The sequence below is a fragment of the Mycobacterium shunyiense genome (genome assembly GCF_058270035.1).
The window spans coordinates 159,636-213,537 of record NZ_JBZDPT010000019.1 but is presented as its reverse complement, the minus strand read 5'-3'; the positions used below and the strand labels follow the sequence as shown (position 1 = coordinate 213,537).

General features: G+C 67.4%; 65 protein-coding genes (1 of these 65 running past the window's edge). 44 read left to right on the top strand and 21 right to left on the bottom strand.

Annotation, left to right across the window (positions count from 1 at the left end; genetic code table 11):
• Positions 1 to 665, top strand: the 3' portion of a protein-coding gene (gene deoC, locus AC4ELS_RS13175; protein WP_498885912.1) for a deoxyribose-phosphate aldolase. The gene continues 16 nt to the left of window position 1, outside the view; the window shows 665 of its 681 coding nt (coding positions 17–681); the start codon falls outside the window, past its left edge; it ends in the stop codon at positions 663 to 665.
• Positions 666 to 677: 12 nt separating this feature from the next.
• Here the strand turns inward: deoC and AC4ELS_RS13170 are convergent, their stop codons facing one another.
• From AC4ELS_RS13170 to AC4ELS_RS13150, 5 genes are read right to left on the bottom strand one after another with little or no spacing between them, the layout of a single operon-like run.
• The gene (locus AC4ELS_RS13170) at positions 678 to 1,580 is read right to left on the bottom strand and encodes an LmeA family phospholipid-binding protein (protein WP_064957094.1); all 903 of its coding nucleotides are present in this window, start codon (positions 1,578 to 1,580) and stop codon (positions 678 to 680) included.
• Entirely contained in the window at positions 1,577 to 2,392 is an 816-nt protein-coding gene (locus tag AC4ELS_RS13165) for a carbon-nitrogen hydrolase family protein (RefSeq protein ID WP_499047682.1), read from the bottom strand. The genes AC4ELS_RS13170 and AC4ELS_RS13165 overlap by 4 nt, the downstream gene beginning before the upstream one ends.
• A gap of 54 nt (positions 2,393 to 2,446) precedes the next feature.
• Positions 2,447 to 3,256, bottom strand: a complete 810-nt coding sequence (locus AC4ELS_RS13160) for a class I SAM-dependent methyltransferase (protein WP_448444185.1) — start codon at positions 3,254 to 3,256, stop codon at positions 2,447 to 2,449.
• Complete coding sequence (locus tag AC4ELS_RS13155; RefSeq protein ID WP_064882333.1) at positions 3,231 to 3,743, bottom strand: DUF2505 domain-containing protein; 513 nt, start codon at positions 3,741 to 3,743, stop codon at positions 3,231 to 3,233. The genes AC4ELS_RS13160 and AC4ELS_RS13155 overlap by 26 nt, the downstream gene beginning before the upstream one ends.
• A gap of 23 nt (positions 3,744 to 3,766) precedes the next feature.
• On the bottom strand, positions 3,767 to 4,273 hold the full coding sequence (locus tag AC4ELS_RS13150) for a DUF2505 domain-containing protein (RefSeq protein WP_448443814.1): 507 nt from the start codon (positions 4,271 to 4,273) through the stop codon (positions 3,767 to 3,769).
• A gap of 26 nt (positions 4,274 to 4,299) precedes the next feature.
• Here AC4ELS_RS13150 and AC4ELS_RS13145 point away from each other — a divergent pair, with 26 nt between their 5' ends.
• Entirely contained in the window at positions 4,300 to 5,391 is a 1,092-nt protein-coding gene (locus tag AC4ELS_RS13145; RefSeq protein WP_448443812.1) for a UDP-N-acetylmuramate dehydrogenase, read from the top strand.
• 6 nt (positions 5,392 to 5,397) lie between these two features.
• Positions 5,398 to 6,726 carry a L,D-transpeptidase gene (locus AC4ELS_RS13140; protein ID WP_064957090.1) on the top strand — a complete coding sequence of 443 codons (1,329 nt, stop codon included), beginning with the start codon at positions 5,398 to 5,400 and terminating at the stop codon, positions 6,724 to 6,726.
• Positions 6,727 to 6,783: 57 nt separating this feature from the next.
• Here the strand turns inward: AC4ELS_RS13140 and AC4ELS_RS13135 are convergent, their stop codons facing one another.
• Positions 6,784 to 7,548 carry an SDR family oxidoreductase gene (locus tag AC4ELS_RS13135; protein ID WP_064882250.1) on the bottom strand — a complete coding sequence of 255 codons (765 nt, stop codon included), beginning with the start codon at positions 7,546 to 7,548 and terminating at the stop codon, positions 6,784 to 6,786.
• 190 nt (positions 7,549 to 7,738) lie between these two features.
• On the opposite strand from AC4ELS_RS13135, the gene AC4ELS_RS13130 reads away from it, so the two are divergent.
• The 6 genes from AC4ELS_RS13130 to regX all read left to right on the top strand — a co-directional run bounded on the left by AC4ELS_RS13130 (position 7,739) and on the right by regX (position 13,717).
• Positions 7,739 to 9,097, top strand: coding sequence for an ROK family protein (locus AC4ELS_RS13130; RefSeq protein ID WP_448443809.1), 1,359 nt, complete (start codon positions 7,739 to 7,741; stop codon positions 9,095 to 9,097).
• A gap of 10 nt (positions 9,098 to 9,107) precedes the next feature.
• The gene (mshA, locus tag AC4ELS_RS13125; protein ID WP_499047678.1) at positions 9,108 to 10,415 is read left to right on the top strand and encodes a D-inositol-3-phosphate glycosyltransferase; all 1,308 of its coding nucleotides are present in this window, start codon (positions 9,108 to 9,110) and stop codon (positions 10,413 to 10,415) included.
• On the top strand, positions 10,412 to 10,924 hold the full coding sequence (locus tag AC4ELS_RS13120; protein WP_499047676.1) for a type III secretion system chaperone family protein: 513 nt from the start codon (positions 10,412 to 10,414) through the stop codon (positions 10,922 to 10,924). Before mshA ends, AC4ELS_RS13120 begins: the two co-directional genes overlap by 4 nt.
• Before the next feature lie 23 nt (positions 10,925 to 10,947).
• Positions 10,948 to 11,691, top strand: a complete 744-nt coding sequence (locus AC4ELS_RS13115) for a phosphoglyceromutase (protein WP_064882256.1) — start codon at positions 10,948 to 10,950, stop codon at positions 11,689 to 11,691.
• A gap of 143 nt (positions 11,692 to 11,834) precedes the next feature.
• Complete coding sequence (locus AC4ELS_RS13110; RefSeq protein ID WP_064957086.1) at positions 11,835 to 13,022, top strand: sensor histidine kinase; 1,188 nt, start codon at positions 11,835 to 11,837, stop codon at positions 13,020 to 13,022.
• An 8-nt stretch (positions 13,023 to 13,030) separates the two neighbouring features.
• Positions 13,031 to 13,717 carry a two-component sensory transduction protein RegX gene (regX, locus tag AC4ELS_RS13105; protein WP_448443804.1) on the top strand — a complete coding sequence of 229 codons (687 nt, stop codon included), beginning with the start codon at positions 13,031 to 13,033 and terminating at the stop codon, positions 13,715 to 13,717.
• Positions 13,718 to 13,721: 4 nt separating this feature from the next.
• Here the strand turns inward: regX and AC4ELS_RS13100 are convergent, their stop codons facing one another.
• Positions 13,722 to 14,507, bottom strand: a complete 786-nt coding sequence (locus tag AC4ELS_RS13100) for a DUF3109 family protein (RefSeq protein ID WP_448443802.1) — start codon at positions 14,505 to 14,507, stop codon at positions 13,722 to 13,724.
• Positions 14,508 to 14,656: 149 nt separating this feature from the next.
• Here AC4ELS_RS13100 and AC4ELS_RS13095 point away from each other — a divergent pair, with 149 nt between their 5' ends.
• From AC4ELS_RS13095 to AC4ELS_RS13055, 9 genes are all read left to right on the top strand, one after another.
• Entirely contained in the window at positions 14,657 to 15,628 is a 972-nt protein-coding gene (locus AC4ELS_RS13095) for a Ppx/GppA family phosphatase (RefSeq protein WP_064882264.1), read from the top strand.
• 30 nt (positions 15,629 to 15,658) lie between these two features.
• Entirely contained in the window at positions 15,659 to 16,792 is a 1,134-nt protein-coding gene (locus AC4ELS_RS13090; protein ID WP_499047674.1) for an Rv0497 family membrane protein, read from the top strand.
• A 47-nt stretch (positions 16,793 to 16,839) separates the two neighbouring features.
• Positions 16,840 to 17,685: a sugar phosphate isomerase/epimerase family protein gene (locus AC4ELS_RS13085; RefSeq protein WP_064882267.1), complete on the top strand. Its 846-nt coding sequence runs from the start codon at positions 16,840 to 16,842 to the stop codon at positions 17,683 to 17,685.
• A 34-nt stretch (positions 17,686 to 17,719) separates the two neighbouring features.
• Positions 17,720 to 18,532: a thioesterase family protein gene (locus AC4ELS_RS13080; protein WP_064882269.1), complete on the top strand. Its 813-nt coding sequence runs from the start codon at positions 17,720 to 17,722 to the stop codon at positions 18,530 to 18,532.
• 157 nt (positions 18,533 to 18,689) lie between these two features.
• Entirely contained in the window at positions 18,690 to 19,550 is an 861-nt protein-coding gene (proC, locus tag AC4ELS_RS13075; protein ID WP_110777207.1) for a pyrroline-5-carboxylate reductase, read from the top strand.
• A gap of 138 nt (positions 19,551 to 19,688) precedes the next feature.
• Entirely contained in the window at positions 19,689 to 19,916 is a 228-nt protein-coding gene (locus AC4ELS_RS13070; protein ID WP_003882954.1) for a cell division/environmental response transcriptional regulator, read from the top strand.
• A 118-nt stretch (positions 19,917 to 20,034) separates the two neighbouring features.
• Positions 20,035 to 20,136 carry a 30S ribosomal protein bS22 gene (locus AC4ELS_RS13065; RefSeq protein WP_003402602.1) on the top strand — a complete coding sequence of 34 codons (102 nt, stop codon included), beginning with the start codon at positions 20,035 to 20,037 and terminating at the stop codon, positions 20,134 to 20,136.
• A gap of 29 nt (positions 20,137 to 20,165) precedes the next feature.
• On the top strand, positions 20,166 to 21,302 hold the full coding sequence (locus AC4ELS_RS13060) for an SDR family oxidoreductase (RefSeq protein ID WP_082941663.1): 1,137 nt from the start codon (positions 20,166 to 20,168) through the stop codon (positions 21,300 to 21,302).
• 29 nt (positions 21,303 to 21,331) lie between these two features.
• Complete coding sequence (locus tag AC4ELS_RS13055; RefSeq protein WP_498886221.1) at positions 21,332 to 22,405, top strand: lysophospholipid acyltransferase family protein; 1,074 nt, start codon at positions 21,332 to 21,334, stop codon at positions 22,403 to 22,405.
• A gap of 93 nt (positions 22,406 to 22,498) precedes the next feature.
• On the opposite strand, the gene AC4ELS_RS13050 is transcribed toward AC4ELS_RS13055, so the two are convergent.
• Both AC4ELS_RS13050 and AC4ELS_RS13045 read right to left on the bottom strand, forming a co-directional pair.
• On the bottom strand, positions 22,499 to 23,032 hold the full coding sequence (locus AC4ELS_RS13050) for an FAS1-like dehydratase domain-containing protein (protein ID WP_064882272.1): 534 nt from the start codon (positions 23,030 to 23,032) through the stop codon (positions 22,499 to 22,501).
• A gap of 108 nt (positions 23,033 to 23,140) precedes the next feature.
• Positions 23,141 to 24,034 carry an HAD family hydrolase gene (locus AC4ELS_RS13045; RefSeq protein WP_064882274.1) on the bottom strand — a complete coding sequence of 298 codons (894 nt, stop codon included), beginning with the start codon at positions 24,032 to 24,034 and terminating at the stop codon, positions 23,141 to 23,143.
• A 38-nt stretch (positions 24,035 to 24,072) separates the two neighbouring features.
• Here AC4ELS_RS13045 and AC4ELS_RS13040 point away from each other — a divergent pair, with 38 nt between their 5' ends.
• From AC4ELS_RS13040 to AC4ELS_RS12995, 10 genes are all read left to right on the top strand, one after another.
• Positions 24,073 to 24,357 (top strand): glutaredoxin family protein, encoded by a 285-nt coding sequence (locus AC4ELS_RS13040; protein ID WP_448443793.1) that lies wholly within the window; start codon positions 24,073 to 24,075, stop codon positions 24,355 to 24,357.
• 52 nt (positions 24,358 to 24,409) lie between these two features.
• Positions 24,410 to 25,765 carry a glutamyl-tRNA reductase gene (locus AC4ELS_RS13035; RefSeq protein WP_499047671.1) on the top strand — a complete coding sequence of 452 codons (1,356 nt, stop codon included), beginning with the start codon at positions 24,410 to 24,412 and terminating at the stop codon, positions 25,763 to 25,765.
• A 24-nt stretch (positions 25,766 to 25,789) separates the two neighbouring features.
• Positions 25,790 to 26,725 (top strand): hydroxymethylbilane synthase, encoded by a 936-nt coding sequence (gene hemC / locus AC4ELS_RS13030; RefSeq protein WP_448444183.1) that lies wholly within the window; start codon positions 25,790 to 25,792, stop codon positions 26,723 to 26,725.
• Positions 26,722 to 28,398, top strand: coding sequence for a bifunctional uroporphyrinogen-III C-methyltransferase/uroporphyrinogen-III synthase (locus tag AC4ELS_RS13025; RefSeq protein ID WP_448443790.1), 1,677 nt, complete (start codon positions 26,722 to 26,724; stop codon positions 28,396 to 28,398). Before hemC ends, AC4ELS_RS13025 begins: the two co-directional genes overlap by 4 nt.
• Positions 28,399 to 28,478: 80 nt before the next feature.
• Entirely contained in the window at positions 28,479 to 29,459 is a 981-nt protein-coding gene (gene hemB, locus AC4ELS_RS13020) for a porphobilinogen synthase (protein WP_498885884.1), read from the top strand.
• On the top strand, positions 29,456 to 29,890 hold the full coding sequence (locus tag AC4ELS_RS13015; protein WP_064882281.1) for a hypothetical protein: 435 nt from the start codon (positions 29,456 to 29,458) through the stop codon (positions 29,888 to 29,890). Before hemB ends, AC4ELS_RS13015 begins: the two co-directional genes overlap by 4 nt.
• Positions 29,891 to 29,910: 20 nt before the next feature.
• Positions 29,911 to 30,288, top strand: coding sequence for a hypothetical protein (locus AC4ELS_RS13010; RefSeq protein ID WP_498885882.1), 378 nt, complete (start codon positions 29,911 to 29,913; stop codon positions 30,286 to 30,288).
• The gene (gene mce1N / locus AC4ELS_RS13005) at positions 30,278 to 30,763 is read left to right on the top strand and encodes a transport-regulating membrane protein Mce1N (RefSeq protein WP_499047669.1); all 486 of its coding nucleotides are present in this window, start codon (positions 30,278 to 30,280) and stop codon (positions 30,761 to 30,763) included. The genes AC4ELS_RS13010 and mce1N overlap by 11 nt, the downstream gene beginning before the upstream one ends.
• On the top strand, positions 30,760 to 30,987 hold the full coding sequence (locus tag AC4ELS_RS13000) for a hypothetical protein (RefSeq protein ID WP_064882288.1): 228 nt from the start codon (positions 30,760 to 30,762) through the stop codon (positions 30,985 to 30,987). Before mce1N ends, AC4ELS_RS13000 begins: the two co-directional genes overlap by 4 nt.
• 3 nt (positions 30,988 to 30,990) lie before the next feature.
• Entirely contained in the window at positions 30,991 to 31,755 is a 765-nt protein-coding gene (locus AC4ELS_RS12995) for an APH(3'') family aminoglycoside O-phosphotransferase (protein ID WP_499047667.1), read from the top strand.
• A gap of 16 nt (positions 31,756 to 31,771) precedes the next feature.
• On the opposite strand, the gene AC4ELS_RS12990 is transcribed toward AC4ELS_RS12995, so the two are convergent.
• Complete coding sequence (locus tag AC4ELS_RS12990) at positions 31,772 to 32,620, bottom strand: alpha/beta hydrolase (protein WP_082941665.1); 849 nt, start codon at positions 32,618 to 32,620, stop codon at positions 31,772 to 31,774.
• A gap of 134 nt (positions 32,621 to 32,754) precedes the next feature.
• Here AC4ELS_RS12990 and AC4ELS_RS12985 point away from each other — a divergent pair, with 134 nt between their 5' ends.
• From AC4ELS_RS12985 to AC4ELS_RS12970, 4 genes are all read left to right on the top strand, one after another.
• The gene (locus tag AC4ELS_RS12985; protein WP_064882294.1) at positions 32,755 to 33,609 is read left to right on the top strand and encodes an oxygenase MpaB family protein; all 855 of its coding nucleotides are present in this window, start codon (positions 32,755 to 32,757) and stop codon (positions 33,607 to 33,609) included.
• 88 nt (positions 33,610 to 33,697) lie between these two features.
• On the top strand, positions 33,698 to 34,267 hold the full coding sequence (locus AC4ELS_RS12980; protein ID WP_064882296.1) for a TetR/AcrR family transcriptional regulator: 570 nt from the start codon (positions 33,698 to 33,700) through the stop codon (positions 34,265 to 34,267).
• Between the two features lie 63 nt (positions 34,268 to 34,330).
• The gene (locus AC4ELS_RS12975) at positions 34,331 to 34,525 is read left to right on the top strand and encodes a hypothetical protein (RefSeq protein ID WP_064882298.1); all 195 of its coding nucleotides are present in this window, start codon (positions 34,331 to 34,333) and stop codon (positions 34,523 to 34,525) included.
• A 92-nt stretch (positions 34,526 to 34,617) separates the two neighbouring features.
• Positions 34,618 to 35,061 carry a pyridoxamine 5'-phosphate oxidase family protein gene (locus AC4ELS_RS12970; protein WP_498886217.1) on the top strand — a complete coding sequence of 148 codons (444 nt, stop codon included), beginning with the start codon at positions 34,618 to 34,620 and terminating at the stop codon, positions 35,059 to 35,061.
• Here the strand turns inward: AC4ELS_RS12970 and AC4ELS_RS12965 are convergent.
• The 6 genes from AC4ELS_RS12965 to AC4ELS_RS12940 form a co-directional block, all read right to left on the bottom strand.
• Positions 35,018 to 35,689 carry a hypothetical protein gene (locus tag AC4ELS_RS12965; RefSeq protein ID WP_499047664.1) on the bottom strand — a complete coding sequence of 224 codons (672 nt, stop codon included), beginning with the start codon at positions 35,687 to 35,689 and terminating at the stop codon, positions 35,018 to 35,020. The genes AC4ELS_RS12970 and AC4ELS_RS12965 overlap by 44 nt on opposite strands.
• Positions 35,690 to 35,926: 237 nt before the next feature.
• Positions 35,927 to 36,061: a hypothetical protein gene (locus AC4ELS_RS12960; RefSeq protein ID WP_269085843.1), complete on the bottom strand. Its 135-nt coding sequence runs from the start codon at positions 36,059 to 36,061 to the stop codon at positions 35,927 to 35,929.
• A 103-nt stretch (positions 36,062 to 36,164) separates the two neighbouring features.
• The gene (gene mddA / locus AC4ELS_RS12955; RefSeq protein ID WP_448443777.1) at positions 36,165 to 36,935 is read right to left on the bottom strand and encodes a methanethiol S-methyltransferase; all 771 of its coding nucleotides are present in this window, start codon (positions 36,933 to 36,935) and stop codon (positions 36,165 to 36,167) included.
• 136 nt (positions 36,936 to 37,071) lie between these two features.
• Entirely contained in the window at positions 37,072 to 38,037 is a 966-nt protein-coding gene (locus AC4ELS_RS12950) for an acyl-ACP desaturase (protein ID WP_463791073.1), read from the bottom strand.
• A 366-nt stretch (positions 38,038 to 38,403) separates the two neighbouring features.
• Positions 38,404 to 38,784, bottom strand: coding sequence for a nitroreductase family deazaflavin-dependent oxidoreductase (locus AC4ELS_RS12945; protein ID WP_448443773.1), 381 nt, complete (start codon positions 38,782 to 38,784; stop codon positions 38,404 to 38,406).
• Positions 38,785 to 38,878: 94 nt separating this feature from the next.
• Positions 38,879 to 39,265: a nitroreductase family deazaflavin-dependent oxidoreductase gene (locus AC4ELS_RS12940; protein WP_448443771.1), complete on the bottom strand. Its 387-nt coding sequence runs from the start codon at positions 39,263 to 39,265 to the stop codon at positions 38,879 to 38,881.
• A gap of 56 nt (positions 39,266 to 39,321) precedes the next feature.
• On the opposite strand from AC4ELS_RS12940, the gene AC4ELS_RS12935 reads away from it, so the two are divergent.
• From AC4ELS_RS12935 to AC4ELS_RS12900, 8 genes are all read left to right on the top strand, one after another.
• A complete protein-coding gene (locus AC4ELS_RS12935; RefSeq protein ID WP_064882308.1) occupies positions 39,322 to 39,708 on the top strand; it encodes a nitroreductase/quinone reductase family protein in 387 nt (128 codons plus the stop codon).
• Positions 39,709 to 39,765: 57 nt separating this feature from the next.
• The gene (hemL, locus tag AC4ELS_RS12930) at positions 39,766 to 41,076 is read left to right on the top strand and encodes a glutamate-1-semialdehyde 2,1-aminomutase (protein ID WP_448443767.1); all 1,311 of its coding nucleotides are present in this window, start codon (positions 39,766 to 39,768) and stop codon (positions 41,074 to 41,076) included.
• A 38-nt stretch (positions 41,077 to 41,114) separates the two neighbouring features.
• A complete protein-coding gene (locus AC4ELS_RS12925) occupies positions 41,115 to 41,702 on the top strand; it encodes a histidine phosphatase family protein (RefSeq protein ID WP_064882312.1) in 588 nt (195 codons plus the stop codon).
• On the top strand, positions 41,703 to 42,308 hold the full coding sequence (locus AC4ELS_RS12920) for a TlpA family protein disulfide reductase (protein ID WP_448443765.1): 606 nt from the start codon (positions 41,703 to 41,705) through the stop codon (positions 42,306 to 42,308).
• Complete coding sequence (locus AC4ELS_RS12915; RefSeq protein WP_064882317.1) at positions 42,305 to 43,096, top strand: cytochrome c biogenesis CcdA family protein; 792 nt, start codon at positions 42,305 to 42,307, stop codon at positions 43,094 to 43,096. The genes AC4ELS_RS12920 and AC4ELS_RS12915 overlap by 4 nt, the downstream gene beginning before the upstream one ends.
• Positions 43,097 to 43,206: 110 nt before the next feature.
• Positions 43,207 to 44,733 (top strand): cytochrome c biogenesis protein ResB, encoded by a 1,527-nt coding sequence (gene resB / locus AC4ELS_RS12910; protein ID WP_498886214.1) that lies wholly within the window; start codon positions 43,207 to 43,209, stop codon positions 44,731 to 44,733.
• Positions 44,730 to 45,704 (top strand): c-type cytochrome biogenesis protein CcsB, encoded by a 975-nt coding sequence (ccsB, locus tag AC4ELS_RS12905; protein ID WP_499047661.1) that lies wholly within the window; start codon positions 44,730 to 44,732, stop codon positions 45,702 to 45,704. Before resB ends, ccsB begins: the two co-directional genes overlap by 4 nt.
• A gap of 329 nt (positions 45,705 to 46,033) precedes the next feature.
• On the top strand, positions 46,034 to 47,356 hold the full coding sequence (locus AC4ELS_RS12900) for a MinD/ParA family ATP-binding protein (protein WP_413784940.1): 1,323 nt from the start codon (positions 46,034 to 46,036) through the stop codon (positions 47,354 to 47,356).
• On the opposite strand, the gene AC4ELS_RS12895 is transcribed toward AC4ELS_RS12900, so the two are convergent.
• Positions 47,353 to 47,514, bottom strand: a complete 162-nt coding sequence (locus AC4ELS_RS12895; RefSeq protein WP_165609112.1) for a hypothetical protein — start codon at positions 47,512 to 47,514, stop codon at positions 47,353 to 47,355. The genes AC4ELS_RS12900 and AC4ELS_RS12895 overlap by 4 nt on opposite strands.
• A gap of 75 nt (positions 47,515 to 47,589) precedes the next feature.
• On the opposite strand from AC4ELS_RS12895, the gene AC4ELS_RS12890 reads away from it, so the two are divergent.
• Positions 47,590 to 47,871, top strand: coding sequence for a DUF4229 domain-containing protein (locus tag AC4ELS_RS12890; protein WP_064886629.1), 282 nt, complete (start codon positions 47,590 to 47,592; stop codon positions 47,869 to 47,871).
• A 38-nt stretch (positions 47,872 to 47,909) separates the two neighbouring features.
• Here AC4ELS_RS12890 and AC4ELS_RS12885 read toward each other — a convergent pair whose 3' ends face one another.
• The 3 genes from AC4ELS_RS12885 to AC4ELS_RS12875 all read right to left on the bottom strand — a co-directional run bounded on the left by AC4ELS_RS12885 (position 47,910) and on the right by AC4ELS_RS12875 (position 51,306).
• Complete coding sequence (locus AC4ELS_RS12885) at positions 47,910 to 49,259, bottom strand: MFS transporter (RefSeq protein WP_064886634.1); 1,350 nt, start codon at positions 49,257 to 49,259, stop codon at positions 47,910 to 47,912.
• A 149-nt stretch (positions 49,260 to 49,408) separates the two neighbouring features.
• Positions 49,409 to 50,290, bottom strand: coding sequence for a type IV toxin-antitoxin system AbiEi family antitoxin (locus AC4ELS_RS12880; RefSeq protein ID WP_499047658.1), 882 nt, complete (start codon positions 50,288 to 50,290; stop codon positions 49,409 to 49,411).
• 146 nt (positions 50,291 to 50,436) lie between these two features.
• On the bottom strand, positions 50,437 to 51,306 hold the full coding sequence (locus AC4ELS_RS12875) for a 1,4-dihydroxy-2-naphthoate polyprenyltransferase (protein WP_499047656.1): 870 nt from the start codon (positions 51,304 to 51,306) through the stop codon (positions 50,437 to 50,439).
• A gap of 59 nt (positions 51,307 to 51,365) precedes the next feature.
• Between AC4ELS_RS12875 and AC4ELS_RS12870 the strand changes: the two genes are divergently transcribed.
• Genes AC4ELS_RS12870 through AC4ELS_RS12860 form a run of 3 tightly spaced genes read left to right on the top strand, consistent with a single transcriptional unit; the run spans position 51,366 to position 53,629 of the window.
• On the top strand, positions 51,366 to 51,659 hold the full coding sequence (locus AC4ELS_RS12870) for a hypothetical protein (protein WP_064886630.1): 294 nt from the start codon (positions 51,366 to 51,368) through the stop codon (positions 51,657 to 51,659).
• Positions 51,660 to 51,665: 6 nt separating this feature from the next.
• A complete protein-coding gene (locus tag AC4ELS_RS12865) occupies positions 51,666 to 52,442 on the top strand; it encodes an S-methyl-5'-thioadenosine phosphorylase (protein ID WP_499047654.1) in 777 nt (258 codons plus the stop codon).
• Positions 52,443 to 52,501: 59 nt separating this feature from the next.
• On the top strand, positions 52,502 to 53,629 hold the full coding sequence (locus tag AC4ELS_RS12860) for a nitronate monooxygenase (protein ID WP_064886632.1): 1,128 nt from the start codon (positions 52,502 to 52,504) through the stop codon (positions 53,627 to 53,629).
• A gap of 38 nt (positions 53,630 to 53,667) precedes the next feature.
• Here the strand turns inward: AC4ELS_RS12860 and AC4ELS_RS12855 are convergent.
• On the bottom strand, positions 53,668 to 53,902 hold a 235-nt coding region (locus AC4ELS_RS12855; RefSeq protein WP_499047652.1), incomplete at its 5' end, for a DUF5078 domain-containing protein.

Here is a 53,902-nt window from a genome sequence, read left to right as displayed (position 1 = left end):
GCGCTCAGGTGGCGGCCCTGGTCGACCACACCTTGCTCAAGCCCGAGGCCACCGTGGCCGACGTCGAGAAGCTGGTGGCCGAAGGCGCCGACCTCGGGGTGTTCTCGGTATGCGTGTCACCGTCGCTGGTCACCGCCGCGGCCGCGGCGGCCCCGTCCGGCCTGGCGGTGGCCGCGGTGTCCGGCTTCCCGTCGGGCAAACACCTGGCCGAGATCAAGGCCCGCGAATCGCACCTGGCGGTGGCCGCGGGCGCCGCCGAGATCGACATGGTGATCGACGTCGGGATCGCGCTGATGGGCGACCTCGACGCGACCGCAGCCGAGGTCGCCGAGGTACGTGCAGCGGTGCCGGGCGCCACGCTCAAGGTGATCGTCGAGTCCGCGGCGCTGCTGGAGTTCGGCAGCGAGGCGTTGTTGCAGGACGTCTGCCGGGCCGCCGTCGGCGCCGGAGCCGACTTCGTCAAGACGTCCACCGGCTTTCACCCCAGCGGAGGCGCTTCCACCCGGGCCGTCGAACTGATGGCGCGCGCGGTGGGCGACGGTGTGGGGGTCAAGGCGAGCGGCGGCATCCGCACCGCCGACGTGGCGGTCGCGATGCTCGACGCCGGAGCCACCCGGCTCGGCCTGTCGGGCACCAGGGCGGTGCTCGACGGCCTCACCGGCTGAGCGGGGGAAAACTCAGAGCTTGTCGAAGCAGGGATCGTCGGCGGGTTTCGGCATCGACGCGTTCTTGGTCGAAAACTTCGCCACCACGCCGCTGTCGGTGACCTGCACGCTGTCGGCGTGAATTCCCATCGGATAGTTCTCGGTCAGCTGGCCGGTGAACTTGTCCAGGATGGGTTGCAGCGTCTCGCGCGGCCACGACAGTCCGATCGCGCTCAGGTCGACGATCTGCATCGAGATGCCCTTGTTGACCACCGTGGGCTTGGCGGTGATGGTGCCGAGCAGGCCCTTGAGCTCGATCGTCCCGTTCGAAGGGTTGGTCTTCACATCCGAGATGGCCGAGCCGATGAACGGCAGCTGGACCATGTCGGCCACCGTCTGGCGGATGCCGTCGGTGCCCCAGGTGATGTCGGCGACCAGCGATCCGACGGTGCCGCTGGAATCGGCGGTCTCCTGGATGCGCACGTCCTCGATGCCGAGCTTGACCTGCATGCCCTTGGCCTCGCGGATCTGGTTGCCCGCGGTCTCGATGTTGATGTTGGTGTAATGGCCGCTCACGTGCTGCATCAGGAACGGCGGCAGCGGGTCGAACGAGGCCTTCGCGCCGTCCTGCACGATGCATTCGACGATCGAGGCGACGATCTTGTCGGCCCGGCTGCGGGCGTACAGCTCACCGCCGAGCACGCCGGCGGCGACCAGAGCCACCACGATCACGAAGACCAGTACCACCGACAACGGATCTGACAGCAGCTTCTTGATCTTCGCCAGTGCCGAGGGGCTCTCCGGGCCCTGCGGCTGGGGAGCTGCAGGTGCCGGTTCGTCGACCTGACCCGGCTGAGCCGTCGGGGGCTGAGGAGGCAGCTCCTGGGTAGGCGATGGCGGGGACTGGTCGGTTGGGCGAGCCCAGGGATCGGTCACCCCAGCGATTGTGCCTTACCGAACTGAGCGAACTGTGAGCGGTTCTGCAGCACCGCGATGGTGTCCCGGACCTGGTTGACGGCGTCGAGGTCGACGTCGAAAACCAGCAACTCCCGCTCGGCCCCGGCCACGGCGAGAACCTCACCGGTGGGGGAGGCGACCACACTGCCACCGACGCCCGTCGGGCCGACTTTGGCGATCTCGTCGCCCGGATACGCCTGGTCCACCGCGGCGATGAAGCCGGTGGTGTCCAGCGCCCGGGCCCGGGCCAACAGGGTCCACTGCTCCAGCTTGCCGGGCCCGGACCCCCATGAGGCATGCACGGTGATCAGCTGGGCGCCGCGACGGGCCAGCTCCACATAGAGCTCGGGGAACCGGATGTCGTAGCAGGTGCTCAGGCCGACCGTGACCCCGTCGACCGTGATGGTCACCGGATCGAAACCCGGTGCCACAGTGCGTGATTCGGCGAACCCGAAGGCGTCGTACAGGTGGATCTTGTCGTAGTGCGCATCGACGCCGGGGCCCGTCGCGATCAGGGTGTTGGTGACCCGACCGTCGTCACTGGGGACGAACATCCCGGCCACCACGACCACCCCGGCCCGCGCGGCGATCTCGCGTACCGCCGTCGCCCACGGTCCGTCGAGGTTCTCGGCGACAGGGCCCAGCGGCACCCCGAAGCGGCACATCGTGGCCTCGGGGAACAACACCAACCGGGCGCCGTCCGCGGCGGCGCGGTGGGTGTACTCGTCGACCAGTGCGAGATTCGACGACGGGTCCGTGTCGGTGGCGATCTGCGCCAGGGCAATTCGCATGCGGATCAGTTTAGTGGCGCCACGGTGCCTAATTTGTGGCTGGCGCCACGGTGCCTAATTTGTGGCTGGCGCCACGGCGCCCCACGGGACGGTGAGCACTCCGTCGCGCAACCGGCGGCGCGGCGCGGCGACCGGCCATCCCTCGGTGCGCAACAGCTCCACCATGGCCCGCCAGCGCACCCGCGGTCCGAACACGCCGTGCCCGGCCGCGCTGGCCCACGCCCGGTCGGCGGCGCCTAGCAGCGCGTGGATCGGCTGACCTTCGACGTTGTGGTGGATCAGCACCTTGGGCAGCCGTTCGGCCAGATCCGACGGCCGCTCGATGCTGAACGGGTCACACGCCAGGGTCAGGGTCACCGGCCCGTCCGCGTCCAACAGCACCCAGCAGCATCGGCGGCCCAGCTCGTCGCAGGTCCCGTCGACGATCAGCCCACCGGGCGCGAGCCGGCGCGACATCGTCGCCCAGGCATCCGGCACCGCCTCGACCGGATACTGACGCAGCACGTTGAACGCCCGCACCAGCACCGGTCGCAGCCCGGCCAACTCGAACCCGCCGAGGGCGAAGTGAACGTCGCTGGCCTCGGACATCGCGCGGGCGGTGGCCACCCGTTCCGGGTGGATCTCCAGGCCGACGACCCGCACGTCGGGACGCACCGACTGCAGTCGCGCGGCCAGTTCGAGCGTGGTCACCGGCAGCGCGCCGTACCCGAGATCGACCACCAGCGGATCGGTCGCGGCCCGCAGCACACTGCGTACCCGCGGCGAGTGCACCAGCCAACGGTCACTGCGGCGCAGCCGGTTGTATCCGGTGGTGCCCCGGGTGACCGCGCCGACGGGTCTAGACGTGCTCGGCGATCCACTCAGCGGTGAACGCCCCCTCGATGGTGAAAACCTCGTTGACGGACTGCAGGACCATGTCTTCGAGCTTGCCGCCGACCAGGGGCATCGGCACCTTGCAAATGCTGTCGACCTCGAGCCGGCTGCCCGCCGACGCCCCGGTGAGCACATAGCGGCCGTCGAGCCGGCCCGGGACGTGTGAAACCGACGCGGCGTAATGGCCTTTCACGCCCTGCGGGTCGAAGGGACCGAAAATCTGCCTGCGGGTGATGGCCATGTCGAGCGGTATCACCGATCGCAGGAGGGCGGGCAATTCCTCGCGCGGCAGCACCTGCCGGAACTCGACCTCGATCCCGCTCCCGTCGGAGCTGAACGCCGTGATGTCGGATTTCCCGGGCGTGAGGTCGTCGTATCGGTCCATTAGGGCCTGCCAGTAATCGCCGTCCGCGAACACGGCGTACATCGTCTCGGCGGGTGCGTCGAAACTCAACGTCGACTGCCGGCTTCGGCTCATGGCTACCGACCGTACCGCCGGATTCAGCTGTGATCGGTGATCCACCCCGAGGTGAACCGTTGCTCGGCGGTCAACAGGTCGACCAGCTGCGAACCGATGAAACTCTCGATCTTGCCGCCGACCAGCGGCACCCTCACCTCGACCGTGATGTGCACCGACAAGCGGCACCCGCCGTCGGTCCCAGTGAGTGTCGCGGACCCGGACAGCGACACCGGTGCTCCTGAGATGGAGCCCTGGACCGTGCCGCGGGACGCGCCGTCACGCATCGGTTGCCAGTGCTCCTCGCGGCGGATCTTCAGATCGCCGCGGTGAAACTGTGACACCAGCCCGGGCAGCCGGTTTGCGTGCAGGATCTGCGTGGTGACCGCTTTGATCTCGCCGTCGTCGGACACGGTCAGGGCGTCCAGAGTGGCTTCGTCGGCCCCCGAATCGGCCAGCCGGGCCAACCAATACTGTTCGTCAGCGAATGCCCGGTGGACCTGTTCGACGCCGGCTTCGTAATCGGTGGCCATGTCGAATGATCGCGGCATAGCTGGTCAGGCTACCGTTACGGCCCGTGGTCAGTTCGTATGTTGCCGGGGTCGCGGTCGCCGAGTCGGTTGCGCTGGCCCCGCTGACCACGCTGCGCGTCGGTCCGGTGGCTCGCAGAGTGCTGACCTGCACCAGCACCGATCAGCTGATCGATGTGCTGCGCGCGGTCGCCGACCCGATCCTGGTGCTGGCCGGCGGATCCAACGTGGTGCTGGCCGACGATCTCTCCGAGACGATGCCCGATCTCACCGTGGTGCGGGTGGCCAACACCGCGATCACCGTCGAGGGCAACCTGGTGCGCGCCGAGGCCGGCGCCGTGTTCGACGACGTCGTCGTGTCCTCCCTCAATCATGGGCTGGGCGGCCTCGAATGCCTGTCCGGGATACCGGGTTCGACCGGGGCCACCCCGGTGCAGAACGTGGGTGCCTATGGCGCCGAGGTCGCCGACACCATCAGCCGGGTGCGGTTGCTCGACCGGCGCACGGGTGAAGTCCGTTGGGCCGCACCGGAAGAACTCAAGTTCGGCTACCGCACCAGCATCCTCAAACACTCCGATGCCGTCATCGTGCTCGAAGTCGAGTTCGCCCTCGATCCGACGGGGCGCAGCGCACCGCTGCGGTACCGCGAACTGGCCACCGCGCTTGGGGTCGAACCCGGGGAGCGGGCCGACCCGACGCGTGTTCGCCAGACTGTGCTGCAGTTGCGTGCCGGCAAAGGGATGGTGCTCGACGCCGATGACCACGACACCTGGAGCGTCGGGTCTTTCTTCACCAACCCCGTGGTGTCGCAGGCCGAGTTCGAGCGGGTGCAGGCCACGTTCGAGGCAGGCCAGGACGGAGCGGCCGGGGCGGTGCCGCATTACCCGGCACCCGACGGGGTCAAGCTCGCGGCGGGCTGGCTCGTCGAGCACGCCGGCTTCGGTAAGGGCTACCCCGGTGAAGGCGCTCCGGCGCGGCTTTCCACCAAGCATGCCCTGGCTCTGACTAATCGTGGCGAGGCGAACACTGCCGATGTGATTGCCCTGGCCAGAGCGGTGCAGGCGGGTGTTTTGGACCGCTTCGGGATCACGCTGCACCCAGAACCGATTCTGATTGGGTGCGATCTATCAGTACCCTAGATCCACGTGAGCCCTGGCGGTGATATAGAGGCGGATGCGCCGTTGTTCAATCGGCGGCGTGCCCTGACGGTGTTGACCGTCGGAATGGGAGCCGGACTGCTGGCTGCCTGCTCGGGAAAGTCGCCCGTCTCGGCACCTGAGGCAGCCGGGCCGGTGGCGCCGACGGTGACCTACGAGCCTGCCGCCGACTCCGATGACGTGCTGCCGACGGCGCCGGTCGGCGTCAAGGTCGAGAACGGCGTGTTCCAGCGCGTCAGCCTGACCAACGCCAACGGCAAGGTCGTCGCTGGCAAATTCAACAGCGACCGCACCGCGTTCACTGTCACCGAACCCCTCGGCTACGAATCCACCTACACGTGGGCGGGTGCCGTGGTGGGGCAGGACGGCAAGTCCGAATCCGTGCAGGGCAAGTTCTCCACCGTCGCCCCGCAGAAACAGGTCAACGGCCAGTTCCAGCTCGCCGACGGCCAGGTCGTCGGCGTGGCCGCGCCGATCATCCTGCAGTTCGACGCCGCGATCGACGACAAGTACCGGGCGACCGTCGAAAAAGCTCTTCAGGTCACCACCACCCCGCCCGTCGAGGGCAGCTGGGCATGGCTGCCCGACGAGGCCGGGGGCTCGCGCGTGCACTGGCGCACCAGGGAGTACTACCCGGCCGGAACCAAGGTCAGCGTCAAGGCACCGCTGTACGGCGTCAGCTTCGGTGACGGCGCCTACGGTGCGGCGGACTCGACGCTCGACATCGAGATCGGCCGCCGCCAGGTCGTCAAGGCCGAGGCCTCCAGCCACCGCATCCAGGTGCTCGACGGATCCGGCGCGGTGATCATGGACTTCCCGTGCAGCTACGGCGAGGGCGACCTGGACCGCAACGTCACGCGTAGCGGCATCCACGTGGTCACCGAGAAGTACGAGGACTTCTGGATGACCAACCCGGCCGCCGGATACAGCAATGTGCACGAACGCTTCGCGGTGCGGATCTCCAACAACGGCGAGTTCATCCACTGCAACCCGAACAGCATTGGTTCGCAGGGCAACACCAACGTGACCAACGGTTGCATCAACCTGAACCTGGAGAACTCGCAGCAGTACTTCAACAGCGCGATGTACGGCGACCCGGTCGAGGTGACCGGGACCCGGATCCAGTTGTCCTACGCCGACGGCGACCTCTGGGACTGGGCGGTGGACTGGAACGAGTGGAAGTCCATGTCCGCGCTGTCCTCGGAGGATTCGCCGTCAAATCTGCCGGCCAGCGCGCCGGCGACGCCGACCGACGCGCCCACCCTGTCCGGTACCCCGACGACAACAACGCCGCCGAAGCCTACGCCGGGCGGTTGATGCTTTCGCGGTTGTCAGGCGCGGTTACCGCTAGTCGTTCAACCTCCGGTTACTGCGCTAGTCGTTCAACCTCCGGTTGAAGCGCGACCCGGGGGCCCCGCTGACCTGGTCACGCGGCCTGACCACGATCAGGTCGAGGTCGACGTGAGACGGGCGTGAGGCGACGAAACCGATCACCTCGGCGATGTCCTCGGCCACCAGCGGGGTAACCCCCTCATAGACCTTCTCGGCTCGCTCCTCGTCTCCGTCAAAGCGGTTCAGCGAGAAGTCGGTCTGCACCATCCCGGGCGCAACTTCGGTGAGCCGCACGGGTTTTCCGAGCAATTCGCTGCGCAGGGTGCGGTGCAGGACGCCCTGGGCGTGCTTGGCTGAGGTGTAGCCCGCCCCGTTGTCATAGATCTCGACGGCGGCGATCGAGGTGACGGTGATGATCAGCCCGTCGCCGGAGTCGATGAGCTTGGGCAGCAGCGCGCGGGTGACGCGCAGGGTGCCCAGCACATTGGACTCCCACATCCAGCGCCAGTGGTCGATCTCGGCGTCGGCCACCGGCTCCAGCCCGCGGGCCCCGCCGGCGTTGTTCACCAGCACATCCACCCGGTCCAACTGGGCCGCCAAGGCGTCGACGGAGGCCTGGTCGGTGACGTCCGCCACAATCGCGGTACCGCCGATCTCGTCGGCCAGCGCCTGGATCCGATCGGCCCGACGGGCCGCGCAAACCACGTGAAAGCCCAGGGCGGCAAGGGATCTGGCGGTTGCCGCACCGATCCCCGCGCTGGCGCCGGTGACCACTGCGACCCTTTTTTCTGACTGTGATGTCGTCACATGACCAACATTAGATGGCGTGCTAAGTTCTTCGTGTGTCCGGAAACCTCCAGTCCCGCTTCGTGCGGCGTGCGTGTTGTTGTTGCGCACCCCGCCGCGCCTGACTGAACCCGGACACCTTTTCACGTCCTGCTGAGTCGCCAGGTGTGGTCTTCAACCCACCAGTCGACAATCAGTAAGGACCATTCACGTGACCACCGCCATCGCCGCTCCCCGCCGCTCTTCTGCCCGTTCCGCTGCCGTCTCTTCGAACGGCGCCGCCACGCGGACCGCTCGGTCGCTGTCCGCCGCCTCGCGCTACCCGCAGTCGCGGCTGCTGCACATCGTCGCCCCGTCGCTGAAGGTGCCTGACGCCGCCGCGGCCTCGGTCTTCAGCGCCGTCCGCACCCGCGGGCCCATCGCCCGGGATGCCATCGCGCAGCTCACGCAGTTGAGCATCGCGACCGTCAACCGTCAGGTCACCGCGCTGCTCGACGCCGGAATCCTGCGTGAGCGTGCCGATCTCGCGGTCTCCGGGGCCATCGGGCGGCCCCGGGTGCCCGTCGAGGTCAATCACGAGCCCTACCTCACGCTCGGCATCCACATCGGTGCGCGCACCACCAGCATCGTGGCCACCGACCTGTTCGGCCGCACGCTCGACGTGGTCGAGACGCCGACCCCGTCGGGGCCCCAGTCCGCAGCATTGGCCACCTTGGCTGCCAGCGCCCGCCGGTACCTGAGCCGCTGGCACCGTCGTCGCCCGCTGTGGGTCGGCGTCGCCGCCGGTGGCGTCGTCGACAGCGCCACCGGATACCTCGATCACCCGCGGCTGGGCTGGGCCGATGCCCCGGTGGGCCCGGTGCTTGCCGAAGCGCTTGCGCTGCCCGTGTCGGTGGCCTCGCATGTCGATGCGATGGCCGGTGCCGAACTGCTGCTGGGGGGACGCCGCTCATCCCCGGAAGCCGCCGGCGCTCCGGCCCGGACCAGCCTCTATGTCTATGCCCGCGAAACCGTCGGCTATGCGCTCTCGATCGACGGCCGGGTGCACTCTCCGGCCAGCGGTCCCGGCACCATCGCCGGTCTGCCTGCGCAATCCGAATTGCTGGGCGGCTCAGGGCAATTGGAGACCACGGTAAGTGACGAGGCGGTGCTCAACGCGGCCCGCAAACTGCGGATCATCCCGGCTGAAGGTCCCTCCTCGACGCTGCCCGCGGTGCTTCGCGCGGCCCGGCAGGGTAACGAGAAGGCGGTCGAGCTGCTGGCCGACCGGGCCCGCGTGCTCGGCGAGGCCGTCGCGCTCCTGCGCGATCTGCTCAATCCCGACGATCTGGTGCTCGGGGGCCAGGCCTTCACCGAATACCCCGAAGGCATGCCCGTCGTGGAGGACGCCGTCACGCGCCGCTCCGTGCTGGGGCCCCGTGACATCCGGCTGACGGCCTTCGGTAACCGGGTCCAGGAGGCCAGTGCCGGCATCGTTTCGCTGGGCGGTCTCTACGCGGATCCGATCGGCGCCATGCGGCGTGCCCAAACCCGCCGGTCGGCGAGTGGGGCCGGCATAGCCGCGGTGTAGACATAGAGGTGTGCGTCTAGCGTCAGACCTCGAGCTTCCCCGCCGCGTTGCGGTGATTTCCGTACACACTTCGCCGCTGGCGCAGCCGGGCACCGGTGATGCCGGCGGGATGAATGTCTACGTGCTGCAGACTGCGTTGCAGTTGGCCCGTCGTGGCGTCGAGGTGGAGGTTTTCACCAGGGCCACCTCCTCGTCGGATGCCCCGGTGGTGCCGGTGGCGCCGGGGGTGTTGGTGCGCACTGTGGTGGCCGGGCCGTTCGAGGGCCTGGACAAGTACGACCTGCCCACGCAGCTGTGCGCGTTCACCGCGGGGGTGCTGCGCGCCGAGGCGACACACGAGCCCGGCTATTACGACGTCGTCCACTCGCACTACTGGCTGTCCGGTCAGGTCGGCTGGCTGGCCCGGGACCGCTGGGCGGTGCCGCTGGTGCACACCGCGCACACCCTGGCCGCGGTGAAGAACGCCTCACTGGCCGCCGGTGATTCGCCCGAGCCGCCGCTGCGCGCAGTGGGGGAGCAGCAGGTGGTCGACGAGGCCGACCGACTCATCGTCAACACCGAACATGAAGCACAGCAGCTGGTTTCGCTGCACCACGCCGATCCGGGACGGATCGATGTAGTGCATCCGGGGGTGGACCTGGATGCCTTCACCCCGGGTGATCGCGATGCGGCACGGGCCGTCCTGGGCATTGCGTCCCACGAGCAGGTGGTGGCGTTCGTGGGCCGCATCCAGCCGCTCAAGGCGCCCGACGTGCTGTTGCGGGCTGCCGCGAAACTGCCCGGGGTCCGGGTGCTGGTCGCCGGCGGGCCGTCGGGCAGTGGCCTGGCCGAGCCCGACACCCTGGTTCGTCTCGCCGACGAACTGGGTATCACCGACCGCGTGACGTTCCTGCCCCCGCAGTCCCGCGAACAGTTGGTCAACGTGTATCGCGCCGCCGATCTGGTCGCGGTGCCCAGCTACTCCGAGTCGTTCGGCCTGGTCGCGATCGAGGCCCAGGCCTGCGGGACGCCCGTGGTGGCGGCCGCGGTCGGCGGTCTGCCGGTCGCGGTGGCCGACGGTGTCAGCGGCGCCCTGGTCGACGGACACGACGTCGACGACTGGGCGGCTGCCATCGACGACGTGCTGCAACGCGATCCGGGTCCGTTGCGCCTGGCCGCCGCGGCCCACGCCGCACAGTTCTCCTGGGCGCACACCGTCGACGCCCTGCTGAACAGCTATGCCCATGCCATGAGTGACTACCGGTCCCGGCATCGCAGGCCGTCGGGCCGGCGTCCGGGGCGCCGGTTCGCCCTGCGCCGTGGGGTGCGGGCCTTATGAGCGACGTCGCAAAGATCATCACCGACAGCCTCGACGAGCACGAGCTGGTCTACCACCGCCACGAGGGCGCACGCGGCGGCCTGCCCGGCATCGTCGTCGAGCTGCCGGGCGAACGGAAGCTCAAGACCAACACCATCCTGAGCATCGGTGAGCATTCGGTGCGCGTCGAGGCGTTCGTGTGCCGCAAGCCCGACGAGAACTTCGAAGGCGTCTACCGGTTCCTGCTCAAGCGCAACCGCAGGCTCTACGGCGTCGCCTACACCCTCGACAATGTCGGCGACATCTACCTCGTCGGCCGGATGGCCCTGCATGCGGTCACCGCCGAGGAGATCGACCGGGTGCTCGGCCAGGTGCTCGAGGCCGTCGACTCCGACTTCAACACCTTGCTGGAACTGGGTTTCCGCTCCTCCATCCAGAAAGAGTGGGAGTGGCGGGTTTCACGCGGAGAGTCGCTGAAGAACCTGGAAGCCTTTGAACATCTGATAGAAGAGCGTCTGATCGACGACTGAGCCCTCGTGAGAAGATCACACGCATGCCGACGCTGATCCTGCTCCGCCACGGTGAGAGCGACTGGAACCAGAAGAACCTGTTCACGGGATGGGTCGACGTCGACCTCACCGACAAGGGCCGCACCGAGGCCGTCCGCGGCGGCCAGCTGCTGGTCGAGAACGACGTGCTGCCCGACGTGGTCTACACCTCGCTGCTGCGTCGCGCGATCACCACCGCCAATCTGGCGCTGGATGCCGCCGACCGGCACTGGATCCCCGTGCACCGCGACTGGCGGCTCAACGAGCGGCACTACGGCGCGCTGCAGGGCCTGGACAAGGCCGCGACCAAGGAAAAGTACGGCGAAGAGCAGTTCATGGCGTGGCGGCGCAGCTACGACACCCCGCCGCCGGCCATCGAGAAGGGCAGCGAGTTCAGCCAGGACGCCGATCCCCGCTACGCCGACATCGGTGGCGGCCCGCTGACCGAATGCCTCAAGGACGTCGTGACCCGGTTTGTGCCGTACTACGAGGCGACGATCGTGCCCGACCTCAAGGCCGGCAAGACGGTCCTGATCGCCGCCCACGGAAACTCGCTGCGTGCGCTGGTCAAGTACCTCGACGGAATGTCCGACGAGGACGTCGTCGGCCTGAACATCCCGACCGGCATCCCGCTGCGCTATGACCTGGACGAGAACCTCAAGCCCCTGGTCGCAGGCGGTGAGTACCTCGACCCCGAGGCGGCCGCTGCCGGTGCCGCCGCGGTCGCCGCGCAGGGCGCCAAGAAATAGTTCGCTGGACACGCAGGCTTGCGGGCAAACAGCAGGTTACCGAGGGTTAACGCCAGCCGAACTCCTGTATTTGTCGGTGTGACTTGTCCCGTTTTGGCCGCACGCTGCTGGGATGACGTTCACCGTGTGCGTACGATTTTCGCGTGAGCTTGGTGTCGGCGTTACTGCTGACGGCGGTCGTGTCGTTGCTCGCGCTGATCGTCGGTGCGGGGGTGGCCGCCGTGGTCGCCCCCCGCATCGTGGCCAAGCGGCAGCAGCGCGAAGCTGATCAGGCCGGCCTGACGGTGTCGCAGATGCTGCAGCACATCGTGTCTGCAGCACCCAACGGCATCGTCGTGGTCGACACGTTCAACGACGTCGTCTACGCCAACGACCGCGCGACCGAACTCGGCGTCGTGCGCGACCGCCTGCTCGACGACCGGGCATGGCGCGCGGCCGAGCAGGTGTTCGCCACCGGCCAGCCCATCGACGTCGACCTGTCGCCCCGCAAGCTCCCGCACCCGGGCCGGTCGGGCATCTCGGTGCGCGGCTGGGTGCGGCCGCTGAGCAGTGAGGATCGCCGCTTCGCGGTCGTCTACGCCGACGACCAGTCCGAGCACGCCCGGATGGAAGCCACGCGCCGTGACTTCGTGGCCAATGTCAGCCACGAGCTCAAGACCCCGGTGGGGGCGATGCGGGTGCTCGCAGAGGCGCTCCAGGCCTCCGCCGACGACCCGGACATGGTGCGCCGCTTCTCCGACAAGATGGTGGCCGAATCGCTGCGGCTGGCCGACATGGTGGGCGAGCTGATCGAACTGTCCCGGCTACAGGGCGCCGAGCGACTGCCCGATCTAGGGGCCGTCGACGTCGACACTGTGGTGTCCGAGGCGCTGTCGCGGCACAAGGTGGCCGCCGACAAGGCCGACATCTCGATTACCACCGACGCCGCGACCGGCTACCGGGTACTGGGTGACCAGACCTTGCTCGTGACCGCCATTGCCAATCTGGTGTCCAACGCAATTGCATACTCGCCCAACGGATCCGGCATCTCGGTGAGCCGGCGCCGGCGGGGCGGCAGCGTCGAGATCGCGGTCACCGACCGCGGTATCGGAATCGCCAAGGCCGATCAGGAACGGGTCTTCGAGCGGTTCTTCCGGGTCGACAAGGCCCGGTCGCGTGCCACCGGCGGTACCGGGCTGGGCCTGGCGATCGTCAAACACGTGGCCGCGAACCACAACGGAACCATCCGGCTGTGGAGTCAGCCGGGCACCGGGTCGACATTCACCCTGTCGATTCCGGCCTATCCCGAAACCGATGAGTCCACAGGTGACTCAGACGACCGAGAGGATTAGCGAGACCGATGACCAGCGTGTTGATCGTTGAGGACGAGGAGTCGCTGGCCGATCCCCTGGCATTCCTGCTCCGCAAGGAAGGCTTCGAGGCCACCGTGGTGGCCGATGGTCCCTCTGCACTGGCCGAGTTCGAGCGCTCCGGCGCCGATATCGTCCTGCTGGACCTGATGCTGCCGGGGATGAGCGGTACCGACGTCTGTAAGCAACTGCGTGCCCGGTCCAGCGTGCCGGTGATCATGGTCACCGCACGGGACAGTGAGATCGACAAGGTCGTCGGCCTCGAGTTGGGTGCCGATGACTATGTCACCAAGCCGTATTCGGCCCGCGAACTGATCGCGCGGATCCGGGCGGTGCTGCGGCGCGGCTCCGACACCGACGAAAGCGCGATCGGTGACGGCGTGCTGGAAGCCGGCCCGGTCCGGATGGATGTGGAACGACACGTCGTGAGCGTCAACGGGGAGCAGATCACGTTGCCGCTCAAGGAGTTCGACCTTCTGGAGTACCTGATGCGCAACAGTGGCCGGGTGCTCACCCGTGGCCAGCTCATCGACCGGGTGTGGGGTGCCGACTACGTGGGTGACACCAAAACCCTTGACGTGCATGTCAAGCGGCTGCGGTCCAAGATCGAGTCCGATCCGGCCAACCCGGTGCACCTGGTCACGGTGCGTGGCCTCGGCTACAAGCTGGAGGGCTGAGTTCTCACTCGGTGTGCTCGGCGGCGCGGGTCGCCGGATGCACGGCGACCAGGCCGAGGGCGCTGCGCCGCCGGCACATCGCGGCCAACTCGGCGTAGGCCTTCTCGCCGAGCACCGCGGTGAGCTCGGGGGCGTACGACTCGAACACCGGGCGGGCGCCGACATGGGCGGCGGGGTCACCGGTGCAGTACCAGTGCAGGTCCGCACCGCCCTCGCCCCAGCCGCGCCGGTCGTACTCGGTGATCACGGTGCGCAGGATCTGAGTGTCGTCGGGCCGGGTGATCCACTCCTGGCTGCGTCGGATCGGCAACTGCCAGCACACGTCGGGCTTCATGGTCAGCGGCTCGACCCCGAGCTTGAGGGCCTTGCTGTGCAGCGCGCATCCGATGCCGCCGGGAAAGCCCGGGCGGTTCAGGAAGATGCACGCCCCCTTGTACTTTCGGGTTCGCAGGTTGGGCTTGCCGTCGTACTCGTCGTCCTCCAGGAAGCCCTTGCGGCCCAGGCCCTTGTCCCGGAACTGCCAGTCCTCGTCGGTCAACTGTTTGACCGCGTCGTCGAGCCGGGCCCGGTCGTCGTCGTCAGAAAGGAACGCGCCATGCGAGCAGCAGCCGTCGTCCGGGCGGCCCTCGACGGTGCCCTTGCAGGCCGGTGTGCCGAACACACACGTCCAGCGGGACAGCAACCACGTCATATCGGCCGCGATCAGATGGGTCGCGTCCTCCGGGTCGTAGAACTCCACCCATTCGCGGGCAAAGTCGAGTTCGACTTCGCCGGGATGCACATCTGTCACGGCGCAAACGGTACCCCTATATGGCGGAACGCATTTCCCAACTGCGGCACGACGCACGGTCGGAAGTCCCACAGCCCCGGCGGGCGCATCTCGCGGGTTGCGGGAGGTCCGGCCACGAAGCGCTGGTGGGCTGCCGTTAGGTTGGTGCAGTGCGGTTAGGCGTGCTCGATGTCGGGAGCAACACGGTTCATCTCCTCGTGGTGGATGCACGCCGTGGCGGACACCCGACCCCGATGAGCTCCACCAAGGCAGCGCTGCGACTCGCCGAGGCGATCGACAGCTCCGGCAAACTGACCCGCAAGGGTGCCGACAGCCTGGTGGCCACGGTCGACGAGTTCGCCAAGATTGCCACCAGCTCGGGTTGTGCCGAATTGATGGCGTTTGCCACCTCTGCGGTGCGCGACGCCACCAACTCCGAGGAGGTGCTGGCCCGGGTGCGGGCCGAGACCGGGGTTTCCCTCGGCGTGCTGAGCGGGGTCGACGAATCCCGCCTGACCTTCCTGGCGGTGCGCCGCTGGTACGGCTGGAGCGCGGGCCGCATCATCAACATCGACATCGGCGGCGGCTCGCTGGAACTTTCCAGCGGGGTCGACGAAGAGCCGGAGGTGGCGCTCTCGCTGCCACTGGGAGCGGGCCGGTTGACCAGGGAATGGTTGGCCGAAGACCCACCTGGGCGGCGCCGGGTCGCGATGCTGCGGGACTGGCTGGCCACCGAGCTGTCCGACGCCGGCACCACCATGCGCCGGTCCGGAAATCCGGACCTCGCGGTGGCGACGTCGAAGACCTTCCGATCGCTGGCCCGACTCACCGGGGCGGCCCCCTCGGGCGCAGGCCCGCGGGTGAAGCGGACCCTCACCGCGGCTGGATTAAGACAGCTCATAGCTTTCATCTCTAGGATGACAGCGGCTGACCGTGCCGAACTGGAAGGGGTGAGTGCCGAGAGGGCACCACAGATCGTGGCCGGTGCTTTGGTAGCTGAGGCTAGTATGCGAGCACTGGAGATCGATTCCGTCGACATTTGCCCCTGGGCGTTGCGGGAGGGGTTGATTCTGCGGAAACTCGACAGCGAGGCCGACGGCACAGCCTTGGTAGAGACGTCGGCGCGGGACGCCGGACGTTAAGGAAAAGCTAGCCCCAAAGGCAACATAGGTATGACAGGACCAGAGAACAGCCCATCCGGCACCCGACCGATCTCGGTCGCCGAGTTGCTGGCAAAGAACGGGACGATCGGGGCACCGCCGGTCGGCGGTCGCCGTCGGCGTCGGCGCGGTAACAGCGACTCGGTGACGGTTGCCGAACTCACCGGCGAGATCCCGGTCATCACCGATGACATGGAGCCCGAAACCCTCGACGAGTCGGTTCCAGCGCCTGATCCACTGGTCGACACCGCCGTCGTGGCCCCGATCCGCGATGAACCCCGCGAAACACGCGAGCCCCGCGAACAACCGCGGGACGAGCCGCGGGTCCGCAACGGTGGCCCCCGGCCATCTCGGGCCCCTCGGGTCAAGCCGCCCAGGCCGGTGGAGCCCGAAGAGGTGCGCACCGAGGCCGAGGACGACTACGACGCGCACCTGGCGGCACGTGACGCCGACCCCGAGCCGATCGAATTCCGGCCACGTCCGCGGCGCGCGCAGCCCAAGGCGCCGGCACGGGACTACCGACCATCGGGTACCGGCGCTGAGCGGATGAGCCCCGACCCGCTCTACGACATCGGCGCGGACGACGCCGCGGAGTCGGATGACGCGCTGGTGGAGCCCGACGCCCACGAACTCGGTGTGGACGCAGTCGACGACACCGTCTACGACGACTACGCGGGTGACGACTACGACGACGAATACGGCGACGGTTCGTACGCTTCGCTCGGCCCGTTGTTCGGCGGCGGGTCCGTCGCCGACGAGCAGGCCCGCCGTCCCCGTGGCCGCGACGACGTCGATCTCGAACACGACGGAGAGCTGTCCGAGGGCACCGGTACGGCCGGTGACTTCGACGAGCACGACGAATTCGACGACGACCAGCCGCCCGCCTCCCCGCTGGTCCGCGGAATGTGGATCGTCGGTCAGTGCGTGATCGCGGTGGCCTTCGGTGCCGGTCTGTTCGTCGCTTTCGATCAGCTGTGGAAGTGGAACACCATCGTCGCGCTGGTGCTCGGGGTGCTGGTCATCCTCGGCCTGGCCGGTGGCGTGCGGGTGGTCCGCAAGACCGAGGACATCGGCAGCACGCTGACTGCGGTCGCGGTAGGGGCCCTGGTGACCTTTGGACCGCTGGCGCTGCTGCAGGCGAGTTAGCGCCTGCGCACGCGAGGAGCGCAGCAGCCTCAGTACACAATTGGGTTGTGCGCCCAGCCATCAAGATCGGTCTGTCCACCGCCTCGGTCTATCCGCTGAGGACGGAGGCTGCGTTCGAATACGCCGCCCGTCTCGGTTACGACGGTGTCGAGCTGATGGTGTGGGCGGAATCGGTGAGCCAGGACATCGATGTCGTCGCGAAGATGTCCGCCCATTACGGCGTGCCCGTGTTGTCGGTGCACGCCCCCTGTCTGCTGATCTCGCAGCGGGTGTGGGGCGCGAACCCGATCCCGAAGCTGGAACGCAGCGTGCGGGCCGCCGAACAACTGGGCGCGCAGACCGTCGTCGTGCATCCGCCGTTTCGTTGGCAGCGACGCTATGCCGAGGGGTTCAGCGACCAGGTCGCCCAACTGGAGGCCGACAGCGAGGTCCTGGTGGCGGTGGAGAACATGTTCCCGTTCCGGGCCGATCGGTTCTTCGGGGCGGGTGGCACGTCCGTGGAGCGGATGCGCAAGCGCGGCGGCCGGCCGGGCCCCGGCATCTCCGCCTTTGCGCCGTCCTACGACCCGCTGGACGGCAATCACGCGCACTACACACTCGATCTGAGCCACACCGCGACCGCAGGCACCGACGCCTTGGACATGGCCCGGCGCATGGGCGACGGCCTGGTGCACCTGCATCTGTGCGACGGGAAGGGCGCCTCCACCGACGAGCATCTGGTTCCGGGCCGCGGTACGCAGCCGACCGCCGAGGTGTGCCAGATGCTGGCGGCAAGCGATTTCGCCGGCCACGTTGTCCTGGAGGTCACCACGTCGGCGGCCAAGACGGCCGCCGAGCGCGACGCGCTGCTGACCGAGTCGCTGCAATTCGCCCGCACGCACCTGTTGCGCTGAACCCGATCCCGCCGAACCCCGCAGAGGACTGCATATGACTGGCTCGACCCTGTTCACCGATGCCATGGCGTTGACGCCGGCCGGCGACGGCGTCTATCACGGTGAGCTCAACGAACACTGGACGATCGGGCCCAAGGTGCACGGCGGCGCGATGCTCGCGTTGTGTGCCAACGCGGCGCGCACCGAGTTGGGCACCTCCGCGCAACCCCTCGCGGTCTCGGGAAACTACCTGTGGGCGCCGGATCCCGGTCCGATGCAGGTGGTGACGACGGTCCGCAAGCGGGGCCGCCGGATCGGTCTGGTCGACGTGGAACTCCGGCAGGGCGAGCGCACGGCGGTGACGGTGGCGGTGACACTGGGCGAACCCGAGCATCATGTGCCGCCGCTGCTGTCGTTCAACCCCGTGGTGCCGCTGATGACGCCCGAACCGCCGCCCGGGCTGGAGCCGATCGGGCCGGGGCATCCGATGGAGCATGTCGTGCACCTGGCGCACGGCTGTGACATCCGCCCGGCGCTGCACACCATGGGGCCGCGCACCGACGGCGGGCCGCCGGTTTTCGAGTACTGGGTGCGGCCGAAGGGTGTCGCTCCCGACGTCCTGTTCGCGCTCCTGTGCGGCGATGTGTCGGCTCCGGTGACATTCGCCGTGGAACGGACCGGTTGGGCGCCCACGGTCCAGCTGACGGCCTATCTGCGGGCCTTACCGGCCGACGGATGGCTGCGCGTGATGTGTACCTCGGTACAGATCGGCCAGGACTGGTTCGACGAGGACCACATCGTCGTCGACTGTGAGGGCCGGATCATCGTGCAGACGCGTCAGCTGGCGATGGTGCCGGCGTCGGGCTGAGCCGGAGGCGAATCATGCGGCCCTGACGCCGGAGGCGAATCATGCGGCCCTGACGCCGGAGGCGAATCATGCGGCCCTGACGCCGGAGGCGAATCATGCGGCCCTGACGCCGGAGGCGTCCATGTGGCCGTGCGCCCGTCATGGGATGCTGTCGCGCATGTCGAGAATCGCGATCATCGGCGGCGGAAGCATGGGCGAGGCGCTGCTGTCGGGGCTGTTACGGGCTGGTAGGCAGGTCAAGGACCTGGTGGTCGCGGAGAAGTACCCGGACCGGGCCAAGTACCTCTCGGAGAAGTACTCGGTGCTGGTGACCTCTGTCGCCGATGCCGCCGACAACGCCGCCTATGTGGTGATTGCGGTCAAGCCGACCGATGTCGCGAGCGCGATCGACGAGATCGCCGATGCGGCGGCTCGCGCCGATTCCGACACCGCCGAGCAGGTGTTCGTCAGCATCGCGGCCGGTGTCAGCACGTCGTACTACGAGAACAAGCTGCCGGCCGGGTCGCCGGTGATCCGGGTGATGCCGAACTCGCCGATCGTGGTCGGAGGTGGGGTGAGCGCCCTGGCGGCGGGCCGGTTTGCGACCGCCGAGCAGCTCAAGGAGGTCTCGTCGATCTTCGATGCGGTCGGCGGCGTGCTCACGGTGAACGAGTCGCAGCTGGACGCGGTGACTGCGGTGTCCGGGTCGGGGCCGGCGTACTTCTTCCTGATGGTCGAGGCTCTCGTCGATGCGGGCGTGGAATCGGGTCTGTCGCGCGCGGTGGCCACCGATCTGGCGGTCCAGACGATGGCGGGCTCGGCGGCAATGCTGCTCGAACGTCTCGATGAGGTGAACGCGGCCGGCGGCGCTGCGCTGGACACGACGCCCGCGCGATTGCGGGCAATGGTGACCTCGCCGGCCGGCACCACCGCCGCTGGGCTGCGGGAACTGGAGCGCGGGGGACTGCGTGGTGCGGTTTCCAACGCCGTTCTGGCCGCGAAAACGCGCTCTGAGCAGCTCGGAATTACATCTGAGTAATTAGATTAATTCCAACTGATTAGCCCACACCCGTCGCAGTAACCCCACCCGCCACGCTATTCTCCCTTTGTATGCGCGGGTCGGTGCCAGCGGTGGGGAAGCCGCTGGAACTGCCTGTGCCTGATTGATTGGGTTGCGATGACGTCTATGAACGGGCCATCGGCGCGGGATGCTGGCGACGGTCAGCCTCGGGCTCAATTTCTGACAGTCGCCGAAGTGGCGAGCTTGATGAGGGTCTCGAAGATGACGGTGTACCGGTTGGTGCACAACGGTGAACTGCCTGCGGTTCGAGTGGGCCGATCGTTCCGGGTCCACGCCAAGGCAGTCCACGATCTGCTGGAGTCTTCGTACTTCGACGCCGGATAGGCACACACCGCAGCGGTCTGGGCGCAGTGAGCAGGCTGGCGTTTTCCGTTTCGGTGGTAGGCCCGGGTAAAGTGACCGGGTCAACCATCCAGCGTGAGTAGCGGAGACACCAGACTTTATGGGCTCAGTCATCAAGAAGCGGCGTAAGCGTATGTCGAAGAAGAAGCACCGCAAGCTGCTTCGCCGTACCCGGGTGCAGCGTAGAAAACTCGGCAAGTAGCTTTCCGCTGCGGCCGCTAGGCTGAGCCGATGGATTCTGATGGTCGTTCGGGGGGACGCCCGACGGGAGTCCCCGGGTCTTCTGATGCGGATTCGTCCGGCGGAGCAAAGTCCGCCGGTACGGCTCCCTCTCCGAAAGTCGTTCTGGTCACGGGTGCGTGCCGGTTCCTCGGTGGTTATCTGACCGCCAGGCTGGCGCAGAACCCGGCGATCGAGCATGTCATCGCCGTTGACGCGGTGGTGCCGAGCAAGGACATGATGCGGCGGATGGGGCGGGCCGAGTTCGTCCGCGCCGACATCCGCAACCCGTTCATCGCCAAGGTGATCCGTAACGGGAACGTGGACACCGTCGTGCATGCCGCGGCGGCGTCCTACGCTCCGCGCTCCGGGGGTCGCGCCACGTTGAAGGAACTCAACGTGATGGGCGCGATCCAGCTGTTCGCCGCCTGTCAGAAGGCACCGTCGGTTCGCCGGGTCGTGCTCAAGTCCACCTCCGAGGTGTACGGCGCGAGCTCGCGCGATCCGGTGATGTTCAGCGAGGAGAGCAGTGCTCGTCGTCCGCCGGGTGACGGGTTCGCCCGCGACAGCATCGACATCGAGGGCTATGCGCGCGGTCTCGCCCGGCGCCGTCCGGACATCGATCTGACGATCCTGCGGCTGGCCAACATGATCGGTCCGGCGATGGACACCGCACTCTCGCGGTATCTGGCCGGGCCGGTGGTCCCGTCGGTCGTCGGGCACGACGCACGGCTGCAACTACTGCACGAACAGGACGCCCTCGGCGCACTGGAACGTGCATCGATGGCCGGCAGAGGTGGCACGTTCAACATCGGCGCCTCGGGCATCATCATGATGAGCCAGGCGATCCGGCGTTCGGGACGGGTTCGGCTCCCGGTGCCGCGCGGGGCGTTGTCGGCGATCAATTCGCTCAGTCGCGCAACGCGTTACACCGAACTCGACCGCGATCAGATGAACTATCTGAGCTACGGCAGGGTCATGGACACTACGCGAATGCACAGGGATCTGGGTTACAGTCCCAAGTGGACGACCGCCGAGGCATTCGACGACTACGTCCGTGGTCGTGGATTGACACCGATACTCGATCCGCGATGGGTACGCTCAATGGAGAGTCGCGCCGTGGGGGTGGCGCAGCGTTTGGGATATTAGTACTGGCTCTATCCGGGGTGGGAGAAGGTATCGACGTGGCGGCCGAATCCAAAGCGAAAGTCATTCCGCTACATGGGAACTCGAACCGTTCGGCTGCTGCACGCCGGGCGGCGGCACGGTCCGACAGCGCCCGTCGACATCCATCCGTCCTCGCTGATCCGGGAAGCCGCGCCTCGGCCGAACAGATCGCCGCGGTGGTGCGTGAGATCGATCAGCGGCGCAGCAGTGCCTCGGGTCAGTCCACCGCCGACGAAGGCCCCAGCGAACTCGTCAAGGGCATAGCGGCGGTCGCGGAGTTCGTCCGCACCCGGATGACCGGTGAGTACACGGTGGACGAGTTCGGGTTCGACCCACACATCACCAATGCAATCTTTTTGCCTTTGCTGAGAACGTTTTTCCGGTCCTGGTTCCGAGTCGAGGTTTCCGGTATCGAGAACCTGCCCGAGAGTGGCGCCGCACTCGTGGTGGCCAACCATGCCGGGGTGCTGCCCTTCGACGGGCTGATGACCCAGGTCGCGGTGCACGACCACCACCCGCTCAACCGCGATCTGCGTCTGCTCGCGGCGGATCTGGTGTTCGATCTGCCGATGGTCGGTGCGGCCGCACGCAAGGCCGGGCACACCATGGCCTGCACCGCCGACGCGCACCGGCTGCTGGCCAACGGCGAGCTCACCGCCGTGTTCCCCGAAGGCTTCAAGGGGCTGGGCAAGAACTTCAAGGATCGCTACAAGCTGCAGCGGTTCGGCCGCGGCGGCTTCGTTTCCGCAGCTCTGCGGGCCCAAGCGCCGATCGTGCCGTGCTCGATCGTGGGCTCGGAGGAGATCTACCCGATGATGGCCGACGTCAAGCTGCTGGCTCGGTTGCTCGGTCTGCCGTACTTCCCGGTGACCCCGCTGTTCCCGCTGGCCGGCCCGCTCGGCCTGGTGCCGTTGCCGTCGAAGTGGCACATCCAGTTCGGTGAGCCGATCGAGACGACCGACTACGACGAGAGCGCCGCCGACGATCCGATGGTGACCTTCGAGCTGACCGATCAGGTCCGCGAGACCATCCAGCACACGCTGTACCAACTGCTGGCCGGTCGCCGAAACATGTTCTTCGGCTGACCTTTTCGCCTCACCTCTTCACCGCGACCGGTAACAAAACTGCCCACTTCCTTGCGGAAGTGGGCAGTTTTTGTCTGCTCGCGCAAACGAAAATCAGGCGCCGGACTTTTGCCCAGCAACCATCTTGGCGATCGCGGCGTCGCGCGCCGCGGCGATCTGCGAACTGATCTCGTCGGCCTCGTCGATGGCCGCCTCACCGAGCATGGTGACGATGCTCGTGGCAACCGGGTTGCCGTCGTCGTCGGTGACCTCGGCCCGGACCTCGGCGATCACCGTGCCGTGCGACTCGATGACCGAGTCAAGGTAGGAGTCGAACCACAGCTTGTCGCCGACCATGATCGGCCGGTGGAAGATCAGCTTCTGGTCGCGGTGCAGCACGCGCTCCAGATTGATCGGGATGTCGAACTTGTCGAACAGCTCGAGCTGGACCCGTCGACCGGCCACCGCGAGGAACGTCACCGACGCCACCACGGAGTCGTGGCCGAATTCCTTGGCCGCCTCGGCGTCGTAGAGCGCGGGATGGTCGTCCTTGACCGCGCGGGCGAACTCACGGACCTTCTCCCGGCCGACCTCGAAGTAGTCGGGGTACCGGTAGTGCGTCCCGATGATGTTTGCGGCGATGCTCATATTCCCTGCGCTGTTCGGTCTGCGGTGCGCGGTGCGCACGAAACGGGCATGCTGTGGGGCCCGCGTGGCGCGACCCGACGCGGAATCTTACCAACGCGGCCCGGCGGCTCAGCGAATGTCGTGGCGGCGGGAGGCGGCGGCGGCCAGCGCACCGCCCAGCGCGCCGAGTGCCAACGCCGACGGCACCCCAATGCGGGCCGCCTTCCGTGCGGTGCGGAAGTCGCGGATCTCCCAGCCGCGTTCCCTGGCCACATCGCGCAGCGCGGCGTCGGGGTTGATGGCCACCGCGGTACCGACCAGCGACAGCATCGGCACGTCGTTGAAGCTGTCCGAGTAGGCGGTACACCGGCGCAGGTTGAGCCCTTCACGGATGGCCAGGGACCGCACCGCGTGAGCCTTGCCGGTGCCGTGCAGGATGTCGCCGACCAGCCGGCCGGTGAACACCCCGTCGACCGATTCGGCGACCGTCCCCAGCGCGCCCGTCAACCCCAGACGCTTGGCGATCGTGGCGGCCAACTCGTAGGGCGTTGCGGTGACGAGCCACACCTGCTGCCCGGCGTCCAGGTGCATCTGGGCCAGCGCCCGGGTTCCCGGCCAGATCTTGTCGGCGATGATCTCGTCGTAGATCTCCTCGCCCAGCTCGACGAGCTCGGCGGTGGAGCGGCCCTCGATGAACGCCAGGGCCTTCTGCTTGCCCTCGGCGACGTCGTCGCTGTTCTCCTTGCCGGTGAACTGGAACTTGGCCTGGGCGTAGACGATGCCGAGGATGTCGCGGTAGGTGAAGTACTTGCGGGCGGCCAGGCCACGGGCGAAGTGCACCAGCGACGATCCGTGCACCAGGGTGTTGTCGACGTCGAAGAACGCCGCCGCCGTCAGATCGGGCGGCGGCGCCGGCGTCCCGGTGGGGTCGGTGTCGGACTCGAGTTCGGTTACTGCGAGTTCGGCGCTGGCCTCGGCGGCAAGCTCCTGTTCGAGCGCATCGGCACTACCGGATTCGGGCACGTTTTCACCCTAAGTCACCGGGCCGGGATACTGGCGCTGTGGAGGGTGAGCAGGCGGGTACCGGCGGTCGGGCCACTGTGACGTTGCTGACCCGGGCGGGCTGCAGCATGTGTGCGCGGGCGGCGCAGGAGCTGGCCGCATTGCATGAAGAACTGGACTTCGAGCTGGTGACCACGGACGTGGACGTTGCCGCCGATGCGGGCGACACCGCGCTGCGGGCCCGCTACGGCGATCTGTTGCCGGTGATTTTGCTGAACGGGGCCCAGCACAGCTATTGGGAAGTCGACGAGCAGGCGCTTAGGGCTGACCTTCCCACCAGATGAAATTTGGTGGGCGGGCCGGAAACGATTACCTTGGTGACGTGGTGATGAAGCCGTGAGTGTGCTGCTATTCGGGGTTTCGCACCGCAGCGCGCCGGTGTCTGTTCTCGAGCAGTTGAGCACTGACGAATCCGATCAGGCCAAGATCATCGACGAGGTCCTCCGATCCTCGTTGGTCACCGAGGCCATGGTTCTGTCCACCTGCAACCGCGTCGAGGTATACGCCGTGGTCGAGGCCTTCCACGGCGGCCTGTCGATCATCGGGCAGGTGCTCTCCGATCACTCCGGCATGTCGCTGAACGATCTCACCAAATACGCCTACGTCCGGTACGCCGAGGCCGCCGTCGAGCACCTGTTCGCGGTGACCAGCGGCCTGGACTCGGCCGTCATCGGTGAAGCCCAGGTGCTGGGCCAGGTGCGTCGCGCCTACGCGACGGCCGAGGAACACCAGACCGTCGGGCGCACCCTGCACGAGCTGGCCCAGCGGGCCCTCAACGTTGGCAAGCGGGTGCATTCCGAGACCGGGATCGACGCCGCGGGAGCCTCGGTGGTCTCGGTGGCTCTCGGGATGGCCGAAACCAAGCTCAATGGCGGTCTCGCCGGCCGCAGCGCAGCGGTGATCGGCGCGGGCTCGATGGGCGCCCTGGCCGGTGCGCACCTGGTGCGGGCCGGGATCGAACGGGTCAATGTGGTGAACCGCTCGCTTCCGCGGGCCCAGCGCCTCGCGGCGAACCTCACCGAGCAGGGCGCGCAGGCGCAGGCATTCTGCCTGGACCAGCTCCCGGAAGCGCTGGCCGATTCCGATGTCGTGGTCAGCAGCACCGGGGCGGTACGCCCGGTGGTCTCCTTGGCCGACGTGCACCACGCCCTGGCGCAGCGCGACGCCGCCGCCGGCGATCGGCAGCTGGTCATCTGTGACCTCGGCATGCCCCGCGACGTGGATCCGGCGGTGTCCGGGCTGCCCGGTGTCTGGGTTGTCGACATGGACCGGATTCAGCGGGAGCCGTCGGCGCGGGCCGCGGCCACCGACGCCGATGCGGCCCGCACGATCGTTGCCACCGAGGTTGCCAACTACCTCGCCGGCCAGCGGATGGCCGAGGTCACCCCGACCGTCACCGCGCTGCGGCAACGCGCCGCCGACGTGGTCGAGGCCGAGTTGTTGCGCCTGGACAACCGGCTGCCCGAACTGGAGGCAGCGCACCGCGACGAGGTGGCCAAGACGGTCCGCCGTGTCGTCGACAAGCTTTTGCACGCACCCACGGTGCGGGTGAAACAACTCGCCAGCGCGCCTGGCGGGGACAGCTACGCAGAGGCTCTGCGGGAGCTGTTCGAACTCGATCCGCAAGCCGTCGAAGCTGTGGCGGCCAGCGAATTGCCCTTTATGACAACAGATCTCGATAAGTCTGAGTAGAGCTTGGTAGAAACGCGCGATACGGTGATCCGGATCGGCACCCGGGGTAGCCTGCTGGCGACCACGCAGGCCGGCACCATCAGGGACGCTTTACGGGCCGCAGGCCACCCCTGCGAGTTGGTGATCATCTCGACCGAGGGCGACCGCAACCAGGGCCCCATCGCCGACATCGGCGTCGGGGTCTTCACCGCGGCGCTGCGGGAGGCGATCCACGACGGCCGGGTGGACATGGCCGTTCACTCCTACAAAGATTTGCCCACCGCGCGTGACGATCGGTTCGTGATCGCCGCCGTCCCGCGCCGTGAGGACCCTCGTGATGCGCTGGTGGCGCGTGACGGATTGGTGCTCGGGGAGTTGCCGGCGGGGTCCGTGATCGGCACGTCGAGTGCGCGACGGGCCGCGCAGCTTAGAGCACTGGGTCTCGGTTTGGAAATCCGCCCCCTACGAGGCAACCTAGATACCAGGTTGAACAGGGTTACGAGCGGCGATCTCGACGCCATCGTGGTCGCCCGAGCGGGTCTGGCCCGTATCGGACGTCTCGATCAAGTCACGGAGTCGCTCGAGCCGGTGCAGATGTTGCCAGCGCCGGCTCAAGGTGCGCTCGCGGTGGAATGCCGCTCCGGCGACACCGAGCTGATTTCGGTGCTGTCGGTGTTGGATGACGCCGACACGCGCGCCGCGGTCATCGCCGAACGGACCCTGCTCGCCGAACTGGAGGCGGGCTGTTCCGCACCGGTGGGAGCGATCGCAGAAGTGGTCGAGTCCATCGATGAGGACGGCAATGTCTTCGAAGAGGTGTCGTTGCGCGGCTGCGTGGCGACGCTGGACGGATCCGACGTGATCCGTGCGTCCGGCATCGGAACTCCCGATCGGGCCGCTGACTTGGGTGTCTCGGTGGCTGCGGAGCTTTTCGAGTTGGGTGCACGCGAGCTGTTGGTAGAGCGCGGGAGTGAAGAATGACCATGCGAGGTCGCAAGGCGAAGCCCGGCCGCATCACATTTGTGGGCTCGGGCCCGGGAGATCCGGGGCTGCTGACGGCACGGGCGCAAACTGTACTGGCGCACGCCGAGTTGGTGTTCACCGATCCCGACGTCCCCGAAGCTGTGCTGGCGCTGATCGGCACCGAGCTGCCGCCGGCATCCGGCCCGGCCCCGGCCGAGCCGGCCAAGGCCGCCGCCGCCGGTGAGGATGCCGCCGGAACCCCCGACACGGCGCAAGCCGCCATCATCGCGGGTGGGCCCGAGGTCCGCCCCGCTCTCGGTGACCCTGCCGAGGTGGCCAAGACGCTGATCGCCGAGGCCCGCCACGGCTACGACGTGGTCCGCCTGGTCTCCGGTGACCCGCTGTCCGTGGACGCCGTCATCACCGAGATCGGTGCGCTGGCCAAGTCCCACATGAACTTCGAGATCGTCCCCGGTCTGCCCGCCACCAGCGCGGTGCCCACCTACGCGGGCCTGCCGCTGGGGTCGGCGCACACCGTGGCCGATGTCCGCGGTGACGTGGACTGGGCGGCGCTGGCCGCCGCGCCCGGGCCGCTGATCTTGCACGCGACCGCGTCGCACCTGCCGGATGCCGCCCGCACCCTGATCGAGCAGGGCCTGGTCGACGGCACCCCGGCAGTGGTGACCGCGAGCGGCACCACCTGCCAGCAGCGCTCGGTGGAAACCACGCTCGGTGGCCTGCTCGACAAGGCCGTGCTGGAGAAGCCGGCCGGAAGCGAGCTGGCCGGGCCTCTGACCGGTCCGCTGGTCGTCACCATCGGCAAGACCGTGGCCAACCGCGCCAAGCTGAACTGGTGGGAGAGCCGCGCCCTGTACGGCTGGACCGTGCTGGTGCCGCGCACCAAGGACCAGGCCGGGGAGATGAGCGACCGGCTCGTGGGCCACGGCGCCCTGCCGATCGAGGTCCCGACCATCGCCGTCGAGCCGCCGCGCAGCCCCGCGCAGATGGAGCGTGCGGTCAAGGGCCTGGTCGACGGCCGGTTCCAGTGGGTGGTGTTCACCTCGACCAACGCCGTGCGTGCGGTCTGGGAGAAGTTCAACGAGTTCGGCCTGGACGCGCGGGCGTTCTCCGGCGTGAAGATCGCGTGTGTCGGACAGGCGACCGCCGACAAGGTCCGGGCCTTCGGCATCAATCCTGAGCTGGTGCCGTCGGGTGAGCAGTCCTCGCTGGGCCTGCTCGACGAGTTCCCGCCGTTCGACGAGGTTTTCGACCCGGTGAACCGGGTGCTGCTGCCCCGCGCCGACATCGCCACCGAGACGCTGGCCGAGGGCCTGCGTGAGCGCGGCTGGGAGATCGAGGACGTCACGGCCTACCGCACCGTGCGTGCGGCTCCGCCGCCGGCGCAGACCCGCGAGATGATCAAGACCGGCGGCTTCGACGCGGTCTGCTTCACCTCGAGCTCCACGGTGCGCAACCTTGTCGGTATCGCCGGCAAGCCGCACGCCCGGACCATCGTGGCCTGCATCGGACCCAAAACTGCTGAAACCGCAGCGGAATTCGGCCTGCGGGTGGATGTGCAGCCCGAGTCGGCCGCGGTGGGACCTCTGGTCGATGCGCTTGCCGAGCACGCCGCTCGACTGCGGGCCGAGGGGGCGCTGCCCCCGCCGCGCAAGAAGAGCCGTAGGCGCTAGTTTCGCCGAAACCGCATTCCGGCAGGGCCGTACTCGAACTTTTCCTGCTGGAATGCCGTTTCGAGGATGGGAGAGGCGTAATGGGTTACCCCAGGCATCGTCCGCGCCGGCTGCGGTCCACGCCGGCGATGCGTCGACTGGTGGCTCAAACCTCTTTGGAGCCACGGCATCTGGTGCTGCCGATGTTCGTCGCCGACGGGATCGATGAGCCGCGCCCGATCTCCTCGATGCCCGGCGTGGTGCAGCACACCAGGGATTCGTTGCGCCAGGCGGCCGCCGATGCGGTGGCGGCCGGCGTGGGTGGTCTGATGCTGTTCGGAGTGCCCCGTGACGAGGACAAGGATCCGACCGGTGCCGTCGGCGTCGATCCGGGCGGCATCCTCAACGTGGCGTTGCGGGACCTGGCCAAGGATCTGGGTGACGCGACCGTCCTGATGGCCGACACCTGCCTGGACGAGTTCACCGACCACGGGCACTGTGGCGTGCTCGATGCCGCGGGTCGGGTCGATAATGACGCGACCAACCTGCGCTATGTGGAACTTGCGGTGGCACAAGCGGAATCGGGTGCACACGTGGTGGGCCCCAGCGGAATGATGGACGGTCAGGTGGCCGCCATCCGCGACGGTCTCGATGCGGCCGGGCACGCCGATGTGGCCATCCTGGCCTATGCGGCCAAGTTCGCCTCGGCGTTCTACGGCCCGTTCCGCGAAGCGGTGTCGTCCAGCCTGGTCGGGGATCGGCGTACCTACCAACAGGATCCGGGCAATATCCGCGAAGCCGTGCACGAGGTCGAACTCGACATCGACGAGGGCGCCGACATCGTGATGGTCAAGCCGGCGATGAGTTACCTGGATGTGGTGCGCGCCGCCGCTGACATTTCACCGGTACCCGTTGCCGCATACCAGATTTCGGGGGAGTACTCGATGATCTGCGCCGCTGCGGCCAACGGCTGGATCGACCTGCAGGCCGCTGCACTGGAGTCGTTGACCGGAATCCGGCGAGCCGGGGCCGACATCGTGCTGACCTATTGGGCGGCCGACGTGGCCGGCTGGCTCGCGTGACCGATCCGGGGACCGAACAGGAACCGAGCCCGACCGGTCGTCCCGACGACGTCGACACCGGATTCTGGCTGTGGACTGCCGCACTGGTGCTGATGGTGGTCGGGTATCTGATCGACGCGTTGACCGGATCCGGCACTGGTGTGCAACGGTCCATGACGGTCGTCTTCTCGGTGATGTTCGTGGTGGTGCTGTCGTCGATCGTGGTGGCCTTCCTGATGCTGATGCGGCAGGGATATCGCTGGGCCCGCACGCTGTTGACCAGTGGGGGAATCGTCTCGGTACTGCACGCGATCAGCAGCCTGTTGACCGGCGAACGCCAGGATGCGGCGGCGATGGGATACGCGGTCACCGCGATCGTGGGGTCGGTGCTGATCGCGGGTGGCCTGTACCTGCTGCACCGCAAGGACGCCGACGGCTTCTTCACCCGCTGATTTCGCTACGCTTCCCGACAATGTCTTCGCCGTCATCGCACTCCTCCCCGTCGCGCCGCGCGACCATCGGATTCGGCTGCTGGTTGGTCGGCTCGGTGTTGTTGATCGCCGGCGGCATGCTCGCGGTTTCGGCGAGCATCCCGCCCGGCGTGAACACGATGTTGTACCGGGGGATCGGAGCACTCACCGTGCTGGCGGGCCTCGGTATGGCTTTCCTGGCGGGCCGCAGCCGCTCAGATGATCGCCACCGGCGCGCGGCGGTGGCATTGTCGCTGGCTATCGTGGTCCTGGTGCTGTTGACCGGCCTCAACGTTCTCGTGCTGGTCGCGCTGCTCCCGCTCATCGTGGGAACCGGCGTGAGCGCGCTGCCATTGCGGAGGGGTGACCATGGAGAGTGAACCGGTGAACAAGGTTGCCTCTGAAGTGCTGTTCTACGAGCAGGGCGCCAGTTGGGGCTGGCTCCTGCTCGGACCGTTCGCCGGGATCGGCATGGCGATTCTGCAGATGACCGGCGGCTACGGTCAGGACCTGTGGATCCCGATCGTGTTCCTGGTGTTGGTGTCGGTGTTCGTCGCCATTCAGATCAAGGCGGCGCGCATCCACACCTCGGTCGAGTTGACCGCCCAAACGCTGCGCCAGGGCGCCGAGACGATTCAGCTCGACGAGATCGTGTCGATATACCCGGAGGCATCGGGCTCGGAGTCGCCGAAATGGCAGTCCGACCGTGCCCTCGGCGAGCTCAGCGGGGTGCCGCGCGGCCGGACCGGTATCGGGCTGAAGCTCACCGGTAACCGCGGGGCCCAGGCCTGGGCGCGCAAGCACCGGAAGCTGCGTGAGGCGCTGACCCCGCTGGTCGAGGAGCGCATGCCGTGAAACGCCGGGCCGTGCTGGAGTTCGTGGTGGCTGCCGTTGCCGCGGTGGGTTGTGTGCTGAGCTGGATCGCGGCGTCGACCACGATCCAGGTGGCGCCCGTGCTCGACGGTGAGCCCCCGACCACCGCGATCAGCTATTCGGCGCCGATGCTGGTGCTGGCCTTGGTGCTCGCCGGTCTGGCGGGCGTACTGACCGTGTTGGGTATCGCGCGGTTGCGTCGCTGACCCGTGACCGATTGGCAGCCTGTCACGCGCGGTGAATCCGGCGCCGGGGTGTTCCGGAACGCGGACGGTTCCCGGTACGCGAAGGTGGTCGACGTCGCGGCGGTGGCCGATCTGGTTGCGGAGCGGGACCGGGTGTCGTGGGCGCATGGTCGCGGGCTGCCGGTGCCTGCGGTCATCGATTGGGGTAGGACCGAGGACGGCGGCGCCGTCCTGGTCACCAGTGCCGTCGGCGGCATCGCAGCCGATCGGCTCACGGAAACGGCACTGCGGACGGCCTGGCCCTCGATCGTGGCGGCGGTCCGCACCCTGCACGGCATCGCGCCCGCCGAATGTCCCTTCCGCCGCGATCTCGACGACATGCTGTCCCGGGCCCGCTCGGTGGTCGCCGCGGGCGCGGTCGCCCCGGAGTTCCTGCGCGACGAGGACCGGGACGTCCCAGCCGGTGAACTGCTGGCCCGCGTCGAACGCGAGACCGAACTGCGCCGCCGGCAGGAGGCCGACGATCAGGTGGTGTGCCATGGCGATCTGTGCCTGCCGAACATCCTGATCGACCCCGACCGGTTCATTGTCGAGGGTTTCGTCGACCTTGGCCGCCTGGGCCTGGCGGATCGTCACGCCGACCTGGCGCTGCTGTTGGCCAACACTGCCGACACCTTCCCCGGTTTCGCCGAGGCAGCCGCGGCGGGACTGGCCTCGGGCTACCCGGCAGAGGTGGATCCGGAGCGGCTGCGGTTCTATCTCGCGCTCGATCCACTGACCTGGGGATGAGTACCCAAGGCGCGGTTCAGGAATCGAGCCAGGCCAACTCATCGGACAAGTGCGCGCGCCAGAACTCCTGATCGTGTCCGCCGGGGTAGAAGCCGGTGGCCGGGGTCCTCGGCAGTTGGTTGACGAACATTCGGGTCGCTGCGTAGAACCCGTCGCCGGTGCCGCAGTCGATGCGTAGCGGGATCGACCCCAGCGCCGGTAGCAGTCTCAGCGCCGAGTTCTGCTGCCAGTCTTCGAGGCTGTCGAAGGCGTCGGGTGGCGCGCCCCAGTACGTCAGGTACAGCGCCGGGCTGATCGCGCAGACCGCCGCGGTGCGCGCCGCGCCCAGTCTGGCGCCCAACAGCATGGCGCCGTAGCCGCCCATCGACCAGCCCATGAAGGCCACTCGCGAGGTGTCGATGCCCTTGGTACCCAACATCGGGATCAGTTCGTTGAGCACCATTGCCCCGGAGTCCCCACCAGAGGCTCGACGGCGCCAGAACGAGTTGCCGCCATCGACACTGACCACTGCGAACGGCGGTCGGCCGGCCGCGGTCAGCCGGCCCAGCGCCTCCGGAATGCCCAGGTCCATCACGCCGGCGGCGTCGTTGTCCATCCCGTGCAGGGCGATCACCGGACGCAGTGGGCCGTGCTGGCCCGGCGGGCGGGCGATGATCCAGTTGGTTTCGACTCCGCCGCGGGCCGCGGAGGTGAACGTCCCCGATTCGCGGGTCGGTAACGGGCTGCCCGCGGGGGCCGTCTGGTTGGGGCCCGGAGATGCGCGGGGCGTCGGCGGATCGAGCAGGCTGCCCAATGCCATCAGTCCCGCGACACCCGCGCCGGTGACACCTAGACGCAGCGCGTCACGGCGGGTCAGCGAGGTCACCTGCGCATCATTCCAACCATGGGTCTCAGCAGATGACACGGTCCGGCCACAGCGCGATAACGCCGCCCACCCGGTTCGGTGAGCCCGATCACAGAGCACTTGGTACAAAGTTCACAATCTGTAACACTGTGTCCATGACGGAATTGGCCGAGCAGCCCCAGCAGACCGACGCCCTGCCTCTCGGGCCGCAATCACTGGTCTGGAAGTACTTCGGCGACAACCGGATGTACCTGATCGGTCCCCGGCCGGCCGTTCTGCAGAACATGCTGGCCGAACTGGGCCAGGGCGTGCTCGACCATTCGACGTTCTTCTCCGACACCGCCGAGCGGCTCAAGCGCACCATCCCGCCGATCTTCCGCACCGTGTACGGCACCGAGGATGAGAACGCCGGCACCCAGGTCCGCGACTTCCACCACCACGTCAAGGGCGATATGCCGGACGGGTCCCGTTACCACGCACTGGATCCCGACACGTACTTCTGGGCGCATGCGACGTTCGTCGAGCAGGTTCTCTACTTCGCCGACACCTTCGTCAAACGGCTCAGCGACGCCGAGAAGGAACAGATCTATCTGGAGTCCAAGACCTGGTACCGCCGCTACGGCGTCAGCGACCGGCCGATGCCGGCCACCTACGCCGAATTCGAGCAGTACTGGGACCGGATGATGAACGAGGTGGCGGTCCCGCACAAATCTGCCCGCTACGGCGTCGGCTATGTCACCAAGGGCTTTCCCTGCCCGAAGGGGGTGCACCCGGCCGCGTGGCGCGTGGTGGCCACGGTGTTCGACCCGGTCGCGGCATTCCTGACCGCGGGGGGCCTGCCGCCGCGCGCCCGTGACCTGCTCGACCTGCCGTGGAGCGAGCGTCAGGAACGCAATTATCAGCGGTTCGCCGCCGTCTGGCGGACCCGCCCGGTGAACTGGGTGTGGGACCATCTACCGATGAGCGTGCGCTACAACAAATTTGCGCAAAAGGGCTATGCCCAGGTTTGATTCGTCGCCCGCGACGGGAGCCGATTCGTCGCCCGCGACGGGCCCTGATTCGTCGCCCACGACGGGCCCTGATTCGTCGCCCGCGACGGTGGCAATCCTGGACGCGGCCCTCGTCGAGTTCGAGCGGCACGGCCTGCGCCGGGTCGCGCTCGACGATGTCGCGCGGCGGGCCGGGGTCAGCCGCACCACGATCTACCGCCGATTCGCCAATCGTGACGAATTGGTGGCGGCGGTGATCGAGCGGGAGAACGTCGCGCTGTTCGCGGACATCGCCAACGAGTTGAAAGATGCCGGGCCGCAATCGAATTATTATGTCGAGGCGTTCACGCTCTCGATTCTGCGGTTCCGGCGCCACCATGTGCTCAACCAGTTGATCGCCGATGAGCCGGCTCTGGTCATGGAGCTGCTGCACACCCACTACGGTGCGGCGATCGAACGGATGGCCGCGGCGCTCAAGGTGATCTTCCCGGCCGGGTTCGCCGACCGGATCGGTGCGCAGGCGGTCAACGACCTGGCCGACACCATCCTGCGTTACGCCGGGATGGTCCTGTTGCTGCCCAGCGTCGAGCCGCTCGATACGGCCGAGGACATCCGGGCGTTCGCCACCCGCCATTTCCTGCCAAGTCTGCCGGTGTCGCTGCGCACCGTTTCAGCCTGATCGACGACCAAGTCGGGGGCGCCGAAGTGTTTGGTAGCTCACATTTTCGGGCAGCCGGTACGGATGACCACCAACAAGCCCCCGCCCATCAGTGAAGAGAACCGCAAGGAAGCCGAGCGCGTCATGAGCTCCTATGACGACTCCCGCCCCACCGTCACGCTGCCGGGCAGCCACGGCACGGTGTCCGGCACCGCCGTCAACGACTGGGTCGATGACGACGGCAACCCCATCTACGGCCAGCCCGAAAGCAAGAAGTAACCACCAACCTGCGCCGTCGCCGGTTGTGCCATGCCTACTGTGGCGATGTGACTGTTAACTCGCTGGACCGGATCGCCCCTGCCTTCGTGACGATGGCCCATCAGATCGTGTGGGCCTCGGTGGCCACCGTCGACGCCGACGGTCAACCCCGCACCCGCATCCTGCACCCGATCTGGGAGTGGGACGGCACCGATCTGTTCGGTTGGGTCGCCACCGTGCCCACTCCGGTTAAACGCGCGCACCTGGCAGTGCATCCGCACGTCTCGGTCAGCTACTGGACCACCAACCACGACACCTGTGCAGCGGACTGCCTGGTGGAGTGGTACACCGACGACGAGACCTGCACGCAGGTGTGGGACCGTTTCGCGAACGGACCGGCGCCGGTGGGGTATGACCCGCACATCATCCCGCAGTGGAGCGACGGGCCGTCGTCGGATCAGTTCGCCGCGTGGCGATTGACTCCTTACCGGCTGCGGGTGATGCCGGGCACGGTCATGACTGCGGGTTCCGGTGAGGTGCTGAACTGGCGGGCGTGACGCCGGTATCTCGCGTGCCCGTATTTCGCGCGATCGGATGCAATGGCCACCGCTGCCGGTCGGCGTCATGGCCGGTGTGCCACGACACGACAGCTGCGGCGACCTCGCGGACATCGTCGTCGGTGTTGATTACCGCACAGCTGGCCGCGAGTTCGGGCAACCCGTTGACCAGGCACTCATAGCCGATTCGGTGCGTCAGGCCACGGGTCCATCGCAGCGCGATCGCCCGGCGGCCAGGAGGTAGCCGCCGGGCGTCGCAGATCAACAGGACCCGACGCGCCCCCACCGTGAGGGCGGTCGCGGTCGCCAACTCGCACGCTTCGTTCTCACAGGCGCGTAATCGCCTGTGCCACGCGATGGTTCGGCGCCCGCCGAACCGGGATCGCACCGAACGCCCGTCGAAAATGGTGATCACCGACTCGATCGAGTCGATTTCGGCTGCGCTCAGCAGCGGTGCGGGCGAACCGGTGGTGTGCCAAGGTGCCCGGATCGGCACCCGGGCACACGGCGGATGTGCGTGTTTGACCGCGATGGCGGCGCGCCTCAGCGAGGCGGTGACAGAGCCGGAGAGGTCGGTCAGCCAACCGAGCATCAGTACCTGCGGGCCGGCGGCCTCTCGATCCGCCACTGCAATTCCACCCGCCGATCTCAGTCCCGTCGCAAATTTTCATGCTGCTGTCCGCCATTTTTTTGCACAAATGATCCGCCCCGATAAATAAATTAAGGATCCGATTGGATCGGAGCGTCGAATGCCCTGATTCAATATGCAAATTCAACGGGAATCAATTTCCGTGCCACCCGGGTGGGAACCGTTCACCCGGGTGCTCCGGCGGCATGTAACCGTGAAAAAATGCACTCTAGGCCGCTAAACGCGGTCGGGGCGCTTCCTTCTTGGAACGATCTCCCCGGACTCGGCGGCCTTGTCACGTTTTGCTGCTCGCCGTTCCTTGATGGTCATCGCCGGTTTTTTGGGCGTGCGACCTTGGGATTTATCAGCCATCGTTGCTCCTTTTACTCGCAAACAATCACTGAGCCCGACCATACATCAGAAAAAATTAAAAGCCAGTCGGCGGTTTTCGACCGTCGACACCATTGAGCCACCGCTATGCGGGCCGGTGCCTGACCTTCGGGGTGGGGTCGTCGTGGCCGAGGTGCAGACCGGGAGCCAACATCGCCACCCGGTGCCGGTAGTCGCGGTACTGATCACCCAGGTTGTCCACCAGGTCGCGCTCTTCGAGTTGGATCGCCACCAGGATGTAGGCGGTGCTGACCGCCGCGAACAACAGATGGCCCGCGGTCATCGTCGGGATGGCCCAGAACGCGATGATGAACCCGGCCATGATCGGGTGCCGGATCACCCGGTAGAACATCACCGTCTGGAACCCGAGTTCGCTGTACGGCCGGCCGCGCCAGTTCAGCCACACCTGCCGTAACCCGAACAGGTCGAAGTGGTTGATCATGAACGTCGAGGCGAACACCGTGGCCCAGCCCAGCCAGAACAGCGCCCACAGAATCACCCGGCCCGCAGTGGATTCCACGTCCCACACGATCGCGGGCATGGTGCGCCACTGCCAGTACAAGAGGAGCAGTGCCAGGCTGGAGAGCAACACGTACGTGCTGCGTTCGATGACTTGCGGGACGATCCGCGTCCATCGGTCCTTGAACCACGGACGGGCCATCACGCTGTGCTGGATGGCGAACACCGACAGCAGCAACAGGTTGACGAGTACGGCCTCGGCGGTGGGGGCGGCGATGCCGGAATCGACCGTGCGCGGCACCACGAAATTGCCGATGAACCCGATCGCGTAGAGGAACGACACCACGAAGAGGAGATAGCTCGCGATGCCGTAGCCGATGATGAGTAGGCGCTTCATGGTGACCTCCTGCCACCGATGGGACAGATGCCGCGCCCTGCTGCCTACCGCAGTAGTGGCCTATTCACGGTAGACCTTGTATCCCCAGGTGAACAGGGGTTTACGGCAGTGTCCGCGCCTACTCTCGCCGGTCTGTCTAGGCGGAACGCTCCGCCTTGGCGGCCTCGCGCGCCAGCATGCGGTCGCGCTGCTCCTCGAACCTGAGGACCTGCTTCTGCAGATCCTCCAGGTAGGTGGCGAGTTGCTCGCGGCGCTTCTCGCCGACTGCGCTCACGTCGTTGCGCTCGAAGATCCGCCATTTCTTGACGTTGGGCATCACCACCTCTTCGAGGTGTTGGCGCAGGTCATAGATGCCGTGCTTGGCCATGATCACGCTGTTGCGGCGCCAGTTGGGCATTCCCCGCCCGGGCATCCGGAACCCTTCGATGATGGCGCACACCGCCTCCATCGCCTGGTCGGGTGAGAGGTCGAAACCGGCGGAGAACACGTTGCGGTAGAACACCATGTGCAGGTTCTCGTCGGTCGCGACGCGCTGCAGCATCGACTCGGCCAGAGGGTCGTCGCAAATCTTGCCGGTGTTGCGGTGGCTGACGCGGGTCGCGAGTTCCTGCAGGGTGGCATAAGCCGCGATCATCAGCGGGCCAGGTTCGTGAATCTCGCGTTCTTCCTCGTCGGGGTCGTAGCCGTTGCGCATGTGTTCCATGCGCATGCGCTCCAGGGCGACGGGGTCCACTCCACGGGTGACGACGAGGTAGTCGCGGATGACGATGCCGTGGCGGTTCTCTTCGGCGGTCCACTGGTTGACCCAATGGCCCCAGGCCCGGTCGAGTGAGAAGTGATTCGCCGCGCCGCGGTGGTAGGACGGCAGGTTGTCCTCGGTGAGCAGATTGGTGATCATCGCGACCTTGGCGACTTCGGACAGGCCCGACTGCTCCGGTGCCCAGTCTTCACCGCCCAGCGCCGCGAAGTTGCGGCCGAGGTCCCACGGAACGTAGTCGTGCGGATGCCACTCCTTGGCGACCTTCAGATGGTGATTGAGGCCTTCTTCGGCAACCGGCTCAAGTTCCTTGAGGATCTCGTCGTCGGTCAAATTTCTCTGCACAGAGTCCCTCCAGTTTTGGCCCCGTCGTCGCGCAGGTACGAATGTTGTTCGTCGCGCAATCGGGCCGGCAGTGTTGCCGAGCTTCGATCTCGGTCGATCCCAGCGACGCGTGAATGCACCCGTATGGGGTGCGGGCTCGACATCGACAGGCTGTCCCGCCCGTTGCACCGGCTCCCCCATTTCGGTGGCGGGACTCCGATACCTTAGCTGGCGGAGCCGATACCACAACTTGTAGCTCGCCGGGGAAGACGAGCTACATCGGCAATCGAGCAGCCAACTTCGGGTTCGACCCGTCTCGACGGTGGCGGTTCGTGGACGAAAGTGAGTTCTCCCACTGTTTGCTTTTGCCGACCGCGGCGAACCGGATCAGATCCGGCGCAGCAGCACGGCCTGTTCGACCGGCACGCGTTCGAAGAGCCGCCGCACCCGGCCCTTCACATGCTCGGCGGCCTCGGCTTTCGTCACCACCCGCGGATCGGTGAGTCGGATGGTCTTGCCGTGCCGGCGCATCTGCGCGCCGCCGGCTGCGGTGATGTTCTTGAGCCAGTCGCGGTTGGGTCCGTAGGTGAGCAGGATCGCGACGCCTCCGTCGGCGGGGAACACCGACAGCGGGGTGCGGTAGCGGGTGCCGGACTTGCGGCCGACGTGTTCGAGGATGCCGTAGAGGGGTGCCCATCCGGCCCAGAGCTTCTGGATGGGGTTGGTGACGTACCGGTTGAGCCGCGCCAGCCATTGCGGGAGTTGCATGGCCCCATTGAATCTTGGCCGTGACGGCGGTCACAACCTACTGTGGTTGGATTTCGGTCGGTTGCGTCCGCGTCCTTGTGGGCGGCCTCGGCTCTCAGCCGGCGCGTCTGAGTAACAGCGTGTGCTCGACACCCACGCGTGCCATCAGTTGGCGCCACGGCGCCCGCAAATGTGGCAGCGCCTGGGTGGTCGGCACGATTCGGGGCTGATCGACGGCGAAGGTGCGTCCCTGCAATTTCACTCGGCCGCCGCCCGCGTGCTGCAGGTTTTTCACCCAATCCCGTTGTCGCCCATAGGGCAGGAGCACCGCCACCCCGTCGTCGGTGCTGAACGCCGTGACCGGTGTGCGGTAGATGGTGCCGCTGCGCCGCCCGGTGTGCTCGATGATCGACCAGATCGGCAGGTAGCCCGATATGGGCCGGAAGATCCGGTTGGTGACGCGTCGATTGAACCGAGCGCGGCGGTCTGAGAATCGCACCATCAGATCATCTTGCCGCGATCTTGCCGCGCCGGGCCGAATGAGCCGAGACTGAATCCATGGCCTATCTCAAACCGCCGTGGTTCGTCCGGAAGGTGTTCAACCGAGTCGCCATGGCGACCGGCGTGGGGCACAGCGAGACGCTCACCGTGACCCGGCGGACCAACAAGCAGCCGCAGCAGATTCCGGTGGTCGTCCCTGTCGTCGACGGGGTCAGGTACCTGGTGTCGACCCGCGGGGAGTCGGACTGGGTGCGCAATGTGCGGGCCGATCCCAAGGTGCGGCTCGGATCCGCGGAGTATCTCGCGACTGAGGTTCCGGTGCCGCAGCGGGCGCCGGTGATCGCCGCCTACCGCCCGCTGGCGGGGAAGGTGGTGGAGGGTTACTTCCGCGATCTGCCCGACGACGCCGATCACCCGGTGTTCGCGCTGACGCCGGCGGGGTGATCGCGTCCACTACACCCTGTAGTTGACCGATTTGCACCGGCTGGGACACTGGTGGTCATGCGTGTTGACGAACCGCACATCCAGCGATCGGCCCAGCTGTTCGCCGATGCCTGCGCGGTGATCCCTGGGGGAGTGAACTCCCCGGTCCGGGCCTTCAACTCGGTCGGCGGCACCCCGCGGTTCATCACCTCGGCCAAGGGCTACTGGCTGACCGATGCCGATGACAATCGGTACGTCGACCTGGTCTGTTCGTGGGGCCCGGCGTTGCTCGGCCACGCCCACCCGGCGGTCGTGGAGGCCGTGCAGAAGGTGGCGGTCGACGGGCTGAGCTTCGGCGCCCCGACCCCGTCGGAGACCGAACTGGCCGCTGAGATCATCGACCGGGTCGCCCCGGTCGAGCGGCTGCGGCTGGTCAACTCGGGCACCGAGGCCACCATGAGCGCGATCCGGCTGGCCCGCGGTTACACCGGCCGCGCCAAGATCATCAAGTTCTCGGGCTGCTATCACGGGCACAGCGACGCGCTGCTGGCCGACGCCGGTTCGGGCGTCGCCACTCTGGGCCTGCCGTCCTCGCCAGGTGTCACCGGTGCGGCCGCCGCCGACACCATCGTGCTGCCGTACAACAACGTTGCCGCGCTCGAAGAGGTCTTCGGCCGGTTCGGCGACGAGATCGCTTGTGTCATCACCGAAGCCAGCCCCGGCAACATGGGCACGGTGCCGCCGCTGCCCGGGTTCAACGCGGCGCTGCGCCGGATCACCGCGGCGCACGGCGCGCTGCTGATCCTGGATGAGGTGATGACGGGTTTCCGGGTGAGCCGCGCCGGTTGGTACGGACTCGATCCCGTCGACGCCGACCTGTTCACGTTCGGGAAGGTGATGAGCGGCGGCCTGCCTGCCGCGGCGTTCGGCGGCAGCGCCGAGGTGATGGGCAGGCTGGCCCCGCTGGGGCCCGTCTACCAGGCCGGAACTCTGTCCGGTAACCCGGTTGCGATGGCCGCGGGCCTGGCCACGTTGCGCCACGCCGACGACGCCGCTTACGCCCGGGTGGACGCCAATGCCGACCGGTTGGCCGGTCTGCTCACCGGGGCTCTCACCCATGCCGGTGTGGTCCATCGCGTGCAGCGCGCGGGCAACATGCTCAGCGTGTTCTTCACCGACGAGCCGGTCGACGACTTCGCCGCGGCCAAGGCGACCGAAACCTGGCGTTTCCCACCGTTTTTCCACGCACTGTTGGAGGCTGGGGTGTACCCGCCCTGTAGCGCATTCGAAACCTGGTTCGTGTCAAGCATTTTGGATGACGAGGCGTTCGAGCGCATCGCAGACGCGCTGCCCGGCGCGGCCCGTGCCGCCGCGGAGGCCCGCCCGTGACGAACCGAGCTGTGCCGGTACGAACCACAGTGCACGTGATGCGGCACGGCGAGGTGTTCAACCCCGAGAAGGTGCTCTACGGCCGGCTGCCCGGCTACCACCTGTCCGAGCGTGGGCAGGCCCAGGCCCGGGCTGCCGCGGACTGGTTGGCCGGCAAGGACATCGTCTACGTCGTGGCCTCCCCGCTGGAGCGTGCGCAGGAGACGGCCGCGCCGATCGCCGAGAGTCACGGCCTGGCGATCGACACCGACGACGAGCTCATCGAGTCGTGGAACATGTTCGAGGGGGAGCGGGTGGCCCCGGGCGACGGCGCGCTGCGCGACCCGAGGAACTGGCCGAAGTTGCGTAACCCGGCCAAACCGTCCTGGGGCGAGCCCTATGCCGAGATCGCGCCGCGGATGATGGCGGCCATGCACCGGGCCCGCGAGAAGGCGGCCGGGCACGAGGCGGTCTGTGTCAGCCATCAGCTCCCGGTGGAGACGCTGCGCCGGGCGATGACCGGTCGCAAGTTGGCGCATCTGCCGTTGCCGCACAGCCGGCTGTGCGATCTGTCCTCGATCACGTCGTTCACCTTCGATGACGACAAACTGATCCGATGGGGCTACACGGAGCCCTGGGGAATCTGAATGAGGTCGTTGGTCGCCCGGGTGAGTGCGGCGGTGCTGGCGGGGCTGGTGCTGCTCACCGGCTGCTCGACGGGTGACGACGCGGTGGCCCAGGGCGGCACGTTCGAGTTCGTCGCACCGGGTGGCAAGACCGACATCTACTACGACCCGCCCGAAAAGCGGGGCACCCCAGGAAAATTGAGCGGTCCGGAACTGACCGACCCGAGCAAGACCCTCTCGCTGGAAGATTTCGCCGGCAAGGTCGTGGTGATCAACGTGTGGGGCCAGTGGTGTGGGCCATGCCGGGCCGAGATCGGCCAGTTGCAGCAGGTATATGAGGAGACGCGCCACCTCGGCGTTCAGTTCCTGGGCATCGACGTACGGGACAACAATCGAGACGCCGCAGTCGATTTCGTCACCGACCGCAAGGTCACCTTCCCGTCCATCTACGACCCGGCGATGCGCACCATGCTCGCCTTCGGCGGTAAGTACCCGACCACGGTGATCCCGTCGACGGTCGTGCTGGACCGTCAGCACCGTGTGGCGGCGGTATTCCTGCGTGAACTGCTGGCCGACGATCTGCGACCGGTCGTCGAGCGGTTGGCTGCCGAAGGACAGCAGCCATGACGGGATTCGCCGAGATCGCCGCCGCCGGGCCGGTGCTGCTGGCCCTCGGGATCAGCGTGCTGGCCGGATTGGTGTCGTTCGCTTCGCCGTGCGTGGTGCCGCTGGTGCCCGGCTATCTCTCGTATCTGGCCGCGGTGGTCGGGGTGCAGGAGGGTCCGGTGGCGACCGAGGCCGGGGCTACCCGGCAGGCCACCAGGACCGCGCGACTGCGGGTGGCCGGCGCGGCCGCGTTGTTCGTGGCGGGCTTCACCGTGGTGTTCCTGCTCGGCGCCGTGGCCGTCCTGGGGATGACCACCACGCTGATCGCCAATCAGGTTCTGCTGCAACGCATCGGCGGTGTCGTCACGATCCTGATGGGCCTGGTGTTCGTCGGCTTCGTGCCGGCGCTGCAGCGTCAGGCCCGGTTCGCCCCGCGGCAGTGGTCCACGATGGCCGGCGCACCGCTTTTGGGCGCGGTGTTCGCGCTGGGCTGGACCCCGTGCCTGGGCCCGACGCTGACCGGTGTGATCGCAGTGGCCTCGGCCACCGACGGCGCGACCGTGGCGCGCGGGGTGGTGCTGGTGCTGGCGTACTGCCTGGGACTGGGTATCCCGTTCGTACTGCTGGCCCTGGGTTCGGCGCGGGCCGTGACGGGCTTGGGCTGGCTGCGCCGGCACACCCGCACCATCCAGATCTTCGGCGGCGTGCTGCTGATCCTGGTGGGCACGGCCTTGGTGACCGGCCTGTGGAACGAATTCGTATCGTGGGTGCGCGACGCCTTCGTCAGTGATGTGAGGCTGCCGATCTGATGGTTACTTCCGACTCGCGAACAGACCCGCAGGTACCCGAGACTCAGCGGCCCGGGGTGTTTTCGCGTCTGCTCGCGCTGGTTCGGAACACCTGGCGCACCCTGACGTCGATGGGCACGGCGCTGGTGCTGCTGTTCCTGCTGGCCCTCGGGGCGATCCCGGGTGCGCTGTTACCGCAACGCAGCCTCAACGAATCCAAGGTCGACGAATACCTGGCAGCCCATCCCACCCTGGGGCCGTGGTTGGACCGGGTGCAGGCCTTCGATGTGTTCTCCAGCTTCTGGTTCACCTCGATCTACGTGTTGCTGTTCATCTCCCTGGTGGGTTGCCTGACACCGCGGATGATCGAGCATTTCCGGAGCATGCGTGCGGTACCCGTGCCTGCACCGCGCAACCTGGGCCGGCTCCCCAAACACCAGGCCGAGCAGCTGACGGGCGACGCCGACGAGATCGCCACAACGATGACGCGGCGGCTCAAGGGCTGGCGCACCGTCACCCGCAAACAAGAGGACGAGATCACTGAAATTTCAGCAGAGAAGGGCTACCTGCGCGAGTTCGGCAACATCGTCTTCCACTTCTCGCTGCTGGGTCTGCTGGCGGCGGTCGCCGCGGGGAAGCTGTTCGGCTACGAGGGCAACGTCATCGTGATCGCCGACAGCGGGCCTGGATTCTGCACCGCCTCGCCGGCTGCCTTCGACTCGTTCCGGGCGGGCAACACGGTCGACGGCACGTCACTGAGCCCGGTCTGCCTGCGGGTCAACAGCTTCGACGCCGACTATCTGCCCACCGGGCAGGCGTTGTCGTTCGCCGCCGATATCGACTACCAGTCCGGCGATGATCTGGCCGCGAACACCTGGCGGCCCTACCGTCTTGAGGTCAACCATCCGCTGCGTATCGGCGGCGACCGGGTGTATCTGCAGGGCCACGGGTATGCGCCGTCGTTCACCGTGACGTTCCCCGACGGGCAGCAACGCAGCCAGACCATCCAGTGGCGCCCCGAAGAACAGACAACCCTGCTGTCCTCGGGCGTCGTGCGCATCGACCCGCCCGCCGGTACGTATCCCGACGCCGAGGAACGGCGCAAACACCAGATCGCGATCCAGGGACTGTTCGCGCCCACCAAGCAACTCGAGGGCACGCTGCTCTCGTCGAGTTACCCCGCGCTCAACGATCCGGCGGTGGCCATCGACATCTATCGTGGCGACACCGGCCTCGACACCGGGCGGCCGCAGTCGTTGTTCTCCCTCGACCCCCGGTTGATCGATCGCAAGCAGCTGACCAAGGCGGCCCGCGTCAACCTGGTGCAAGGCCAGGACACCCGGCTCGATGACGGCACCAAGGTCCGCTTCGACGGTGCGGTCCCGTTCGTCAATCTGCAGGTCTCGCACGACCCGGCCCAGGTGTGGGTGCTGGTGTTCGCGATGTCCATGATGGCCGGGTTGCTGGTGTCGTTGGTGGTGCGTCGACGCCGTATCTGGGTTCGGATCCAAGCTGCTCCAGCAGGTACGGTGAACGTCGAGCTGGGCGGGCTGGCCCGTACCGACAACTCCGGCTGGGGCGATGAGTTCGAGAAGCTGACGGAGCGGTTGTTGGAGGGCTACGAGCAGCCGGCGGCAGGAGAGAAGGCGGAGCAGTGAATACCGAGCACATCGATATCGGGCTTGCCAGGTACTCCGACTGGGCGTTCACGTCGTCGGTCGTGGTCCTGGTCGGGGCGCTGATCCTGCTCGCCGTCGAACTTGCCTACAGTCGCGGCCGCAAAGTCGAAAGCCGTGAACTGGTCGGCGCGACCGTCGGTGCCGACAGTGTCACTCCCGGCGTCGTCGCCGAGGAACCCCGGCGCCCGTTCGACGAGCGGGTCGGCAAGACCGGGCTGGCGCTCACCTACGTCGGCATCGGCATGTTGTTCGTCTGCATCGTGTTGCGCGGCCTGGCCACGTCGCGGGTGCCGTGGGGCAACATGTACGAGTTCATCAACCTGACCAGCTTTTGCGGCCTGATCGCCGCCGCGGTCGTGCTGCGCAAGCCGCAGTACCGCGTGCTGTGGGTGTTCGTCCTGGTTCCGGTGCTGATCCTGCTGACGGTGTCGGGTCGCTGGCTGTACTCCAACGCCGCGCCTGTGATGCCTGCGCTGCAGTCCTACTGGCTGCCCATCCACGTGTCCGTGGTGAGCCTCGGCTCCGGGGTGTTCCTGGTCGCCGGTGTGGCCAGCATCCTGTTCCTGCTGAAGATGTCACCGCTGGGCGAGCCCGGGCGGGAAGGCGCCGTCGCGCGGATCATCGATCGGCTGCCCGACGCGCAGACGCTGGACCGTATTGCCTACCGCACCACGATCTTCGCGTTCCCGATCTTCGGTTTCGGGGTGATCTTCGGTGCGATCTGGGCCGAGGAGGCCTGGGGTCGGTACTGGGGTTGGGATCCCAAGGAGACGGTGTCGTTCATCGCCTGGGTGGTGTACGCGGCCTATCTGCATGCGCGCTCGACCGCGGGTTGGCGGGACCGCAAGTCGGCCTGGATCAACGTGGTGGGTTTCGTCGCGATGGTGTTCAACCTGTTCTTCATCAACCTGGTGACCGTGGGTCTGCATTCGTATGCGGGGGTTGGCTAGGCACCGTCCGGTTGGTGAGATGACCGTGCGGAAGCGTGTGGAAAAGAGGGGAATTCGTGTCCGAGCCAGTGTCTGAGTCAGTGTCGGAGCCGGTGTCCGAGCCGTCCGAAGCGCAGGATCCCGCACCGCAGGACATCAGCGAACCATCGACAGACGCGCCGGCAGACGAGCCTGCTTCGGTCGATCCGGACACCCCGCCTGCCGCCGACCCACCGCCGGCCGCCCCGATCGCCCCGGCCCCGGCCGTCGCCCCGGCCCCGGCCGTCGCCCCGGCCCCGGCCGTCGCCCCGGCCCCGGCCGTCGCGCCGGCTCCGGTGTCGGAGCCCCCGCTGGTCCCGTCGGTGTTCGCCCCGATACCCGGATTCCGCGGTCAGCAGCGGTTCAGCAATCCCTCCGAGCCCGGCGTCTCCACGCCGCTGCCCGCCGAGTGGACCGCCCCGACACCGCCGCACGGTGTCCCGGTGATCACGGCACCGCCAGTGCCCGGAAGTTTCGACGGAGCACCTGCCGGAGTTTTCGCGGGCCCGGCCGGACGCCCCGGCGTGCCCGGACAGCCAGTGCCCGGACATCCGCTGGCACCTGGACATCCCGTCGTCCCTGGGCGACCCGCCGCTGGAGTTGATGCGCGGCCCGCCGCGGGGTCTTTTGAGCGGCCCGCCGCGGGGTCTATTGAGCGGCCCGCCGCTGCTGACTTCGCCACGCCCTACCGCGACCTCTCCACCGATGCCCTGCTGGGCCAGCGCAAGAACCCGCCGACCTCGGGCTGGCGCAAGGCCCTCTATGTCGCGTCGTTCAAGCAGGTCAACGTCGGCGAGAGCCCGAAGACCACGCACCACAACAACCTGATCGGCGAGGTCAGCCAGCCATTGCAGGGTTGCTACCGGATCGCGCTGATGTCCCTCAAGGGCGGCGTGGGCAAGACCACGATCACCGCGACGTTGGGTGCCACGTTCGCGTCGATCCGCGGTGACCGGGTGGTGGCGGTCGACGCCAACCCCGACCGGGGCACGCTGAGCCAGAAGGTGCCGCTGGAGACCGCGGCGACGGTGCGGCACCTGCTGCGCGACGCCGAAGGCATCGAGCGCTACAGCGACGTGCGGGCGTACACCTCGCAGGGGCCGAGCCGGCTGGAGGTGCTCGCTTCCGAAAGCGATCCGGCAGTCTCGGAGGCGTTCAGCTCGGACGACTATCTGCGCGCGCTGGAGGTGTTGGAGCGGTTCTACAGCCTGGTGCTCACCGACTGCGGGACGGGCTTGATGCACTCGGCGATGTCGGCCGTGCTGTCCAAGGCCGACGTGCTGGTGGTGATCAGCTCGGGTTCGGTGGACGGGGCTCGTAGCGCGTCGGCGACGTTGGACTGGCTCGACGCTCACGGGCATCAGGATCTGGTGCGCAACTCCATCGCGGTCATCAACGCGGTGCGTCCGCGCTCGGGCAAGGTGGACCTGTCCAAGGTGGTGGACCACTTCTCGCGGCGTTGCCGTGCGGTGCGACTGGTGCCGTTCGACCCGCATCTGGAAGAGGGCGCCGAGATCAGCCTGGAACGGCTCAAGCCCGGCACCCGTGAGGCGCTCATCGAGCTGGCTGCGGTGGTGGCGTCGGACTTCGCCGGGGCACGTCGCTCAGCGAATCGCGCGCCCGACCCGCGCTAGTTGCGGGGGTTGTCGCCGTGCCCGAGGCGACGCAGAAATTCCGGATCGTCGTCGGGGCCGATCACCCGGGTTTTGGGTCGACTGCCAGAGACCCGCGCCAGCCGCCAGCCGAGATACACCAGGCTTGCCGCGACGATGAGCAGGAGTAGATATGCCACTCGAAACCTCCTTTATCCGAATATACGCGTCGTCGGTAGGCTCGGAGCGTGTCAGGAAGTGGTTCGACCTCCCGGATGGTCACCGATGTCGTGGTTTACCTCGTTGCCCGGCTGGTGCTGGTCGCTGTGCTGGCTGCGGCGATCTATGGGGTGGGGCAGTTGGTCGTAGCGAATTTCCCGGTCGTGGTGGCGCTGCTGTTCGCCATCGTGATCGCGCTGCCGTTGGGGATCTGGCTGTTCCGGCCGTTACGTGAGCGGGCGACGGCCTCCATCGCCCTGGTCGACGAGCGGCGACGCAAGGACCGTGAGCAGTTGCAGGCCCGGCTGCGTGGCGACGAGCCGCCGAAATCCGCATAGGCAGACCTTTTTCCAGAACGTGATCCGGTGCGCTCGCGCTACCGGATGAAGGCCGACCCCTTTTCCTGGTCCAGGTAGGTTTCGGACTTGTTCTTGAGGAAGAGCACGTATACCGCCAGCGAGATGGCGATACACGCCGTCACGTAGGCGATGAACCACGGTACGTGGCCGCCTTCCTTGAGGGCCTGGTAGATCACCGGTGCGGTCCCGCCGAACATCGAATTCGCCAGTGCGTAGCCGATTCCCACGCCGAGGGCGCGCACGTGTGCGGGGAACAACTCGGATTTCACGAGCGCGTTGATCGAGGTGTAGCCGGTCAGGATCACATAGCCGACGGCCACCAGCAGGAACGACAACACCGGCGAATGTGTCTGGGGCAGATACGTGAACAGAATGTAGGTGTAGATCACCCCGCCGACGCCGAAGAACACCAGCAGCGGTTTGCGGCCGACCTTGTCGCTGATCATTCCGCCGACGGGTTGGATCGCCATCAGGAAGATCAGCCCGACCAGGTTCACCCAGGTCGCCGTCATCGCCTGGTCCTTGTAGGTGGTCTTCACGATGGCAGGAGCGTTGACGCTGTAGGCGTAGAACGCCAGCGTGCCGCCCATGGTGATCAGGAAGCACAGCAGCAGAGGCTTTGCGTAGCGGGTGAGCAGTTCGGAGAGCGACCCTGCGCTCTTGTCCTTGCCTTCCCGGATGGCTTCGAGTTGTTCCTCCGACAGCGATTCGTCCATCGTTCGCCGCAGCCAGAACACCACGATCGCGGCCACGCCGCCGATGGCAAAGCCGATGCGCCAACCGAATTCGTGGACCTGCTCGGTGCTGAAGGAGGTCAGGATGATCAGCAGGGTGAACTGCGCCAGCACGTGACCGCCCACCAAGGTCACGTACTGGAACGACGAGAAGAAGCCGCGCCGCTCCCGGGTGGCGGCCTCGGACATGTAGGTCGCCGAGGTGCCGTACTCGCCGCCGGTCGCGAAGCCCTGCACCAGCCGGCACAGGATGAGAATGACCGGCGCTGCGACACCGATGGTTTCGCGCGACGGCACGAGTGCGATCACCAGCGAGCACAGGGCCATCAGCGAGACGCTGACGGTCAGTGCGGCGCGCCGGCCACGCCGGTCGGCGAAGCGGCCGAAGAACCATGAACCGATCGGGCGGGTGAGGAACGTGACAGCGAAGATCGCGTAGACGTAGACGGTGGCGTTCTTGTCGGCCTTGTCGAAGAACTGCGCTTCGAAGTAGGTGGCGAACACCGTGTAGACGTAGACGTCGTACCACTCGACGAGGTTTCCCGACGACCCCCGGATGGTGTTCCAGATGGCGCGCCGGGTCTCGGCGCGGCCCGAAGGTGCGGGCTGATGCGCCTCGGTCGAAGTGGTCATGCGCATCCCCCAGGGTGATTGGCGTGGCAGGCCGACGGCCACGTTAGTGCTTTTCTGCCGAGCAGACGCGCCGGTACCCCAAATCCGTCGTTGCGGGGTGCTTTGGCGTCTGCTCGCCGGAGAAAACGGGCGGTCGCGGAACGGAAAAGTCAGCCGGCCAGCGCGGGATAGTGCAGGCGCCACAACACCTGACGCACCAAGTGCTCAGGATGCTTGCGGATGTCATCCACGACTGCCGGGATTGTCGTCCAGCCGCACTCCTGCAAGCGCGCTGTCTTGATCCGGTCGTGGGTGAAGGCGGCTGGATTGGCATGCCATTCGATGCTGTCGTATTCGGCGGCGAGTTTGGCTTGCGGCCAGGCGAAGTCGACTCGCCACTTCTGGCCACTTCGGTCGGTGATCTCGTACTGTAGTTCCGGGGTCGGTACCGCCCAATCGATGAAGACCAGACGCATCTCGCTCTCCATCGGGGATTCGGCGCGCGCGTCGGTGTGCGGCAGGAGATCGCGCACCGCGACGATGCCACGACGCCCACGCTGTTCGGCCGCCGCAGCGTCCAGCTCCGCGGCGGTACATGTGTTGCTGCGAAGCGCGGCGTCGAGCGTGGCAAGCGCTCTTGGCCTGCGAAGCGTGCGGGCAACCTCGATCGCCGTCCACGCGGGGGCCGTGGCGAGCCGCCCAGAAACTCGCCGCAATGGCGCACCGAGTCGTTGGTGCACCATGACATGTGAATCGGGCCGGATCCGGACACCGGGATCGAGAATGTGGATGCGGTCGTCGTTCTCAGTGTCGAAGCCGTACATCCCGGCTGCCGTACTCATACAAGCCACCACCGGGTTCGCGTTCAGCAGGTCGAGAGCGGCGAGTCGATCGAGAACTTCCGGTGACCGCGGTGCGTACACACCGCGGCGCACCCGAACAATCGCGCCCGCCCGCGTGAGGGAGGCCACCATCTTGCGGCTGATCACGGTGGTCAGTTGCGCGGTGGTGGCCACTCCGCCGTTGGCGGCGAAGATCTCGTCGATCGACACGTTTCGATCGTGGCGATGCACTCTCCAACGCAGAAGATGCAATTTGCGATCTGTGGATAACTCCCCAATTCCCCTCGCCGAGCAGACGCGGAGGTACCCGAAAACAGTCTCTGGAGGGTGCTTTCGCGTCTGTTCGCGGGTGAGCTTCAGCCCAGGAACAGAGCCAGGGACACCGCGATCGCCCACACCAGCATGGTCAGCCCGGTGTCGCGCAGCACCGGGATCAGCTGGGCGCCCGTGCTGCCGTCACGCACCGGCCGTAATCCCCGCATCGCAGGCACTGCGGCGAGCAGGCCCACCGCGCACCACGGCGTGGCGAGCATCAGCACCAGGGGGAGCACCAGGGCCACCGCGACCAGCAGTTGATAGAGCAGCCGGGTACGCGCATCGCCGAGTCGCACCGCGAGGGTGATCTTGCCGGACTCGGTGTCGGTGGGGATGTCGCGCAGGTTGTTGGCCACCAGCACCGCCGACGACAGCGAGCCCATGGCCACCGCCGCCACCAGCCCGACCCAGTCGACCCGCAGGGCCTGTGTGTACTGCGTGCCCAGCACCGCCACCAGCCCGAAGAAGATGAACACCGCCACCTCGCCCAGGCCGAGGTAGCCGTAGGGCTTCTTGCCGCCGGTGTAGAGCCAGGCGCCGGCGATGCAGACCGCGCCGACCGCGATCAGCCACGGCGCGCTGAACGCCGCCAGCACCAGCCCGGCCACCGCACCGACCGCCAGGCTCACCACGGCCGCGGTCAGGACGGACCGCGGCGAGGCCAGCTTGGAACCCACCAGCCGCAACGGGCCGGACCGCACGTCGTCGGTGCCGCGGATGCCGTCGGAGTAGTCGTTGGCGTAGTTGACGCCGATGATCAGCGCGAGCGATACGGCCAGTGCCAGCAACGCTTTCCACCACACTGCCGAACCCGTCCAGGCGGCGGCGCCGGTACCGGCGAGCACCGGGGCGACGGCGTTGGGCAGGGTGCGGGGACGAGCGCCCTCGATCCATTGCGCGAAACTGGCCACGACGGCCATCGTATGAGCTGGCCGGGTGCGTCGCCGCCCCGACTCTTACACTGAGCGTCATGAAGGAGCAGCTCAGCAAGACCGAGATCGGCAAGGACGTGCTGCAGGAATCCGTGGAGGCCGTGGCCTCGACGGTCGGGCAGGTCACCTCGATCATCACCACGGCCGTCAAGGACGTCGCGACGGTCATCGGCGGCCTGGCCACCGATGTCTTCGAGATCGCCGACGGCGCCCGCAAGGCCAACGAGGATTTCGACGACGACTTCGACGACGAGGACTTCGAGGCCCCCACGGCCCAGGACGACGTCGACGTCGTGGCGGACGCCGTGACCCCCGACAACAAGGGCGAATAACGCTGCATGCTCGGCGTCATCGGCGGTAGTGGGTTCTATTCGTTCTTCGGGCCGGAGGCCCGCACCGTCACCGTGGACACCCCGTACGGTGCGCCGAGTGCACCGATCACGGTCGGCTCGGTGGGCGGGCACGAGGTGGCGTTCCTGCCCAGGCACGGGGTCGACCACGAGTACTCGCCGCACACGGTTCCGTACCGAGCCAACATGTGGGCGCTTCGCGCGTTGGGGGTGCGACGTGTCTTCGGTCCGTGCGCGGTGGGCAGCCTGACCGCGGAGTTGGGCCCCGGTTCGATCGTGGTGCCCGATCAGTTGGTGGACCGCACCCGCGCCCGTGCTGACACGTACTTCGATTCCGGCGGGATCCACGTCGGCTTCGCCGACCCGTATTGCCCGGCGTTGCGGTCCATTGCGGCCGGGCTTCCCGGGGTGGTCGACGGGGGCACCATGGTGGTGATCCAGGGCCCGCGGTTCTCCACCAGGGCGGAGAGTCGGTGGTTCGCCGATCAGGGCTTCACCCTGGTCAACATGACCGGCTACCCCGAGGCCGTGCTGGCCCGTGAACTTGAGATGTGTTATGCGGCAATCGCTTTGGTGACCGATCTGGATGCGGGAATCGAGGCGGGTTCAGGGGTGACGACGGTGGACGTCTTCGCCGAATTCGAGCGCAACCTGGTGCCGTTCAAGAAGCTGGTGCACGAAGCGCTGGAGGGCGTCGATGCCGAGCGCGCCTGCACGCACTGCTTGGCCCACGACGGGGTGAAGCTGCCGTTCGAGCTGCCGTGACGGCCTGAGATCGGACCCCCTCTTGACACCCGTCAAGTCGGGGTGCCAATACTGACGGGGTGAAACCCGCGATCTGTGAGCAGTTCGGTATCGACTTTCCGCTCTTCGCCTTCAGTCACTGCCGTGACGTGGTGGCCGCGGTGACCAACGCCGGGGGCTTCGGCGTGCTGGGCGCCACGGCCTACACCCCCGAGCAGCTGGACCAGGAGCTGTCCTGGATCGACGAGCAGGTCGGCGGAAAGCCGTATGGCGCCGACATCATCGTGCCGGCGAAGTTCGAGGGCAAGGGCGAGAAACTGTCGCGGGGACAGCTCACCGACCGCATTCCCGCCGAGTACCGCGAGTTCGTTGCGCAGCTGCTGGCCGATCACGGTATCGAGCCCGAGGCCAAGCAGCGCTTCGGCGGATCCTCGTTGTCCGGTGACACGGGCCGGGAGTTGCTGGATGTCGCGATGAGCCATCCGATCAAGCTGATCGCGAACGCGCTCGGGGTGCCGCCGGACTACATGATCGAGGCCGGCCGCGAGCGCGGGGTCCCGGTGGCCGCGCTGGTGGGTGCCCGCGAGCACGCCCTCAAGCAGGTGCAGGCGGGCGTGGATCTGATTGTCGCGCAGGGCACCGAGGCCGGCGGGCACTGCGGTGAGGTCAGCACGCTGGTGCTCGTCCCCGAGGTGCTGGAGACGCTGGAGCAGGCGGGCAGTGACATCCCGGTGCTGGCGGCCGGCGGCATCGTGACGGGCAGGCAGATGGCCGCGGCCGTGGCGATGGGTGCCGCCGGTGCGTGGACGGGGTCGGTGTGGCTGACCACCGAGGAGGCCGAGACCGCGCCGCACACCGTGCAGAAGATGCTCGACGCGACCTCGCGGGACACCGTGCGCTCGACCGGGCGGACCGGCAAGCCCGCCCGTCAGCTCAAGTCGGAGTGGACCGACGCCTGGCAGCCGAATGCCGGTGGCCACCAGACTCTTCCGCTACCGCTGCAGAACATGTTGGCCGAGCCGATCATCCGGCGCGTGGATGTGCTTGCCGCCCAGGGGCATCCGGGCGCACAGGCGCTGGCCACCTATTTCGTCGGGCAGGGCGTGGGCTTGATGAACAAGGTCAAGCCGGCCCGCGAGGTGGTCCGCGATTTCATCGAGGACTACCTGGCTGCCACCGAGCGGTTGAGCAACTCACTGCCGGACTGAGCCGGCCGGATTGAGCCCGGCCGGCTGCTGCGCCTGCGTCAGTGCCAGTCCCAGACCGACATGTCGTTGGGTGGGTAGTTCTGGCAGACGTCGGTGGTGTTGGCCGCGACGCCCTTGTTGTTGAAGAACAGCTTGGCCCAGTTCGGCCAGCGCCAGGACATGTTCTCGAAGAAGGCGTTGGTGGCCATGTTCTCGGAGTACTGGCGGCGGCCGGCGTAGTCCATGGAGAAGAACCAGTGGATGCGCTCCTGGGCGCCTTGCTGGTCGGCGACG

Excerpts from the sequence above, each read along its gene's own strand:
- AC4ELS_RS12890 (WP_064886629.1), top strand. The coding sequence starts at position 47,590 with ATGGTCACCGATGTCGTGGTTTACCTCGTTGCCCGGCTGGTGCTGGTC.
- mce1N (WP_499047669.1), top strand. The coding sequence starts at position 30,278 with ATGGAGAGTGAACCGGTGAACAAGGTTGCCTCTGAAGTGCTGTTCTAC.
- AC4ELS_RS12935 (WP_064882308.1), top strand. The coding sequence starts at position 39,322 with ATGGCCTATCTCAAACCGCCGTGGTTCGTCCGGAAGGTGTTCAACCGA.
- AC4ELS_RS13165 (WP_499047682.1), bottom strand. The coding sequence starts at position 2,392 with ATGCGAATTGCCCTGGCGCAGATCGCCACCGACACGGACCCGTCGTCG.
- AC4ELS_RS12870 (WP_064886630.1), top strand. The coding sequence starts at position 51,366 with ATGAAGGAGCAGCTCAGCAAGACCGAGATCGGCAAGGACGTGCTGCAG.
- AC4ELS_RS13120 (WP_499047676.1), top strand. The coding sequence starts at position 10,412 with ATGAGCGACGTCGCAAAGATCATCACCGACAGCCTCGACGAGCACGAG.
- AC4ELS_RS12970 (WP_498886217.1), top strand. The coding sequence starts at position 34,618 with ATGGCCCATCAGATCGTGTGGGCCTCGGTGGCCACCGTCGACGCCGAC.
- hemL (WP_448443767.1), top strand. The coding sequence starts at position 39,766 with ATGCGTGTTGACGAACCGCACATCCAGCGATCGGCCCAGCTGTTCGCC.
- AC4ELS_RS13090 (WP_499047674.1), top strand. The coding sequence starts at position 15,659 with ATGACAGGACCAGAGAACAGCCCATCCGGCACCCGACCGATCTCGGTC.
- AC4ELS_RS13070 (WP_003882954.1), top strand. The coding sequence starts at position 19,689 with ATGACGTCTATGAACGGGCCATCGGCGCGGGATGCTGGCGACGGTCAG.
- hemB (WP_498885884.1), top strand. The coding sequence starts at position 28,479 with ATGGGTTACCCCAGGCATCGTCCGCGCCGGCTGCGGTCCACGCCGGCG.
- AC4ELS_RS13080 (WP_064882269.1), top strand. The coding sequence starts at position 17,720 with ATGACTGGCTCGACCCTGTTCACCGATGCCATGGCGTTGACGCCGGCC.
- proC (WP_110777207.1), top strand. The coding sequence starts at position 18,690 with ATGTCGAGAATCGCGATCATCGGCGGCGGAAGCATGGGCGAGGCGCTG.
- AC4ELS_RS13065 (WP_003402602.1), top strand. The coding sequence starts at position 20,035 with ATGGGCTCAGTCATCAAGAAGCGGCGTAAGCGTATGTCGAAGAAGAAG.
- AC4ELS_RS13155 (WP_064882333.1), bottom strand. The coding sequence starts at position 3,743 with ATGAGCCGAAGCCGGCAGTCGACGTTGAGTTTCGACGCACCCGCCGAG.
- regX (WP_448443804.1), top strand. The coding sequence starts at position 13,031 with ATGACCAGCGTGTTGATCGTTGAGGACGAGGAGTCGCTGGCCGATCCC.
- AC4ELS_RS12920 (WP_448443765.1), top strand. The coding sequence starts at position 41,703 with ATGAGGTCGTTGGTCGCCCGGGTGAGTGCGGCGGTGCTGGCGGGGCTG.
- AC4ELS_RS12915 (WP_064882317.1), top strand. The coding sequence starts at position 42,305 with ATGACGGGATTCGCCGAGATCGCCGCCGCCGGGCCGGTGCTGCTGGCC.
- AC4ELS_RS13150 (WP_448443814.1), bottom strand. The coding sequence starts at position 4,273 with ATGCCGCGATCATTCGACATGGCCACCGATTACGAAGCCGGCGTCGAA.
- AC4ELS_RS13115 (WP_064882256.1), top strand. The coding sequence starts at position 10,948 with ATGCCGACGCTGATCCTGCTCCGCCACGGTGAGAGCGACTGGAACCAG.
- AC4ELS_RS13010 (WP_498885882.1), top strand. The coding sequence starts at position 29,911 with ATGTCTTCGCCGTCATCGCACTCCTCCCCGTCGCGCCGCGCGACCATC.
- mddA (WP_448443777.1), bottom strand. The coding sequence starts at position 36,935 with ATGAAGCGCCTACTCATCATCGGCTACGGCATCGCGAGCTATCTCCTC.
- AC4ELS_RS13025 (WP_448443790.1), top strand. The coding sequence starts at position 26,722 with ATGACCATGCGAGGTCGCAAGGCGAAGCCCGGCCGCATCACATTTGTG.
- AC4ELS_RS12925 (WP_064882312.1), top strand. The coding sequence starts at position 41,115 with ATGCGGCACGGCGAGGTGTTCAACCCCGAGAAGGTGCTCTACGGCCGG.
- AC4ELS_RS12960 (WP_269085843.1), bottom strand. The coding sequence starts at position 36,061 with ATGGCTGATAAATCCCAAGGTCGCACGCCCAAAAAACCGGCGATGACC.
- AC4ELS_RS12945 (WP_448443773.1), bottom strand. The coding sequence starts at position 38,784 with ATGCAACTCCCGCAATGGCTGGCGCGGCTCAACCGGTACGTCACCAAC.
- resB (WP_498886214.1), top strand. The coding sequence starts at position 43,207 with ATGGGCACGGCGCTGGTGCTGCTGTTCCTGCTGGCCCTCGGGGCGATC.
- AC4ELS_RS12865 (WP_499047654.1), top strand. The coding sequence starts at position 51,666 with ATGCTCGGCGTCATCGGCGGTAGTGGGTTCTATTCGTTCTTCGGGCCG.
- AC4ELS_RS12940 (WP_448443771.1), bottom strand. The coding sequence starts at position 39,265 with ATGGTGCGATTCTCAGACCGCCGCGCTCGGTTCAATCGACGCGTCACC.
- AC4ELS_RS13050 (WP_064882272.1), bottom strand. The coding sequence starts at position 23,032 with ATGAGCATCGCCGCAAACATCATCGGGACGCACTACCGGTACCCCGAC.
- AC4ELS_RS12975 (WP_064882298.1), top strand. The coding sequence starts at position 34,331 with ATGACCACCAACAAGCCCCCGCCCATCAGTGAAGAGAACCGCAAGGAA.
- AC4ELS_RS12885 (WP_064886634.1), bottom strand. The coding sequence starts at position 49,259 with ATGACCACTTCGACCGAGGCGCATCAGCCCGCACCTTCGGGCCGCGCC.
- AC4ELS_RS13060 (WP_082941663.1), top strand. The coding sequence starts at position 20,166 with ATGGATTCTGATGGTCGTTCGGGGGGACGCCCGACGGGAGTCCCCGGG.
- AC4ELS_RS12985 (WP_064882294.1), top strand. The coding sequence starts at position 32,755 with ATGACGGAATTGGCCGAGCAGCCCCAGCAGACCGACGCCCTGCCTCTC.